This window comes from Sporichthyaceae bacterium, from assembly GCA_036269075.1.
Lineage (GTDB): Bacteria > Actinomycetota > Actinomycetes > Sporichthyales > Sporichthyaceae > DASQPJ01.
In genome coordinates, this window is the sequence record DATASX010000119.1 from 1 (window position 1) to 57,671 (window position 57,671).

A 57,671-nucleotide genomic window follows, 5' to 3' on the forward strand; every position below is an offset into this window, starting at 1 on the left:
TAACCACCTGGCTGCCGAGGTGCTGGGTTCGATCTTCGGTCAGTGGCCGGTGAACCGGTACTGGACGAACACCACCTACAAGCTGTGGGGCCCGGAGTTCATGGCCACCATGAACAAGTACGCCCGGTTCAACCGCGGCACGAACCACCACATCGTCCAGGCCGGCTACACCGCGGTGAACATCTTCGCCCAGGCCGCCAAGGCCATCGGTCCGAACCTGACTCGCGACAAACTGATGGCCCAACTCGCGAACGGAACCGTCTGGCAGGCCGATTCCTCGTTGGATCAACGGTTCAGCTACGCGGCCACCGAGCGTAACGGCAACAACTGGAACCACGACTACGGACAGGGCCGGGAATTCATCTACAAGTACACCTCGACGAACACCGTCTCGAACCCCGACGGCTCGCCGAACGGCTTCACTCCCGACTCGAACCAGTTCGTGATCTACACGTGGAAGTAAGCCGAACAGAAACGAACTGAACGCCGAAATTCCCCACCTGCGCCGGGTGCCACTCGGGCCACCCGGCGCAGGCCGGTCCGGTCCGGGGCCGGCGCGTCCGTGCGGATTTGTCGGTGCCCTCGCCTAGCCTGAGCGACATGTCGCAGCAACCCACCGTCATCGACCTGTTCGCCGGGTGCGGCGGCATGACGTCCGGGTTCGTCCGGCAGGGTTTCCGTTCGCTGTTGGCCGTCGAGTGGAACCTGCACGCCGCCGCGACCTACGCGGCGAACTTCGGCGAGGGCCACACCGTGTGGGGCGACATCGCCGAGCTTCCCGACAGCCGGATCCCGCGCGCCGACGTGGTGATCGGCGGCCCGCCGTGCCAGGGCTTCTCCAATCTCGGGTCGAAGGACGTCAACGATCCGCGCAACAAGTTGTGGCAGCAGTACTTGCGGGTGGTCGGTCGGGCGCGGCCCAAGATCTTCGTGATCGAGAACGTGGACCGTTTCCGGGCCAGCACGGAATTCGAGTTGCTGACCGCCGAGGCGCACGGCGGCATGATCGACGGCTACGAGCTGACCCATGGCCTGCTGCTCGCCGCCGACTACGGGGTCGCGCAGCGGCGGTTGCGCACGATCGTGATCGGGTCCCGGATCGGGCCGGTCGCTCTGCCCACGCCCACGCATACCCGGTCGGCGGCCGACGGTCTGCTGCCCTGGCGCACGGTCCGCGACCGGATCGGCGACGAACAGCGCTTCCCCCGCCGGCCGCGTGGCACCGACCTGCCGAACTCGGGGGTCGAGTTCTTCGGCCAACCGATCCCGGGGGTGTTCAAGTCGCGCGACCTGCACTTCGGCCGGCGGCCGCGGGAGCTGTCGTTGCTCCGGTACGACGCGGTGCCGCCCGGCGGCGGCCGGTTCGATCTGCCCGACGAGTTGCTGCCGCGGTGCTGGCGCGACAAGCCGTCCGGCACGACCGACGTGATGGGTCGCATGCGCTGGGACGCGCCGTCGCTGACCATCCGGACGGAGTTCTTCAAGCCGGAGAAGGGTCAGTACCTGCACCCGCAGTGGGACCCGCGGTATCCCGTGCGCCGGGTCAACCGGGTGATCACCCACGCCGAGGCGGCCGCGTTGCAGGACTTCGACGAGGACTTCGTCTGGTGCGGTTCGAAGGTCGAGATCGCCAAGCAGATCGGCAACGCGGTTCCGGTCGGGTTGGCGGCGGCCGTCGCCGGGCAGGTCCGGGCCGCGCTCGTCGGCACCGCGGTCCGCGCTGCTAGCTGAGCGTCAGGTCGCGGGCCAACGCCTCGTATGGCTTGATGCGCCGCTGCTCGACCAGTTCGGCCCAGTGCTCCTGCTGCATCGGGGTCGCGACCTTGGCCACCGCGGCGTCGAGTTCGTCGTGCATCAAGTGGTAGACGGTGTCGACCTCACCGGTGCCGCGGGCGATCGAGATCAACCGACTCGGCAACGGTTCGGCGGTCACCAGCACCAGGTGTGGCAGTCGGCCCCGGCGGTTGCGCACCAGCGTGGCGAACTCGTGGCGCACGTTCTGGACCCGGTCCGACCGGATGGTCCACTTGCATGAGATCGCCGCGTGCAGAAACGGCTTCGCGAACAGGTCATCCGACTGCAGCACGCCCACGTACACGTCGGTCCGCACCTGGTAGTCCCGGCCCAGGGTGGTGCGCAGTTCCGGATGTGTCTCGAACAACTGCTGAAGCGCGTTGAGGTGCTCGAACTGCGCGTAGTCGGCAGCCAGTCCTTGGCGGGTGACCTGCCAGGTGCGGTGCGGGTCCAGTCGATGCAACGAGGTGAGCAGGTCGTCGGCGATGCAGCGTTCCAAGGCCGCGCCGGACTCCCCGGACGTGCCCGCGGACTCGTCCAGCGAGGTCTTGGCGCTGCGGTCGACCCCCATCGCGCGGTAGATCTCGCCGGTGATCCGCAAGCTCTCGGCCCCGCCGACGTCGGCAAGGTTGGGCGCGGCGGCCAACCCGAACAGGTCCCGGCACCGCTGCGCCGACTTGGCTGTGGCGGGCTTCCAGCCGAGCAGGTCGGCCAGCCAGCGCGGTGCGCTGTGTCGATTCGCTGCCGACTCGTCCACCGCCGAACCGTACCGGTGCCCACACGGGTCGGCCGACGGGGATCCGTATTCATGAAAAAGCTGGTCGGGGCGCCTGGATTCAGGAAAGCGCGAACGGCGTTTCGGGCTCCCTGTCAGGCCCGGGGTGAATCCCAGGGGTCCACCCCGGCGAGTCGTCGTATTAAGCCTCACAGGAAAGTATTAAGCCTCACACGAGACGACGAACGGTGTTCGCCCCGGCCTGTGAGGCGTCGCACTTTCGTCGGTGCGGTTAGCGAAATTTTCACTGAGCGTTCAGTGGCCTGCCCAACACGTTTGACCTGCGGGAACCACGGGAGTCGGGCTTCGGCCGTGCCACATGGCGTACCGGCAGTCCTGGATTTTTCACGAACGGACCGGTTTCTAAGCAAGCCCTCAGGGAATCCAAGGTTTACGTCGCGCCCAGCGCGGCACAGCAGGGATCTCGAGCATTGGGACCCCGCGTCCGGGGCCACCCTCGTTCCCGGATGGACCACCAAGGAAAAGTCCCTGTTCGACGGGTGCAGTTGCCCGTAGACAACAGCAAGGAGTTCGAAGTGAGACGCTGGCAATCAGCAGCTCTTAAGACCGTGCCGGTGGTGGCAGCCACCAGCCTCGTGCTCGCCGCGTGCGGCAGCAGTGGGGGCTCCGCGAACACCGCGGAGCAGGCCGCTGCGCCGAGCGCGGGCCAGGGTGCGGCCGCCCCTGCGCAGGCTGCGGCTCCGGCCGCGGGCAGCAGCAGTGGCGCGTCCCAGTCCGCTCCCGCCTCCGGAGGCGCGAGCAGCAGTAAGTCCGCCGAGACCAGCAAGAGCAAGCCAGCTGCGTCGTCGACGAAGACTTCGGCTGCTGCCCCGTCGACCTCGGCCGCTGCGCCGTCCTCGAGCGGGACCGCGGCGAGCCCCGCGGTCGCGCCCGGTTCCAACGCGACCGGTTCCAAGTCGAGCAGCACCAAGTCCGCGAAGGCCTCGAAGAGCTCTGCGGGCGCCCCGGCCGCAGCCAGCTCCAGCGGCTCGGGCGGCAGTTCCAGTTCTGACTCTGGTGGCTCAAGCGGTTCGACCAAGGTCAAGCCGCTGGACTCCGGTGCCGCCAAGGCGCAGAACCAGCAGATCTACAACCAGAAGCAGGGCGCCACCGACGTCGGTGTCACCAAGGACACGATCAAGCTCGGTTCGGTGAACATGCACGGCATGGCTCTGGGAAACGTTCTGGTCACCCCGCAGGTGCACGGTGACGAGGCCGCCATGCAGGCGATCAACGACCGTGGTGGTGTCCTGGGTCGGCGCATGGCGCTGACCGACTGCGACGACGGCCCGGGTGAGGTCGCCCGCGCCAAGGCCTGCATCAAGAAGTTGGTCGGTACCGACCAGGTCTTCTCACTGGTCACCGGTGTGGACTGGGCCACGGCCTCGATCCACGACGACCTGAAGCAGTACCACCTGCCGTATGTGGGTGCCTGGGCCTACTCCCAGACGGAGTGGCAGGACCCGTTCATGTTCCCCACCCACATGTCGATGATCCACGAGGCGATGGCCAACGCCCACTGGGTGGTCAACACGATCAAGCCCAAGTCCTACGGCCTGGTCTGCCTGACCAGCCCGGAGATGCAGCTGGCTTGCAACGGCGTGCAGCAGATCATGAACGGCGCCGGCGCGAAGATGGTCAAGCGGGCCGACGTCTCGATCTCGGAGACCTCGATGTCCGCGTACGTGCTGGCGATGCGTGCTGCCAACCCGGAGCACATCATCCACTACGTGATCAACCCGGCCACGATGGCCAAGTTCATGGTCGAGGCCGCGCAGCAGGGCTACTACCCGCCCAAGGGGATCAGCGGTAACCACCTGGCTGCCGAGGTGCTGGGTTCGATCTTCGGCCAGTTCCCGGTGAACCGGTACTGGACCAACACCACCTACAAGCTGTGGGGTCCGGAGTTCATGGCCACCATGAACAAGTACGCTCGGTTCAACCGCGGCACCAACCACCACATCGTCCAGGCCGGTTACGTCGCGATGAACATCTTCGCCACGGCAGCCAAGGAGGTCGGGCCGAACCTGACCCGCGACCGGATCATGTCCGAGATCGGCAACGGCACCGTCTGGCAGGCCGACTCCTCGCTGGATCAGCGCTTCAGCTACGTCCAGTCCGAGCGTTCCGGTGACAACTGGAGCAAGGACAACGGCCAGGGCCGCGAGTTCATCTACAAGTACACGAGCACCAACACCGTCTCGAACCCCGACGGCTCGCCTTCCGGGTTCGTGCCGGACTCGAACCAGTTCGTCATCCACACGAACTCCTGACCGGCAAACCGGGTCCCTCGAGCTGACGGATTGACCGCTGCGCTCAGGTGACCAACCGCACCGAACTCGCCGGGTGGACCTCTTCGGTCCACCCGGCGAGTCGTGTCTGTCGCCCCGTCGTCGCCGCGGCCACCGTCGTCCTCGATCTGACGTGCCGTCAGCCGGCCGCCGATCCGCGGCGGGCAGGCCTTAGTTGCGGCGGGTCTTCCGGAAGCGCTCGGCGCGGTCCACAACCTGCTCGAGGTCGGTGTTGATGCTGTCCTGCAGCTTGCGGATCATCGAGCCACCGCGCGGGTACGCCGCGATCGCGACCTCGATCCCGCCGCGCATCCGGATCGCCACGCCCTTGTCGTTGAGCACGAACTTCTCGATGTCCGACCAGGGGTAGCGCTTCGAGCCCAGCCAGCCGACGACCACGACCTCGGGTCCGAGCAGCAGCCGTAGCCGGGCGGCCCGGTAGCTGACCACGGTGAACAGCACAGCGCCGCCGAAGCCGGTGAGCCTGCTGAGCGCGCTGTGCCCGGCGAGTCCTCCGTAGAGCAGAATCAGCGCCACCAGGGACCACGGGGCGGAACTGGCGACCCGCTGCAGGCGCAGCGGAGCCATCTCCTCGACTTCGTCCGCCACCGCTCGCCCCTCGTCCCGCCGTTGCGTCCGACCGGACGTTACGGCACCGCGGAGCCCCGGCGTCAGATCAGGTGCGCGCGCCGCCAGATGGTGGTGGTGGGCCCACCGATCAGGCCTTCGTCCTTGAGGAACGCGGTGATGCGCTCGGCCATCCACCGGCGCGAGTCGTGGTGGTGCGGGTTGGCCAGTGCGGCGGCGCGCCCGACGGCCGGCTCGATGCCGACCGAGGCGTAGACCTTCGGGTCGACCAGCGAGTCGATGATCAGATAGCCGACCACCGCGGTGACCGTGCGATGCAGTTCGCGCCTCGCGAAGTTCATCCCGGCCATCTGCCGGGTCACTTCTTCGCGGGCGAACTTGACGTGCCGTGCCTCCTCGATCACGTGGATCCGGTTGACGGCGCGGATCAGCGGCTGGATGCCGGGGTCGTCCATCATGATCCGCTGCATCCGGTCGGTGGTTTCCTCGGCGACCAGGATCGCGGCGAACATCGACGGACCACCCATTGCGGCCTTGGCGAACCGGGTGATCTCGTGGGTCAGCCGGGCCGGGCGGTAGCGCGGCACGCCGAGCGTGGCGGCCGTCCGGGCGAACATGATCGAGTGCCGGGTCTCGTCGCCGAGCTCGGTCAGCGCGTACTGGGCGTGCGCGCTGCGTGGGTCGAGGTCGTAGACGTACCGGCTGAGCAGCTGCATCAGGACGATCTCGAACCACAGTCCGACGGACATCGCGCTGGCGATCTCGTGCTTGGACAGCTCGATGCGCTGTTCCTCGCTCAGGTCGTCCCACAGCGCCGTGCCGTAGAGGGAGACGTGCTCCAGCGGCAGGTACGGCAGGCCGGGCACCGGCGGCTGCGTCCAGTCGATCTCGGTCAACGGGTCGAAGGAATGCCGCGCGGAGGCGGTCAGCAGACGATCGGCTACCTCGTCCCGGCCCCGGCTGCGCTGAGCCGCACCGAGCGCTCCGGGGCTTGCCGTCCCGGCGCGGCCAGAAAGCCGCGAGTCGGCACTGTTCGGAATGGACGTGGTGGTCGGAGACATTGCGACTCCAGTCTCTGATCGGCATTGTCTGGTACGACATGTACCACTCTTGATTGAATGATACGCGGCGTACCCCTCTCTGGCTACAGTCGATTGAGGCGAGCGGAGCGGGAGTAGGGAGCCTGCGAGCCACTCACCGCTCCCGAGCCGATTGACGACTGTTGAAAGACTGGGGTTCATGTCGGGTGAGCCGTTGCGTGGTCAGGCGGCCCGGTGGGCCGGTCAGCGGGACCGCCGCCGTGCCGAGTTCGTCGAGGCCGCCCTGGGCGTGATCGCCGAGCAGGGCGCCGAGGTGTCCGTCGAGGACATCGCCGCCCGGGTCGGTGTGGCCCGGACCCGGCTGTACCGGCACTTCACCGACCGGGCCGACCTGGAGCGCGCGATCACCGCCCGGGTCGGGGAGTTGGTCGTCGAACACATGGACGCGTTGTGGCACCCGCGCGGGTCGGCCCGCCAGATGATCACCAACGCGATCTCGGGCTATGTCGGCTGGTTGGCCGCCAACCGCAACCTGCACCGTTACCTGCTCGGCCACACCGGGCTCGACGAGGACGCCACCTACCCGACGGTGCGCCGGTCGGCCGCCGACCACCTGGGCGCGCTGTTCGGCGGCTACCTGGGGTTCCTCGGGGTGGCCCCGGAGGTCACCACCGACCTGGCGCACGCGGTGGTGGGGATGGTGGAGTCGGTGGCCCGGTCGCGACTGCTTGCTGAGTCCACGTCAGCTGACGAGACGTCAGACCTCCCGACGGCGATCGTGGCGCGCCTGGCCGACTGGACCTGGGCGCTGCTGGACTCGGTGCTGCGGGAGGCGGGAATCGAGTTGGACCCGGACCTCGAGCTGCCCAGTCTGATCGGCCTACCCAGCTCCTAAGGCGAGAGGTTGGCCGCGACGCGGGCCAGCACCTCCAGCGCGACCCGCCGGTCGGCCTCGGGGATGCCGCGCAACGAGTCGGCCTGCAGTTGTGCCACCGCGGCGGTGATGCGTTCGTGCGCGGCGCGGCCGGCGCTGGTCAGCCAGTACGACGAGCCGTCGGTCTCCGCCCAGTCGCGGCGCACCAGGTCGTCGACCACATCTGTCTGGGTGACCGCGGCGGCGACCCAGAACGGAAGCATCGCCTCGGCGATCTGAGCCCTGGTCAGTGGCGCCGGGCCGAGCGCGTCGAGGACCTGCCAGTGCCGACGCCGCAAGCCGTGGTGCGCCAATGCCACGTCGAGGGTCTGCTCCAGCAGACCCCCGACGCGTTCGCACCAAAGACCCAGAGACTGCTCCAGGCCCGCGTCCTCAGGCAGGCTTCCGCCCGGTGATGCCCCAGAAGACCATGCGGCCCACCGCACCGCGGATCTCGGCGACGGTTGCCCCGGCGTCGGCCGCCTTGCTGCCGGCCGTCGACACGACGAGGTTGGCCAGGGCCACCGCGTTGGACTTGGCTTCCTTGGTCTCCCCGGCAACCGCGGCGAGCGGCAGCGAGAGGTTGGACAGCAAATTGGCACGCACCTTCTTGAAGCGCGCGTCGCCCTCCCCGGCCGCGGTCTCCAGCACCCGCAGCACCGCCTCGTGCTCGCGCCAGAAGCCCGCGATCCCGTCGACGATCTTGTCGACCGCGGTGCCCGCGCCCTTGCCGGTCATGTTTGCGCCCTCGGCCAACGACTTCAGCCCGGCGGCGTCCTTCGCCACGTCGCCGGCCAGCGCCAGGACGGCGGTCTCGATGTCGGCGAAGTACTGGTAGAAGGTGGCCGGCGACGTGCCCACCTCGCGCACGATGTCGGTGACGCGGACATCGCGGTAGGGCATCGTGCCGAGCAGCTTGTTCAGCGCCTCGAGAATCCGGTCGCGGGTCTCGCGAGCGCGACGCCCGGCCGTGCGCTTGTCGACGGTCCGGAGCTTTACCTTCGGTGCGTCAGTTTTGGCCATGTGCCGTATGTAACCACTTATCTGACGTCCAGTCACCCTGATGCGTACATGTCACAGGTTAGGTGAGGGTAAGCCTGCCGATCGGAACTCCCGCGCAACCTTACGGGGCGTCAGTTGTTCACGATTAGGCTTGCGGCCGTGGCCGACTCAAGGATCCTCGCGGCACTGGACGCGGCGGCGGCGGCCGGCCCCTTCTACGTCCTGGACACCGACCCGCCGCCCACGATCGGTGTGGATGTCCCCGCCTGGCGGCCGTTCCGCGAGCTGGTGGCGGATCCGACGGTGTTGGCAGCTCGTGTCGCGGCGGTGACCGACGCGGTCGCCGAACGCGCCGGGCTCGAGCGCCACCGGATCGACCGCCGGGCCGCGGTTTCCCTGACCCACCTCGGCCTGGCGGCCCGGCTGGTCTGCCCGTCGATGGGAACCGCCCTGCTGGGCGGGGTACTTCTCGATCTGGATCCGGCTCGGCTGTGGTGGCGCGACGTGCTGGGTCCGGTGCCGCTGGCGTTGCCCGACCCGACCGGGCGGCCGGCGCCGACTGCCCCGGGCGACCTGGCACGCGAACTCTCGGACGATCTCGCCGCCGGCCCGGTCGCCGCGCTGACCGCGGCGGCCGCGGACCTGGGCGTGTCGCGCAAGGTGCTGTGGGGAAACGTCGCCTCGGCGCTGGCCGGCACGCTGCCCGCGCTCACCGCCGCGGCAGGGACCCGTGCGGGGGCGGCCCGCGCAGTGGTCACCGGGCTGCTGCAGACGGGGATCCTCGCCGACACGGGTTCGTTCCGCGGTCCGGGAGGCAGGTTCGTACGCAACAGTTGTTGCCTGTACTACCGCGTCCCCGGCGGCGGTTACTGCGGCGACTGTCTACTGGCCGCTCCCCCGCCCGGCGCGTGAGTAGGTGAACCCTCTGCGCATTCCCCTCCGTGACGCGTAAGACTTGTCCGGACAGCAGCGGCGCAAGTGCGAAACGAGGGGACTGGTGGACCAGTACCGGCAGGCCAACCTGGAGAACTGGGAGGCCCGGGTCCCCGTCCAGCTTGCCGCCGACGGAGCGCAGGCGCTGGCTGACGACCCGTCAGCACTGTCCAGCGTCGTCGCGTACGACGCACGGCGGCTCGGCGACCTCACCGGGCAACGGGCCATCCACCTGCAGTGCAACGTCGGAACCGACACGTTGTCGCTGGCGCGGCTCGGCGCTCGGGTCACCGGGCTGGACTTCTCACCCTCGGCGATCGCCGCGGCCAAGGCCCTGTGCGCCCGCGCCGGGGTCCCGGCCCGCTTCGTCGTCTCCGACGTCTACGAGGCGAACGTGAGCCTCGACGGCGAGCGCTTCGACCTCGTCTACACCGGCGTCGGTGCCCTGTGCTGGTTGCCGGACATCGTCGGCTGGGCGCGGGTGGTCGCGTCGTTGCTCGAGCCCGGAGGTCGCCTGTACCTGCGCGAACTGCACCCGGTGCTGTTCACCCTCGACGACGAGCGCACCGACGGCCAATTGGTCATCCGCTACCCGTACTTCAACACCGCCGAGCCGCAGTTCGTCGACTCGCCGACCACCTACACGAACCGCTCGGTCGAGTTGGCCGCCCCGCAGCGCTACGTCTGGAACCACGGGCTCGGCGAGATCCTGAGCGCGCTGATCGAGGCCGGGCTGCGGATCACCTCGCTGGCCGAGCACGACGAGAGCGAGTGGCACGCGCTGCCCTGGATGGTTCCGACCACCGACGGCCGGCACGCCCTGCCGGCGGGGCGCAACCGGGTCCCGTTGATGTACACGCTCATCGCGGTCAAGGACCCGAGGCACTGAGGCCCGTGCAGACCGCGGGATCAGCCCTCGTGGTGCGGGGGACGTTCGCGGCGCAGCCAGGCCTCGCGGGAGTCCGAGCTCTCGCGTTCGGCGCCCCAGGCCTCGTCGGAGTCCTCGCGGGCCCGGTCGGGCAGGACGGGATCGAGCACGGCAACCTCCGGGATCTGACCTCCAGGGTGCCATGACTTCCTGGCGGACGTGGACCGCGCGGGTGCCGGACCCGGTGCTCGGGGCCCGGTCCGCGCGTGCGCGGGCGCGGTTGCTCGCGGTGGCGGCCGGGGTGCTTGTCGCGGCCGCCGACGTATTTGTGCAGGCGCCGCTGGTCCGGGGGGTGTTCACCGGGCTCCACCTCGCTCCGGACCGCCTGGCCACGGGGCTGGCCATGATCAGTGTCTTCGCGATCGCGGCGGCCACGACCATGCGGGCCACCGCGCTGACCGGGGTGCTCGGCCCGCGCCGGCAGGCGTTGACCGCGCTGGTGGGGTGGAGCGTCGGTGCGGCGGTCGCCGGCGGTGCCGACGCGCCCGGCCAGTTGTGTGCGGGGCGGGCGATCCAGGGCGCGGCCGCCGGTCTGCTGGTCCCGACCGGCCTGGCGATGGTGCGGTCCTGGTGGCCGCCGGTGTGTGCGGGCCGGCCGCGAGCGCTGGTGCTCGGCGCCGTGGTGCTGGCCCCGGCGGCCGGTACCTGGGTGGCCACCTCGTTACGGCTGTGGTCGTCCTGGCGCACGGTGCTGCTCTGGGACGTCGCGCTCGGGCTGGCGCTGGCCTGGTTGCTGGTCAGCCGCGACGACCCGCGCGACCGCCACGATCGCCCGCGGCTGGACCGGTCGGGCGCACTGCTGGTCTGGGCCGGGTTGGGCGTCGGGCTGCTGCTGGCGATGCATCGTGGGAACCACGGCTCGCTGTTCCGCCCGACGGCGCTCGGCGTCGCCCCGCTGGTCCTCGTGCTGGTGGCGCTCGCGGTGGCCGCGGTTTGGCGCGACCTGCACGGCCCGGCCGACCGGTGGCGGGTGTTGGGGCTGCGGGAGTTCGTCGCGCGCGAGGGGATCCCGGTGCTGTCCGCGGTGGCGGTCCGGGGAGCGGCCGGCGGCCTCCTCGTGGCCGGACTGGGTGGGCTGCGGTCCCCGACGGTCGGCTGGGCCGGGATCCGGCCGTGGCTGGCGGTCTGCGCCGGGACGGCCGTCCTGCTCGGCTGCTCGGTGACGGTGCGATCGCGTCGGACGCCCGGCCGCGGCGCGTTCGGTGCGGTGGTCGCCGGACTGGCCGGTGCGGCGTTTGCGGCAGCCGTGGTCTACGTGCCGTTGTTCAACTTGGCGACCCGCCATCCCCGGGTGGCCGCCGCCGGGGCGTGGGTCGACCTGCGGATGGCCATGGCCTTCGTGATCGCGGTGTTGATTTGCGGAGTGCTCTTGCGGCTGGGGTCCTGGGTGGTCGCCGCGATCGGTTTTCTCGGCGCCCTGGTCGGTCTGGTTGCGATGTCGCACTGGGGCGCCAGCGCGTTACGCGGGCACTTCTGCTGGTTGTCGCTGCTCGCGGTCGGCGGCGGGCTGGGGTTGGCGGCGGTGCCGGTCGCCGCGTTGCGGACCGAGGGCACCCCGCGGTCGGGCCCGGTCGACCTGGCCGCCGGGTTGCCCGACTGGTTGCTCGGGATCGCCGTCGGCCTGCCGCTGCTGACGGCCCGCGGCCTGGCGGTGTTCCGCGCCCGGATGCATGGCGTGCTGCCGCCGGCGGCGCTGTGCCCGGCCAGCCCGGGACAGTGCGCGCCATACGAACGGGCCGTGCGCGCCGCGGTCCTGGACCAGTACCGGGCGGTTTTCGTCGGGGCCGCGTTGTGCGCGGCGTTGGCCGCAACCCTGGTGGTCCTGTCCGCCCTGCCGCGGGCTGGGCAGGGTGCGACCGGGCAGGCTTGACGCGATGGACTTCATCGGAGAGTTGCGGGCGGCGTTGCCGCCGGCGGCCGTCGACGACGCGGTGCGCCGGCGCGCCGAGTACAGCGCCGACGCCTCGGTCTACCGGCATGTCCCTCGTGCCGTGGTCTTCCCGGGATCGGCCGACGAGGTCGCGGTGGCGGTTGCCGTCGCCGCTGCGCACCGGGTGCCGGTGACCATGCGCGGCGGTGGGACTTCGGTGGCCGGCAACGCGATCGGGCCGGGCATCGTGCTCGACTGCTCCCGTCGGTTCAACCGGATCCTCGACCTCGATCCGGCGTCGGCGACCGCGGTGGTGGAGCCCGGGGTCGTGCTCGACCGGTTGCGGGCCGCCGGCACACGACACGGGCTGACGTTCGGTCCGGACCCGTCGACCCACTCCCGGGCCACACTCGGCGGGATGGTTGGCAACAACGCCTGCGGTTCCCACTCACCGGTCTGGGGCCGCACCGTCGACCACGTGCAATCCCTGGACGTGCTGCTGGCCGACGGGACCCGCACCCGCGTGGGCGAGCTGGACCCGAGCGCCGCCGGCCGGGTCGGCGCACTGCACCGGGCCCTGCAGGATCTGACGGACCGTCATGGCGAGGCGATCCGGGCCGGGCTGGGCCAGTTCCCGCGCCAGGCCTCCGGCTACGGACTGCACCACCTGCTGTCGGAGAACGGTCGCCACGTCGCCAAGGCGTTGGTCGGCAGTGAGGGCACCTGCGCGGTCCTGCTCGGCGCCACAGTCTCGCTGGTGCCGGTCCCCCGCGCACGGGTCCTGCTGGTGCTGGCGTTCGACGACCTCGTCGACGCCGCCGACGCGATCGGCCGGATCGTGCCCTGGCACCCGGCGACCTGCGAGGGCCTGGACCGCACGCTGCTGCCGACCGGCGCCGACCCGGCCGCGGCGGGCCTTCCGCCCGGCGACGGCTGGTTGTTGCTCGAATTCACCGGTGCCGATCGGGATGCGGCGCAGGCGGCCGCCTGCGCGGCACGGGACGGGATCGCCGCCGAGGTCACAGTCCGCGGCGCGGCGGTCGTGGTCGACGCCGCGGCCCAGGCAGTGATCTGGCGGATCCGCGAGGAGGGTGCCGGGACCGCGACCCGGGCCATGGACTCGACCGGCAGGCGGGTGGCTGCCTGGCCCGGCTGGGAGGACGCGGCGGTCCCGGTCGACCGGCTGGGCGACTACCTGCGCGGATTCCGGGCGCTGATGCGCGAGCACGGCCGGCGCGGCGTGCTCTACGGCCACTTCGCCGACGGCTGCATGCACGTCCGGATCGACTTCGACCTGCGCTCGGCAGCCGGCGTCGCGGGCTATCGGAAGTTCCTGGAGCAGGCCGCGGACCTGGTCGCGGCGCACGGCGGGTCCTGCTCCGGCGAGCACGGCGACGGCCAGGCCCGCTCCGCCCTGCTGCGTCGCACCTTCGCACCGGCGGTCCTGACGGCGTTTGCGGAGTTCAAGGCGGCCTGGGACCCGGGCAACCTGCTGAACCCCGGTATCCTCGTCGACCCGCGGCCGGTGGATCACGACCTGCGACCGGGGCCGCGGACGTCCCTGCCGCTGGTGTTCGCCTACCCGGAGGACGGCGGCAGCCTGGCCGACGCGCTGGACCGCTGTGTCGGCGTGGCCAAGTGCCGGCAGCAGACCGGCGGGGTGATGTGCCCGAGCTTCCGGGCCACCGGCGACGAGAAGGACTCCACCCGCGGTCGGGCGCGGGTCCTGGCGGAGATGCTGCGGGGCGAACTCATTGCCGACGGGTGGCGCTCGACGGAGGTACGCGACGCCCTCGATCTGTGCCTGGCCTGCAAGGGCTGCCGCAGCGACTGCCCGGTGGCCGTCGACATGGCCACGTACAAGGCCGAGTTCCTGCACCACCACTACCGCCGGCGGCTGCGCCCGGCCGCCCACTGGTCGATGGGTTTCCTGCCCGTGTGGGCCCGGTTGGCCCGCCGCGCGCCCGGGGCGGCCAACCTGTTCTCGCGGGGTCCGACCGGGCGATTGCTGCGCCGGGTCGGCGGGCTCACCGAGCACCGGCCCCTGCCCCGGTTCGCCCCGCGGTCCACGCCCTTGCCCGCCGCGGCCGGCCCGGAGGCCGGACCGCGGGTGGCGCTCTGGGTCGACACGTTCACCGCCGCCTACGCCCCGCACGTCGCGGCCGCGGCCGTCGACGTGCTGGCCGCGGCCGGGTTGCGCGTCCTGGTGGTGCCGGGCACGCAATGCTGCGGGCTGACATGGATCCACACCGGGCAACTGACCGTGGCCCGCCGGGTGCTCGCCCGCACGTTGGACGTCCTCGGGCCGGCCGCAGTCTCCGGGACCCCGATCGTCGGGCTCGAGCCGAGTTGCCTGGCCGCGCTGCGCACCGACCTGCCCGGGCTGTTCGCTGACGACCCGCGCGCGGCCGCGGTGGCCGAGGTCGCGGTCTCGCTGTCGCAGGCCCTGGAACGCCTCGCGCCGGACTGGCGTCCACCGGGCCGGTTGTCCGGTCCGGTCGCGGTGCTCGTCCACTGCCACCAGCACGCGACTGCCGGCGCGGCCGCCGACCTAGGGCTGCTGGAGCGCTGCGGGGCGACAACCCGACTCCTGGACAGCGGGTGCTGCGGCGGCGCCGGCGCGTTCGGCTACGAGCGCGAGCACTACGAGACCTCGGTCGCGGTGGCCCGGGCCGGGCTGTTACCCGCGCTCCAGGCGCTGGAGGCGGCAGTTCCGGTCGTCGCGGACGGGTTCAGTTGTCGTGGCCAGACAGCACATCTGACGCAACGTCGGGTAGTTCACGTGGTTGAGTTGTTACATCCACTTCTCGCCTCGGACACGAACCGGTGGGAAACTGGGACCGTGAGTGAGGGCAAGGTCTGAGGATGCACGACGTCCGCGGCATGTTGCACCGGGTTCTCCCGGGCACCCGGCCGACGGTGCCTGACGTCGAGCCCGCCGCGACCGACGCGCTCTCCCCACTCGACCCCAACAGTCTGGCCGCGGCCGAGGAGGTCGCCCGCAAGCGTTTCGACGCCGTGCTCGGCCCGGGCGCAGTCGACTCGCTGCTCGCGGTCTGCCGACCGGGTGGGGCGCCGGTGCTCGGCACCCACCGGCTGGTCCGGGCCGGCCACCGGCTGGGCGAGCTGGACGCCGACGACTCCGCCCGCGTCGAGATGATCCTGACCGGCGCCAACCCGGCACTGGCCGCGTACCTGACCCTGCTGCTCGCCGCCGGCCGCGACCTCGGCACGATCTCGCGCCTGGCCGAGAGCGTGCAGGCCTACCGCCGCGACTTCCGTTGGCTGCACCACCACCTCGGCGTGCTCGGCGGCAACCTCGGGGCGGCCGAGTTCATCGACGACGACGGCGCCCGGCTACGGCTGCGGCAGCAGAGCCCCGGCCACGGCGGCGCGGCGGCGATGATTCTCATGCGGGTGCTGCTCGACCCGGCGTTCGCATTGTGGCTGACCACCGGAATCCGGCTGGAGGACGACCGCGGCGAGGACGGCTTGCCGTTCGAGCAGCGCTTCCGAGCCCAGCAGGACGCGGTGTCGGTCGCGATCAACCGCAAGGGGATGGGCCCGGCGCCGCGGCCACGTTTCCTCGGCGCCCCGCCGACCGCGATGGCCAAGTTCGCCAACCGCTTCACGCTGCTCACCGGCGCCCGGTTCGGGTGGGTCCCGCTGATCGACGTCGACTGGCCGCGGCGGGTCGCCGCGCTCGACGCCGCCGCCGCGGCGGCCGGTGCCGGGTTGCCGGTCCCGGTGATGGTGGAGGGCTCCGGCGACCGCGCCGTGCTGCTGGCCATCTGGGCGCCGGACCAGTCCGGTGCGCTGCGCTGCTACGACCCGGCAGCGGGCCTGGTGGTCGACGTCGCCCGGCCGGACCTCGACGCCGGGCGGGTCGGCATAGCCGGGATGCACCGACTCGAGGGCATCCTGCTCCCGGAGCTGACGCTCACCTGAGGCAGCACGCCGATCATCGATGAGCGGAATGGGCACTGTCATACGCGGGGAGGGCACTGTCATACCCGGGCGGCGGCTTCTCAGCGGGCGGCGTTGTACTGCTCGATCACCGAACTGGGCACCCGCCCGCGTTCGCTGACCGGGAGCCCGTGGCGGCGTGCCCAGTCCCGGATCGCGGCCATCTGCGCCGGGTCCACCCGGGTCGCGGCGCCCTTGTTGGGCCCAGCCGCCCGGCGCCGCACACCGCTGACCCGACGCCCCGCGGCGCGGTAGCGCTCGAAGATCGTGCGCAGCGCGGCGGCGTTGCGGGCCGACAGGTCGATCTCGTACTCGACCCCGTCGAGCCCGAACGAGATGGTCTCGGTCGCGGGACTGCCGTCGATGTCGTCGTGTGCAGCGACGACGATCCGTCTGGCCATGGGCGAAATCCTCCAGCGGAACCGGCTCAGGCCGGGGAGACCGGGTCGAGGCGGTAGCCGTGGCCCCGCAGCGTGGTGATGCCCGGCACCCGGGCGGGCGGGTCGGTTCGTGCCGCCGCCGCGTCGAGCCGCCGCCGGACCGCGGCGATGTGGACGTCGAGGGTCTTCGTCGAGCCGAACCAGTTCTCGTCCCACACGTCGGCCATCAGCACCTCGCGGGACAGTGCATGGCCGGCGGCCCGGGCCAGCCGGGCCAGCAGGTCGAACTCCTTGGCTCGCAGGTCGACCTCCAGGCCGCCCACCGAGCAGCGGCGCGCCGACGGGTCGAGCACCAGGTCGCCGTCGATGAAAACGTCGACCGGGGTGGTCGTGTCGGCCGACAGCCGCCGCAGGTGGGCGCGGACCCGGGCGGTCAGTTCGGTCATTCCGAACGGCTTGGTGATGTAGTCGTCGGCGCCGGCCTCAAGGCCGACCACGACATCCATCTCCTCGCGGCGTGCGGTCAGCATCACGATCACGCAGCTCGGCAGCTGGACCCGCAGGTCGCGGCAGACCTCGACGCCGTCGCGGTCGGGCAGGCCCAGGTCGAGCAGCACCAGGTCGAACGGGGACCGGCCGGCCTCGATCAACGCGCTGCCGCCGGTGCGCTGCCACATCACCTGGTGCCCGTTGGCACGCAGGGCGGCCTCGACGCGTCGGCCGATCGCCTCGTCGTCCTCCACCAGCAGCAGTCGAGCCACGTCCGGATCTTAGGACCCAGGAGCTCGCCGACCGGAGAAAGTCGATCCGGGTGTTTCCGGCGAGGAGGAACCGGGGTAGGCACTTCTGGGTGTCTTCGAGTGCCTTGACCAGGCGGTCGCAGCCGATCGAGCCACTCGGCGAGGCGGCGGCGACACGTTCGGCCGTACGTCGTTGCCAGATTGTTTCCAGGTGTGACCGATGTCCCACCCACCGCCCGGCGACGCGGCGCGGTACGGTTTCCCGAGGCCGCAACGGGCCGACAGGTGCCCGTTGCCCCTGAAGCAACCGCTCCGGCGACGTCTACCACCCCGAGGTACCCCGTCATGGTCGATAGCGCTGTGCCGGCCGCCCCCACGGTGAGCCGACCGGTAGCGCTTGTCGCCTCGCTGGTTGCAGTCTCGGTCGGCGTGGTGGCCTGGGCGCACCGCGACGCCATCACCGTGGCCGTGAACGGGGTGCGCGGCGCCGACCGCGAATGGCTCGGCCTGGCCTCGCTCGCCGTGGTCGCCCTGTGGATCTCGGGCTCGATCACCCAGCTGGGTTCGCTGCGCACCACGCCGCCGATCGGCCGGCTGTTCCTGGTCCAGGTGGCGGCCTCGTTCATGAACAACCTGCTGCCGGCCGGGGTCGGGGGCATGGCGGTCAACGTCCGCTTCCTGCGCCGGTGCGGTGTGAACACGCGGACGGGCATGGCCGCCGTCGGCCTCAACTCGTTCGCGGGGCTGGTCGCTCACCTTGTGCTCCTGCTCGCGGTGGTGGTCTCGCTGCCCGGGCGCTTCCACATGATCTGGCAGACGCTGTCCGCCCAGGTGCACGACGCCCTGCATGAGGTGATCCCGGGGCGGGGTCACGTCGCGCTCGCCACCGGCGGCCTGGTCATGGCAGGCGCCTTGTTCGTGCGGGCCCGGCGGCGGCGGGCGGCCGCCCGCGCCGCCGTCGAGCCGGCGCAGCGGCGGACGATCCGCAACGAGGTCGCCGAGCTGCGCGACGTCATGCGCAACCCGGGGCGGGCCGCGGCGCTGTGGCTCGGCGCGCTGGCCACGCCGGTGCTGCACGGCCTGGTCATCTACGCGGCGCTGCGCAGCCTCGATGTCCACCTCAGCCCCGTCACCGCCGTCGCGGTCTACGTGACGGTGTCCGGACTCGCCGCGTTGGTCCCGGCGCCGGGCGGGCTCGGTACGTTCGACGTGCTGCTGACCGGTGGGTTGGTCGCGGTCGGTGCCCCCGGTGCGGGTGCGGTCGGTGCGGTCGTCGCGTACCGGTTGCTGACGGTCTGGCTCCCGCTGGTGCCCGCGGGTTGCGTGTTCGCGGTGCTCATGCGCCGCGCGATCATCTGACGCTCCCGCGCACCGAACAGCGCCCAGCCGACCAGCGTCAGGAATACCCCGGCCAGCACGTCCAGCACGTAGTGGTTGGCCGTCGACACCACCGCGCTCGCGGTCACCACCGGGTGCAGCGTCGCCGCGATCCGCAGCCATTTGAACCGGTCCAGCTCCTGGGTCATGGCCCAGACGGAGAAAGCCACCCAGGTCGCCCAGGCCAGGTGCAGCGAGGGCATGGCCGCGTACTGATCGGGCTCCGGGAGGGCGGCGCTGCCGCCGCCCAGGGCCAGCGGGATCGTGTCGATGAAGCCCGCGCCGGGCAGTAGCCGCGGCGGGGCGACCGGGTACACCGCGAACACGATCAGGCCGACGACGTTGGTCGCCGCCAGGGTGTTCCGGGCCCGGCGGTACATCTTCGGGGCGAACAGGTAGCAGGCCACCAGGACGGCCATCGCGGTGGCGATGTGCGCCAACTGGTAGTACCAGGACTCCACCCAGCGAATCGCGTGATGCTGCTCGAGGCGGTCGTTGGCCCAGTGCTCCCAGTCCAGGCGCAGCCGCTGCTCGAGGTGGAACACGTCGAAGCCGTGGTCGAACGCCTCGTCACGCCGCGGCGCGGCCTGCGAGCGGACCCAGTCGTAGAAGACCAGCAGCAGCAGGACGACGCCCAGCTCGCCGACGACGTGCGGCCGCTTCCGTCCTGCCGCGTTGGCGCGCAACCGACCCACAGCATTACTGACTGTCACCAAGTGCGCACTCCGGTAGGCACACATGCAGGTCTGAAGGCTCTGTTCATTGCCTACCTACGTGCGCATTGGCGAACGCCGCTTGCGTCATCGGGGCCTCAGGACACGGCCTCGAGCGCGGTGAGCGGGGTCACCGCCCCGGCCAACCGGTAAAGATCGGCCGTCCGCTCGAGTACGGAGTCCCAGTCGGAGGCCGGTGCGACGCTCCGGTTGTGCGCGGCGATGCGGGCCCGGGCGATGGAGTCGGAGGCCAACGTGACCAGGGCTGCGGCCATCGCCGAGTCGTCGTCGGCCAGCAGGCCCTCCTGGCCGTGCCGGATGAACTCACTGGTCCCGGACTCGGCGCGGGCGATCACCGGGACGCCCGCACAGCGGGCCTCCAGCGCGGCGATCCCGAACGACTCCAGGATCGCCGGTGCCAGGAAGACGTCGGCCCGGGCCAGCGCGGTGCGGACGTCGGCGCGCGGCCGGCGGCCGGCCAGCACGACGTCCTCGCCCAGGTCGTTCTTGTCCAGGAACTTCTGCATCGAGCCGCGCCGCGGGCCGTCGCCGATGATCATCGTGCGCAGCCGGATGTGCTCGGGAAGGTGCTCCCGGGCCTCCTTGAGCACTTTCAGCAGCGGCAGGCCGCGCTTGCGACCGGTCAGTCGCATGACGGCCACCGCGACCACGTCGTCCGGGTCGCGGGGCACCGGCCGCACGCGCCAGTCGGAGACGTCGACCCCGTTCGGCAGCACGTGGACCTGGGCGTCCGGGCCCATGATCCGGCGCATCGGGCGGGCCGCGACGTCGCTGACGGCGGTCCACACCGCCGGCCAGTGCTGGAAACGCGACACCGGCTGGATCAGCCGCGCGCCCGCCTCGGCCGGGCCGAGGATCGAGTGCATGGTGAAGACCGTGGGCCGCTCGTCGGCCAGGGCGGCGGCGGCGAAGGCCAGCGGCGACCAGGGCGCCCCGTGCACGTGGACGACGTCGAATCGGCCGGAGCGCAGGGCGGCCCGCAGCGCCCTGCGCACCGCGGGCATGTGGCCGGGCATCTTCCCGGCGTCGGCGAGGCGGTGCACCCGCACGTCGGTGGTGAACTCGCGCTCCCTCGGTACCGCGCCGCCGGGCGTCGAAGTGATCACACTGACCTCGTGGCCCGCGGCGGCCTGCCTGTGGGAGAGGTCGCGGACCTGCAGTTCGATCCCGCCGCAGCGCGGCAGGTAGAAATCGGTGACATGCGCAATGCGCAACGGAGGGCGGGAAGTGCCGTACACCTTGGTGTCGTTCCACGCGCATCCGGATGACGAGGCGCTGCTCACGGGAGGCACCCTAGCCCGCGTCTCGGCAGAGGGTCATCGTGTCGTCCTAGTCGTCGCGACCGCCGGAGAGGCGGGACTGGCTGGACCGGCCGAGCAGGGCGCCGGGCTGGGCGGGGTCAGGCTGGTGGAACTGGCCGCCTCCGCCCGGGCGCTGGGCTGCGCTCGGGTTGAGTGCCTGGGATACGGCGATTCCGGATCAGACGATTCGACTCGACCGGGTTCATTCTCCGCCGTCGACACGGCGGAAGCGGCCGCGCGACTCGCCCGGATCCTGATCGAGGAGTCCGCGGACGTTCTGACAGTTTACGACCGTACCGGGGGCTACGGGCACCCCGACCATGTTGCCGTGCATCACGTCGGACACGCCGCGGCCCGTTCGGCGGGCACCCCGGTGGTTCTCGAGGCCACCGTGGACCGCGACGCGTTGCTGCGGATCATCCGGTTCGCGCGACGACTGCGGCTGCCGTTCGAGATGCGTCCGGACGCCTACACCGCCCGGGCCGACCTGACCCACCGCATTGATGTGCGGGCGCAGTTGGCGGCCAAGCGGGCCGCGTTGGCGGCGCATGCCAGCCAGTCGACCGGCGGGTCCTCGGTGCGGACGCTGCGGCTGCTGCTGCGGCTGCCCCGGCCACTGTTCCGGTTGCTGTTGGGACAGGAATGGTTCGTCGAGGTGGGGCGGACGCCGGGCCCGCTGTGCGGCGATGTGTTCGATTCGCTACGGGCTCGCAAGTAGCCTCATCGCCAGGCGAAGGTGAGGGCACCCGGTGCGACGGAAGATCCTGGGCGTTGCCGTGCTGGCCGCCGCGCTGGCCGTGACCCTGTTCGGGTTGCCGCTGGCCTACGCGGTCCACCAGCTCTACCTCTACGACCAGGAGGGCGACCTGGAGCGGGCCGCGCTGCGGGCCTCGGTCCGGGCCGAGGTCGACGACCCGAAGGCGACCACCACCAGCCTCGGCGGCACGAAGATCGGCCTCTACGGGCTGGACGGGACGCGCACCTCCGGCTCCGGGCCGTTGTCCGGTGGGCCCGACGTGACGACCGCGATCAACACTGGCGTGCCGTACGAGCACACCGGCGCCAGCGAGATCGTGATCGCGATTCCGCTGTTCGAGGACGGCAAGTCGGTGGCCGAGGTGGTCCGTGCCGCCGCGCCGCGCCACAGCGTGTCGACGAAGGTGGTCGGCGCCTGGTCGCTGCTGGCCGGGCTGGCGCTGCTGGCGGGGGTCTCCAGCTCGCTGCTGGCCGCCGGTCAGGCCCGCCGGCTGGCCCGTCCGCTGACCGAGCTGGAGCGGGTGGCCGAGGAACTCGGCGACGGCAACTTCGCGGTCCGCGCCGCAGCCTGCGGCGTCGAGGAGATCGACAAGGCCGGGGCCGCGCTGAACCGCACCGCCGCCCGGCTCGACGACATCCTGGCCCGGGAGCGGGCGTTCACCGCGGTGGCCTCCCACCAGCTGCGCACCCCGCTGACCGACCTGCGGCTGGGCCTGGAGCACGCCCTGTCCGGCCCCGACGACGAGCTGCGGGCCGCGGCCCGGGACGCCATGTCCGGCGCCGACCGGCTGGCGGCCACCATCGACGACGTGCTCACGCTGGCTCGCGGTACGACCACCGTGGCGCCGCTGCCGGTCGGGCCGCTGCTGTCGGACCTGCGCCTGCGGTGGGCCTCGCAGCTGGAGGCCGACGGGCGCAGCCTGGTCATCGTGGAGCGCGACCACTCGGTGGCGCTGGCCTCCGCGGCCGCCGTTCGGCAGATTCTCGACGTACTGCTGGACAACGCTCGGCTGCACGGGCAGGGCACGGTCACGGTGACGGCTCGCTCGGCCGCAAGCGCCGTCGCGATCGACGTCGCCGACGAGGGGCACGCCGGCGGCCCGCTGGTGCCGGAGAACGCCCCGCCGCTGGATGGCCCGCGCCGGTTGGGGCTCTCGATCGCCGCGTCGTTGGCGGCCGCGCAGAACGGTCGCCTGGTGCACGCCCGCACCGACCCGACGACCCGACTGACCGTGCTGCTCCCGGCCGCGGAGCAGGCGACCGATCCGGGCTGACGGCCCGTCAGGACCGGGCGCCGCGGCGCGCGCGCAGGATCTCGAGCAGGACCGGGATCAGCGACAGCGCCACCACGACGCCGACCAACGGCAGCAGGTACTTGTCGATGCTCGGGACCCGGTCGCCGACCGCGCGGCCGGCCACTGTGATCCCCACACTCCAGATCAGCCCACCGACGACCTGCCACAGCGTGAACACCCGGGCGGGCACGCCCAACGCGCCGGCCAACGGGTTGATCACGGTGCGCACGAAGGGGATGAACCGGCCCAGCACCAGCGCCTTCGGGGTGCCGTAACGCTCCAGGTGCACCGTGGCGCGTTCGGCGGCCTCGTGCAGTTTGGGGTTCTTCCGCTGGTTCAGCAGCACCGGCCCCGCCCGGCGGCCGATCAGGTAGCCGCACTGCGCACCGAGCAGAGCCCCGGCGGCCGCGCAGAGCACCGCGGGCACCAACGGGACGTGGATGCCTTGGGAATTGGTCGCCGACAGCAGGCCGGCGGTGAACAGCAACGAGTCGCCCGGCAGGAAGAAGCCGACCAGCAGCCCGGTCTCGGCGAACATCACCACGAGCAGTGCTGCCGGGCCCATGTCGGCGAGCCAGTCGTGGGCGCTGACGGGGTTGAATCCGGACGCGACGATCAGGTTCACGGCACCGAACTCTAGACGTGGCCCTTGCGATCACCTGTGGTTCGACGCAACGCTCCGGTGTCGGTGGCCTGCCGCCGCTAGGGTCGGAAGCCGACGTCAGGGGGTGCGGAGCCGGCGATGGTCGAAGTGATCGAGCAGCCTGCCGTACGGGATACCCGCGTGCTCGTCGTCGAGGACGACGAGACGATCGGTGCCGACCTGGTCACCGCGTTGGCCGGGGCCGGGTACGACGTCGCCTGGGCGCGCGACGCGTCGTCGGCCCGCGAGCTCTCCCAGGGTGCCGAACTGGTCCTGCTCGACCTCGGCCTGCCCGACGGCGACGGCGTGACGGTATGTCAGGAACTGCGCGAGTCCGACTCGGGCGTGGTGATCGTGGTGGTCACCGCGCGCAACGAGGAGGCCGACGCCGTACGCGCGTTGGACGCGGGCGCGGACGACTTCGTCGCCAAGCCGTTCCGCCTCGGTGAGTTGCTGGCCCGACTGCGGGCGCACCTACGCCGGGGCTCGGACACCGGTGCGGACGAGGTGCACCTCGGCGGCCTGGTGCTCGACCACCGATCTCGGCGGGCCCTGTTCGACGGCGCCGAGGTCCCGTTGCGGCCGAAGGAGTTCGAGCTGCTGGGGGCGCTGGTCGCCGAAGCCGGCGGCGCGGTCCGCCGGGAAACGCTGATGGACCTGGTCTGGGACGAGAACTGGGAGGGGTCGACCAAGACCCTGGACGTCCACGTGGCCAACCTCCGGCGGAAATTGGCCGACGCCGGCGATCGGTGGGACCGGATCACCACGCTGCGCGGATTCGGCTACCGCTTCGAGGTCGACTGAAACCCACCCCCTTGATCGCACTTCTGCTGCCTGTCGCACCTATCGGAGGCCCCGGATAGGTGCGACAGGCAGCAGAAGTCGCAGAGCGGTGGTGGGACCCGTCAGCGGGGCTGGATCTCACCCATCGGGCCCCAGCCGGTGATGTCGGGGGAATCCGCGTAGACGATGTGCGGCTGCTCGGCAACCAGGTCGGGCGCGCGGTCCATGAACGCCTTCACGTGGGGCGTCGCCATGTGCGCGGACCCGGCATCGGCGTCGGTGAAGCACTCGACCGCGGCGAACACGTGCGGGTCGTCGATGTCGCGATACCACTCGAAGTATCGGTTGCCGGCTTCGGCGCTGACGTCGGCCCGGTACTGCCGGGCGACCTCGAGCCACTCGTCGAGCTTGTCCGGCCGGACCCGGAGCTTCAGGTTGATGAGGATCATGCGGCCGAGACTACGTGGCCTGGGCGCCGTACCGAACGGCTGCTCGTGCCCGGGCTTTGGTCGCCTCAACCTCGCGGTTGCGGGGCGGCGCCGGGGTCGTCAGCGCGTCCAGCAGCTCGCTGGAGGCCGCCGTGACCGCGGCGACGGCCCGGTCGAACGCGGCGGCGTTGACTGCCGATGGGCGGGTCGCGCCGCTGATCTTGCGGACGTACTGCAGCGCGGCCGCTGCGATCTCGTCCGCGGTCGCGGGCGGCTCGAAATTGTGCAGCGTCTGAATGTTCCGGCACATGCCGTCCACGCTAACCCGGTCGGTCAGCGACCGCGCGGGATCGTGATCGGCAGGCCGAGGCGGGTGAGAATGCCGGGCGGCGTCGCCGGCGCCGGGACGGGGGCCACCGTCGGTGGCAGGACGCCCTGGTCGACGACGATGTTGATCAGCAGCGGCGCGGGCATCATCATGCATCCCGCGTGTCCAGGCTGCGGGTGCATGCAGTCGGAGTCGAGCCGGCTGGAGATCGTCGCGTTGCCGAGCGAGATTGCCTTGAACGTGGCCGTGGCGTCGGACTGGGTCGGGTAGCCACCGCTGTGGACGCCCTCCCGCAGGACCTCCGGGTGGTCGACCGCGGGTGGGTCGTAGGAGCCGTGCAGGTCGACCACGATGCGGGTGCGCAGGGTGACGTTGAAGGTCTTGTTCGCGTCCTTCTCGCTGAGGTGAAGCACTGTCGACTTGTCGTTCGGCAGCGCCGCGGAACTGATCGCGGCCGACGCGGCGACCGGGGTGCACAACCCGGCGACCAACGCCCCGATCGTGGCCCGTCGCACCAGCTTTCCGTGCCCGCCCATGGGTCCTGTCCTCTCGTCGTCCTCGTACCCTGCACCGTCGGACGTTGCTGGGGCGCATTCGGTTCGGAACAAATGGTGCATTCCGGGCATCGTCGGCGAAGCTTTTCCGGGTTCTGACCCGCCGGGGGGACGCCCGCAGCCGACCGTTGCCCGGCCTTGCCACGGAGCCGACGCGAGTTACGTGGCCGTCCGCTCGGCCGCCGGGGTACGGCTTGCTGTCCCGCCGCGGCGGCGCCGGTCGGCCACGATCGTGCCCTTGTCGATGACCAGGATCCGGTCGCTGGCCTCCTCGTGGACCTGCTGGAACTGTTCGGCCACCAGCACCGCGACCCCGGTGTTCGCGATGTCGCGCAGCGCGGCGTAGACCACGTCGACGACGACCGGTGCCAAGCCTTGCGACGGTTCCTCGACCAGCAGCAGTCGAGGGCTCGGCATCATCGCCCGGGCGATCGCGACCATCTGCTGCTCGCCACCGGACAGCGTGCCCGCCTTCTGGCCGCGTCGGTCGGCCAGCACCGGGAACAGCGTGAAGACGTGATCGAGCCCGTCCCGCTTGCGGGAGCGGGGCAGCGCCGCGGAGCCCATGAGGAGGTTCTCCTCGGTGGACAGGTTCGCGAAGATCCGCCGGCCCTCGGGGGAGAACCCGATCCCGGCCGCGACCCGCTTGTGCGGCGCCCAACCGGCGATCCCGACGCCCTCCAGTCGGATGTAGCCCTGGATGACCGGGACCGTGCCCATGATCGTCTTGAGCAGGGTCGATTTGCCGGCGCCGTTGGCCCCGAGCAGCGAGACCACCTCGCCGGAGTTCACATGCAGGTTAACCTTGTGCAGCACGGCGAGGCCCGAGTACCCGGCGACCAGGGACTCGACCTGCAGGATCGGCAGGAGCTCGCTCACGGGGCCGGCCGCGCAGGGGCTCCGGCGCCCGCCTCGGCGTCGGCCTCGAGCAGTTGGGCGTCCGCGGCCTCGACCGCCTCGTCGAACCAGGTGAGCCGGGTGCCCAGGTAGTTCTCCTGAACGGCGACGTTGGCCGCGATCTCCTCCGGCGTGCCGGCCGCCATCACCGCGCCCTCGGCCAATACGTAGACGAGGTCGCAGGTGTCCAGCACGGCCTTGACGTAGTGCTCGACGATCAGGACGGACAGTCCGAGGTCGCGGTGGAGCCGGCGGACCAGGTCGAACAGTGCCGAGCTCGAGGCCGGGTCCAGACCGGCGGCCGGCTCGTCGAGCAGCAGCACCCGGGGGCCGGCGACGAGCGCCCGGGCGATCTCGATCCGCCGGCGGGCGGAGAACTCGAGCGTCCCGACCCGCTCGTCCCAGTACTTGTGGACGTCCAGCAGGCGGGCCGCGGCGTAGCCGACCTCTTCGGCCTGGCGCATCTTGTCCCAGGCGCTGCGCCGCCCGAGCAGGAACCAGGCCGGGTTGACGTGAATGGCCTGGTAGGCCCCGGCGCAGATGTTGTCGCCGGCGGTCAGTTCGGTGACGACCCGGGTGTTCTGGAACGTGCGTGCCATGCCGAGCTTGGACCGGTCCCAGGCCTTCATCCGGGTCACGTCGCGGCCGAACATCGCGATCCGGCCGGAGTCCGGCGGGGTGAAGCCGGAGATGACGTCGAACAGCGTGGTCTTGCCCGCACCGTTCGGGCCGATCAGGCCGACCATCTGGCCGGTCGGGACAGTGATGTCGGCGCCCCGCAGCGCCTGGATCGCACCGAAGGACAGGCGGACGTCCTCAGCGCGGATGGCCACGTCGTGATCGGGCCGCGGCGGCAGCCACTGCTCGATCAGCGACAGGCACTCCGCGCGCTCCTGCGGCGAGAGCACGTAGTTCGCCTCGTCGGCCAGGCCGTAGGCCTCCCGCAGCACGACGGTGGCCATCCGCTTGCCTTTGGTACGCATCCGCCGTGCGCCGTGCCGTAGTCGACGTTCCAGGTCCTGCATCCGGCCGCCGATGCCGCGGGCGCCGAACAGTGCCCCGATCGCCAGCGTCACCGAATACACGAAGTTCTGGTCGATGTGCCAGCGCTCCAGCGCGACCGGCATCACGATCAGCAGCGCCGCTACCAGGACCACCGAGGCCATCGAGTCGATGCCCGCGACCACCGGGATCGCCAGCAGCAGCAGAGAGTTCTGCACCCGGTAGGACAGGTACAGCGGCGGGCTGATGTAGAGCATCGCGCCCAGGACGCCGGCGATGCCGGCCAGGAAGCCGGCCGTGGTGAACGCGAAGACCCGGAACCGCGCGGCCGGGATGCCGACTGCGGCGGCCGACTGCCGATTCGAACCCACCAGCAGGAACGCCAGTCCCGTCGGGCTGCGCCGCAGGCGGACCAGCGCGACCAGCACGACCGCCAGCCAGCCCAGGCAGAGGAAGTAGAACCGGGTGTCGCTGGTGATGTCGATGCCGAACGGCCTTGGCCGCGGGTCGGCCAGCGGGGCGTGGCCGTCACCGCCGGAGGTACCGCCGGACAGCCAACCGACGTCGTAGATCGTCGTCTCGATCAGGATCTGCAGGCCGATCGTCAGCACGATCATGTACATCGCCGGCAGCTTGGACGACACCATCGCCAGCAACGCCATCGAGAGCGTGACCCCGCCGACGGCCAGCACAGCCGCGACGATCCACGGCAGGCCTTTGCCCTCGATCGGCCGGTTCAGCCAGTTGAAGTAGTACGCGGTGGTCGCGAACAGGCCGGCCGAGCACAGCGAGATCTCCCTGGTCCAGCCCTGCAGGACCAGCAGGCCCAGGCCGAGGATCGCCACCGGCACCGCGGCCGACAGCGTGTAGATCAGGTACTCCGGGGTGACCAGCACCCAGCCGAACAGACCCAGGGTCAGCAGCAGCGACCAGGGGCTGGACATCGCCCGGCGCACGGGCCGGGTCCTGGTCCACTGCCCGACGCCCTCGTCGCGGACCACCGGCCTGCCGCGAGTCATGTCTGATGGCCCGCGAGGAGGAAGAAGCTCTCCTTGCGGAACCGGGCTGCGACGATGATCAGCGCGAGCAGCGCCGTGAACAGCGTGATCTGCTGCCAACCGGCGCTGACGTCGCCGAACATCCCGGCGACCAGCGCGGTGTGCAGGGTGCCGTACACCAGCGCGGCGGCCAGCGCGAGTGGGACCGAGCGCATGCCGCCCACGATGGCCAGCAGCAACCCGACGACGAACAGGCCGAGCATGCCGTCGGCCGCCTCGGCGACCGCCCCGGCGTAGAGCGCTCCGGCCATCGACGCGATCGCTCCGGACACCCCGTAGACGCCGGTGCCGATCAGGCGCAGCTTGGTCCCGCACCAGACGCTGGCCTCGACGTCGTCGGCGATCGCCCGGATGGCCAGCCCGCTGTAGGTGCGGTTCAGGAAGATCGTCAACGCCACCACGATCGCGACCAGGATCAGCAGCGTGGCCAGGCGGTGATTGGTGATGACGACCTTGCCCACCCGGGTGCCCCCGGTGCCGAACGGGCTCGAGGCGATCGAGAAGCCGCCCGGGTCGAGGTAGAAGCCGGAAAGGTTGCCGACCACCAGCAGGCCCGCGATCGAGATGACCGTCAGGGTGATGCCGGGCAGTTCGGCCGTCCAGCGCGACATCACCAGCGTCCCGAACAGCGCCCCGCCGAGCGCGCCTGCGCCGATGACCAGGACGAACGCCGACCAGGTCCCCACGATCGGGTGCAGACCGAAGCCGTCGTCGTGGTTGCGGCCGTTGACCAGGACGGCGTAGAGCAGGCCGCCGAGGATCGCGAATCCACCGTGGACGAAGCCGATCGTTCGACTGATCCGATAGGTGAGCACCACCGCGACCGGCAGCAGTCCGTACAGCCCCGCCTCGAGCACACCCAGCGTGAGCACCGAGGGCAGCAGATCCAAGTGCATGCCCGAGCCTCCAAAGGGCCACCGGGACGCGGACCCCTCCGGCGAGATTAGGACAAGTCGGACAACCCAGCCAGGTCGCATCGGTACGCACCCGTTTCGGCATTCGGGTGAACTTTCGAAGACGTCCGCGGGTTACGAGAAATCGATGGGTGAGGGCAACCCGAGGACAGGTGCGCCGGGCGGCTGCTCTGAGCGTGTAACAGGAGTGACCAAACGACACCTTTGTGTCGAAGTGGTATCGGAGCTTGACAGTCATCGAGTCGCTGGAGTCACATATACACCGACAGACAACAATTTTCACAAATGTGTCTGCCCAGTTGGGCCGAGCCGACCGCACGCGGTGGGGACGTGCGAGTCGGCCGGTCCACCGGCCCTGCCCCGCGTATGAGAGAACGCCGCCCGCGTATGAGAGAACCCCGCCCGCTCATCGATGAGCGGACGAACGTGTTCGGCGGTTACCGGGCGCGGCGCTGCAGGCGGTCGACGTCCAGCAGGACGACCGCCCGGGCCTCCAGGCGCAGCCAACCGCGGCCGGCGAAATCTGCCAAGGCCTTGTTGACGGTCTCCCGGGAGGCGCCGACCAGCTGGGCCAGCTCCTCCTGCGTCAGGTCGTGCCCGACGTGGACGCCCTCCTCGGACTGCATGCCGAACCGGGTCGACAGGTCCAGCAGCGCCTTGGCCACGCGGCCCGGGACGTCGGAGAACACCAGGTCGCCGACGACCTCGCTGGTCCGCCGCAGCCGGCGCGACAGCTGGCGCAGCAGGGACAGCGCGACCTCGGGCCGGCCGTGCACCCAGGGCTTCAGATTCTCGTTGCTCAGCGCGAACAGCCGGGCCTCGGTGACGGCGGTGGCAGTGGCGCTGCGGGCGCCGGGGTCGAACAGCGACAGCTCGCCGAACATCTCGCCCGGCCCCAGCACGGAGAGCAGGTTCTCGCGGCCGTCGCTGGAGGAACGGCCGAGCTTGATCTTGCCTTCGGCGACCACGTAGAGCCGGTCGCCGGTCTCACCCTCGCGGAACAACACCTGCCCGCGGCCGAGGTTGACCTCGATCATCGAGCGTCGCAAGTCGGCAGCCGCGTCGTCGTCCAGAGAGGCGAACAAGGGTGCCTTCTTGATGACGTCGTCCACGTCCAACCTCCAATATCCGCAGGTGAGGAGCAGTCCCCCCGCCGCGTCGCTGACTCTAACGGGCCTGGCGTGGTCCGGGTCACACGCCTCTGCCGGGAACTGCCCGCGGGATAGCTGGTATGTCCGCAGCGGGTGACGACGCGTTCCGCGGCGGCCCACGTAATCTGGGCCGGTGCCGCGAACCCAGACCCCGGTGCCGTCCGGTCCGCGGCCGGGCGCCGCCCGCCGCTTCGACGACGAGACCCCGTTGGCCCTCACCCGCCGGGCCCGTCGCATCAGCCGCGAGCTGGGCGTGCTCTACCCGGACGCCCACTGTGAGCTGGACTTCGCCGACCCGTTGCAGCTGCTGGTCGCCACGATCCTGTCCGCGCAGACCACCGACGTGCGGGTCAACTCGGTGACCCCGGTGCTGTTCGCGAAGTACCGCACCGCCGCGGACTACGCGGCCGCCGACCGGGCCGAGATGGAGACGATCGTCGCCTCCACAGGTTTTTTCCGGGCGAAGTCCAACTCGGTCATCGGGATGGCCCAGGCCCTGTGCGAGCGGTTCGGCGGAGAGGTCCCGCCCCGGCTGGAGGACCTGGTCACGCTTCCTGGTGTGGGCCGCAAGACCGCCAACGTGGTGCTCGGCAACGCCTTCGGGATACCCGGACTGACCGTCGACACTCACTTCGGGCGCCTGGCCCGCCGCTTCCGCTGGACCCGGAACGACGACCCGGTCAAGGTTGAGCAGGACGTCGCCGCGTTGATCCCGCGCAAGGAGTGGACCGACCTGTCCCAACGGCTGATCTGGCACGGCCGGCGCCGCTGCTTCGCCCGCAAGCCGGCCTGCGGGGCCTGCTCGCTCGCCGAACTGTGCCCGTCCTACGGCGAGGGCGAGACCGACCCGGAGAAGGCGGCCAAGCTGGTGAAGACCGGTCCGCCGCGATGAGGTTCCTCCTCTTAAGCCGGGTCGGCGTCGTGGGGTTGCTGGGACTGCTGGCGGCGTGCGGATCGCACACCGTCGGGTCCACGACGACGACGGCGGCGACACCGAGCGCCGCGGCGGCCACCGTGAACTCCCGACCGGACGGCCCGTCGGTCCCGTGCACCGCGCTGGCGACCCCGCTGCCGGGCGGGTCGACGGGGTCCGGCGGCAAGCTGCCTGCGCTGCGGCTGGACTGCCTCGGCGGCGGTGCCCCGATCCGGCTCGTCGACCTGCGCGGTCCGGCGCTGCTGAACCTCTGGGCGAGCTGGTGCGGGCCGTGCGCGCAGGAGGCGCAGTACCTGGTCGCGGCCCACCAGGCGCTCGGTGACGCGGTTCGGTTCGTGGGCCTTGACCTGTCCGACGACCCGGCGGACGCCCGTGCCTGGAACTCTTACCACCAAGTGGGCTGGCCATCGTTGGAGGACCCCAACAGCTCGGTCCGCGGGCCCCTGCACGTCCCCGGCCCGCCGGTCACGTTCTTCGTCCGGTCCGACGGGACCGTGGCCGGGGTCCACTATGGTGCGTTCACCAGCACGGACGAGGTGCGCGCGGCCGTCGAGAAGAAGCTGGGTCCGGTCGCGAAGGGGAATGGGTGAATCTGCCCGAGCCGTTCGCCTCGTTGCTCGAGGTGGCGACCACGGCGCGTGCCGAGGACCTCGCGGTGGCGCTGCCGCCCGCGCAGGGCGGCCGCCCGGCCGCGGTGCTGCTGCTGTTCTGGGTCGATCCGGTCGCGGACCTGCGGGTGCTGCTGATCGAGCGGTCCTCCGACCTGCGCAGCCACGCCGGGCAGCCGGCTTTCCCCGGTGGTGCGATCGACCCGGACGACGCCGGTCCGGCGGGCGCCGCCGTTCGGGAGACCGTCGAGGAGACCGGGCTCGACGCCGCCGGTGTCGAGGTGCTGGCCACGCTCCCCGAGCTGTACATCCCGGTGAGCGGCTACGTGGTGACCCCGGTGCTGGCCTGGTGGCGGGAGCTGTCGCCGGTCGCGGCGGTCGACGCGGCCGAGGTCGCCGCGGTGCACGCCGTCCGGGTGGACGACCTGCTCGACCCGGCCAACCGGCTCATGGTCCGCCATCGCAGCGGCTTCATCGGGCCGGCATTCCGGGTCAACGGGATGCTGGTCTGGGGCTTCACTGCGAATCTGCTGGACCGGCTGCTGCGCCTGGCCGGTTGGGAACGGCCCTGGGCGCGCGACGACGTCTCAGAGCTGCCCGACGACATGATCCGGCTCGCGATGCGTTCGCTGGACGAGGCCGAGGCGGCCGCGCTGGCGAAGGAGTCGTCGGGGTGAGCGAGCCTGCGAGCGAACCGATGTCACAGTGTCCGCCGCCTCCCGACGTGCACGGCGCCCGGATGGTGCGCCAGTGAGCCAGCCTGTGAGCGAACCGATGTCACAGTGTCCGCCGCCTCCCGACGTGCACGGCGCCCGGATGGTGCGCCAGTGAGCGAGCCTGTGAGCGAACCGATGTCACAGTGTCCGCCACCTCCCGACGTGCACGGCGCCCGGATGGTGCGCCAGTGAGCCCGGTGGACCTGATCCTGATCGTCGCCTCGATCTCCTTCGGCGTCGCCGGGTTCCGGCAGGGCTTCCTGATCGGGTTCTGTGCGTTCACCGGCTTCCTGGCCGGCGGCATCATCGGCATCGGGATCGCGCCGAAGATCGTCGGGATCCTCGGTTCGCAACTGGGCCAGGCGATCTTCGCGGTCGCGGTGGTGCTGAGCCTGGCGACCGTCGGGCAGTTGCTCGGCTCGGTCGCCGGCACGGAACTGCGCCGCAGGTTGACTTGGCGGCCCGGGCACGTGATCGACGCGAGCACCGGGGCGGTCTTCGGCGTGGTCTCGCTGCTGGTGGTCGCGTGGTTCGTCGGCAACGCGCTGGCCCGCGCCCCGATCCCGAACATCACCACCGAGGTACGGCGCTCGGAAATCCTCGCCGGGGTCAACAAGGTCATGCCGTCCGGGGTGGCAGCCCTGGACCGGTCGTTGTCCCGGCTGCTGAACAAGAACGGGCTGACCCAGGTCTTCGGTCCGTTCGACAACGAGCGGATCCTGCCGGTGAACCCGCCGGACTCCTCGTCGCTGACCTCGGCTGCGGTGCAGACCGCCGCGGGCAGTGTCGTCAAGGTCGAGGGCGCCGCGCTGTCCTGCCGAAAGGCGTTGGAGGGCAGCGGGTTCGTGTTCGCCCCGCAGCACGTGATGACCAACGCCCACGTGGTCGCCGGCGTGACCAGCCCGACGGTCTCGGTCCGCGGCACCGGCAAGAAGTTGCAGGGCCGGGTGGTGCTGTTCGACTACCGGCGCGATGTCGCGGTCATCTACGTCCCCGGCCTGTCCGCCCCGACGCTGAACTTCGACACCTCCGGGGTGCGGCGCAACGACGCGGTCGCCGTGGGTTTCCCGCTGGACGGGCCGCTGAAGTTCGTCTCCGCCCGAATCCGCGAGGAGATCAACGCCCGCGGCCCGGACATCTACGACTCCGGCTCGGTCGACCGCGACGTGTTCTCGATCTACTCCCAGATCGAGCCGGGCAACTCCGGCGGCCCGCTGGTGTCGGTCACCGGCGGGGTCTACGGCGTGGTGTTCGCCAAGTCGGTGGAGAGCAGCGAGACGGGATACGTGCTGACGGCCAAGGAGGTCCAGACCGACGCCCAGAGCGCGCAGGACCTGACGACCAGCGTCGACACCAAGGGCTGCGTCTGAGCTGGTTGGCTCAACCGGTCAGGTGCGCCAGTAGTTCGGTGGTGACGGCGTCCGGTTGCTCCTCGTGCGGGAAGTGCCCGGCGCGGGGGATCGTCACCGACGTGTAAGGGCCCGCGACCCAGCGGCCGGACCCGCCGGCGGTCCGGCTCAGCACCACGGGGTCGGCGGCGCCGTGCAGTTGCAGGACGGGGCAGCGGACCGGCGCGCGCATCCGGCGGGCGAAGCGCTGCCCGTCAGGGCGGAACAGCGACCGGAAGGCCCACCGGTGGTACTCCAGCGCGCAGTGCGCAACCGCGTCGATCTGCATGGCCGCCCGGTAGCGGGCCGCGGTCGGTTCGTCCGGCCAACCGGTGCCGCCGGACCACTCCGACAGCAGTCGGCCCACCTCGGCGGCGTCGTCCCGGACCAGGCGCCGCTCCGGGACCCACGGTCGCTGGAAGCCGATCATGTAGGACGCCGCGGCCACCTGCCGTCCGGACCCGGCGATCGCGCCCCGCATCCGCAACGGGTGGGGCGCCGAGATCGCGACCAGCCCGGAGCACAGCTCCGGTTCGGTCGCGGCCAGCGTCCAGGCCAGCAACCCACCCCACCCGTGCCCCACGACGGTGGCCTGCGCCGCACCCAAGGACCGGATCACCCCGGCGACGTCACCGGCCAGCGAGAACGGGTCGTAACCCCGGGGGGTCTTGTCGCTGCCGCCGTATCCGCGCAGATCCATCGCGACGGCCCGACAGCCGGCCTCCGCCAGCGCGGGGAGTTGGTGCCGCCAGGTCCACCAGAACGTCGGGAAGCCGTGCAGCAGCAGTACCAGCGGGCCGGTGCCCGCCTCCACGACGTGGAACCGCGCGCCGTTGGCTGAAATCTGACGGTGCGCCCAAGGCCCCTCGGCCAGGACGACGTCGGTGTCGACCGGCATGGCTCGGTGTGGCGGCGCGGGGATCAGATGCCGGGTCGAGCCGGCGCGGCGCTCTTGCCGCGGTTCTTGAGCACGGCCACGGTCTGCTGGGCGCTGCGGATCGTGCGCTCCGGGGGGCCGACCCGCTTCAGCGCCGAGATCCCCACCAGGGCCAGCAGACCGGCCACCAACAGGTACGCCCCGCCGGCGATCAGGAAGGCCGCCCACAGCGGCAGGCCTGCCTTCGCCAACCCGTAGGCGAACCCGAAAGAGAACAGTTGGAAGGCGAACAGCCCCAGGAATGCGGCCCCGCCGAAGGCCCCGGCCCCGGCCGCGACCTTGCCGACCTGGGCGCCGACCTCGGCCTTGGCCAGGTCGATCTCGGCCTGGATCACTGTCGACAGGTCGCGGCTGGCCGCGGCGAACAACTCGCCCAGGGACGGCTCGTCGGCCGGTGCGACCGGTTCCAGCGCCATGCTCGCTCCCTCGTCGGGTCTGATCCTCGCCGGGGACAGTCTGCCGGGCACTGCGCCACGCTGCCCACGGCGGGGCCGGGCGCGTCGCACCTGACGATCCGTCAGTCCGGGGCGATCGGTGCGGCGGGTACGGTCGGGCAATGACTCCGAAGTCCAAGTTCATGCGTCCGGGCATCGCCGAGTACGTCTCGCTCAACGTCACCCCGCCGGACCCGTTGCTGGTGGAGCTGGCCGAGTACACGGCCGGTCTCGGCCGGATCAGCGGGATGCAGATCTCGCCGGAGCAGGGCACTTTCATGCGCCTGCTGGCGCGACTGGTCCGGCCCCGGTTCGCCGTCGAGGTGGGGACGTTCACCGGCTACTCCGCGATCTGCCTGGCCCGTGAGCTGGCGCCGGACGGAAAGCTGCTGTGCTGCGACGTCAGCGAGGAGTGGACTGGCGTCGCCCGGAAGTTCTGGGAGCGCGCCGGATTGGCCGACCGAATCGAGCTGCGGCTGGCCCCGGCCGCGGACACGCTGCGAGCGTTGCCCGCCGACGCGCAGGTCGACCTGGCGTTCATCGACGCCGACAAGGCCGGGTACGCGACCTACTGGGGTGAGCTCGTCCCGCGGATGCGCCCGGGCGGGGTGATCCTGGTCGACAACGTGCTGTGGTCCGGCCGGATCGTCGAGGAGGCCGATCAGGACCCGGACACGATCGCGTTGCGGGAGTTCGCCGAGTTGGTCCGCGCTGATTCGCGGGTGGAGCACGTCCTGGTGCCGATCGGCGACGGGCTGACAATGGCCGTCCGCAACTGAGGTCGACATGACGGCGGACCCGTTCGCGGCGCTGGCCGCACTGCCCGGCGTTGCCGCGGCGGCCGTGGCCGCCCGGGGCGCGGTCGACCGGTTGGCCGCCCATCCGTTGCTGCGCACCGACCCCGACGCGGTCCGCGGCGAGATCGCGCTGCGGGCGGCGCGGGCGGATGCCGCACTGGCCGGGCTGGACATCGACCTCGCGCAGTTGCGCGGCGGCACGGTGCTCGACGACTCGGCGCCGGCGTTGCTGCGGGGCGCGTTGCGGGTGGCCGCGGAACTCGGGCCGGCCGCCGCGACCTGGCGGGTGGCACCGCGGCAGGTATTGGCCCGGTTGCACGTCCTGGCCGCCGCCGACGACTCCCCTCCGGACGGGCTGGGTCGGCCCGGTTCGACCGCGGCCGCCCAACGACTTGATCTGTTGGCTGCCGCGTTGGACAGGCAGAGCGCGGCACCGGCGGTCGTGGTGGCCGGGGTGGTGCACGGCGAGGTCGCGGCGTGCGGCGCGTTCGGGGAATCGGCCGGCGTCGTGGCGAGCGCCGCGGCCCGCCTGGTACTCATCACCCGAGGGTTGGATCCGGCCGGGGTGGTCGCCCCGTCGATCGGGCACCTCGGACTCGGCGCGACCACGTACCGGGAATTGCTGGCCGGATATGCGACCGGGTCGAGCGAGGCGGTGGCGGCATGGCTGCGACACTGCGCGGCGGCGACCGGCCTGGCCGCCGCAGATGCGGTGGACGTGTGCGCGGCGATCGTCGCGGATCCGAAATCGAGCTCCCGAACCTGAGGTGGCGTCAGATCAACCTGACCGACCGTCAGGTTGGCTACTGGCAAGGCATTTGCACCGGGACAGGCGAACGGCGCCCCGACCGAAGTGGGACGCCGTCGCTGTGATGCGTCAAGCCGGGCTACCAAGCGTGCAACTCATATATCGCCGGACCAGGTCCAGCCTGTCACGACGGCCCGTACATGGGCAGGTAGCCGCGTGGGTACCCGGGGTGGCGCGTTGGGGGAGGTGACCCGGACGCTGTCGCGATCAACATTCGATCCACCTCAGCCGAGTTCAGGTCTACTCCGAACGTCGGCCGCGCGGAAGACCTGCCCGGCGCTTTTTACCCGACGCTCCGGCGCGTCGGCCAAAGCGCGAGAACGAACTAGCCAGTAAAGGAACTGTGTCGGTTTTTCACCCGATGCACGCTCCGTGAATCAGGGCTCGGCGCGCCGTGCGACCCACCACACGGCCGCGGCCGCGACGGCCCCGGCGGCCACCGCGGTCGCCATCACCGGACGGCTCGGCTTGCCGAAAGCGGGCATCCGGCGGCGCATCGAGACGGGCCGGTTGAAAGCCAGCACCGGCCAACCGTGAGCCAACGCCTCCTTGCGCAGCGCCCGGTCCGGGTTCACCGCGTAGCCGTGCCCGACTGCCTCGAGCATCGGCATGTCGGTGACCGAGTCGGAGTAGGCGTAGGACTCGGCCAGGTTGATGCCCTCGGCCTCGGCAAGTTCGCGTACCGCGACGGCTTTGTTTTCGCCGTAGGCGTAGAACTCGATCTCGCCGGTGTAGCGCCCGGCCTCGTCGATCGCCATCCGGGTGGCGATGACCCGGTCGGCTCCGAGCAATTCTCCGATCGGGCCGACGATCTCCGCGCCGGATGTGCTGACGATGACCACGTCGCGGCCGGCCAGCCGGTGCTGCTCGATCAGTTCGGCGGCCTCGTCGTAGATCAGCGGGTCGATGAGGTCGTGCAACGTCTCATTGATGATCTCCTGCACCGCGGCCACCTCCCATCCGACGCACAACGAGGAGAGGTATTTCCGCATGCGTTCGATCTGGTCCGCGTCGGCCCCGCCGGACAGGAACACGAAATGCGCGTAGGCGCTGCGCAACACGGCGCGACGGTTGATCAGCCCGCCGCGGTAGAACGGCCGGGAGAAAGTGAGCGCGCTGGACTTGGCGATGACGGTCTTGTCGAGATCGAAGAACGCCGCCGCGCGCGTCGGGCCGGGGTGGCGAAGCACGCGGTCGAGGATACGGCGCAGGGTTCCCCTGCGCTCGTGGCGCCCGACGTTCGTCGCTTACGTCGCGTGGCGGTGAAGTTTTTACGGACTTGCGTCGACCCACTGTTTACGCAGGGGGCCATTCGGGTACACCATGTGTCGTGCCGGTCGATATGACCGCGCCTATCCCGGTTCGGCTCCTCCCCCCCGAGTCGGACTGTGGCGACGGCCCCCGCTCTCCCCCCCGGCGGGGGCCGTCCTCTGTCTCCGTTCAGGTTCGACGGGGTCGGCTCCGTGTGGCGACGGCCCGCCCCCCGGCGGGGGCCGTCCGTCCTCTGTCTCCACCCAGGTCGGCCCGTGAGTTCGCAACCCCATCGCGCCCTCCTGGCACTGAGTTCCCTGCAATCCCAGCTGTAATCCCCCAGTTGTGATCCCTGGGCTGTGATTCACAACCCTCCGTCATCCACAGGCCCCCGTCATCCACAGGCGGGCCTTCCGGACTTCCCGATCGACCGTGCGCGCCCGAGGCTGCCTGGCGTGGTCGCGAGTCGGGGAGGGTGCGTTGTCCGAGAACGAAGTGGGAGCCGGGTCGGCCGGCCCGGGGTTGCCGTTGTTGATCACCGGCGACCCGGAGTTGCTCGACGAAGTGCTGCGAGCGGTCGACTCGGCCGGCGTGGGGTTGGAGGTCGTGCGCGAGGCCGGCGCTGCCCGGCGCGCTTGGTCGGGCGCGGGCCTGGTACTGGTCGGGGTCGACGCGGTCGACGACGTCACCCGGCGGCGGCTGCCCCGCCGTTGCGGAGTCGTGCTGCTGGGCCGCGATCTCGACGACGCCTCGGTCTGGGAGGGCGCTGGGGCGGTCGGCGCTGAGCACGTCGCTTTCCTGCCGGACGCGCACGACTGGCTGGTCCGTCGGCTCGGGGAGGCGCGGGAGGTTGCACCGCCGGTGCCGGTGGTGTGCGCGGTCGGGGGCCGAGGCGGTGCCGGGGCCAGCACGTTGGCGACCGCGTTGGCGCTCACCGCGGTCTCCCGAGGCCTGCGCTGCATGCTCATCGACGCCGACCCGCTCGGCGGCGGACTCGACCTGATGCTCGGTCCGGACACCGCCGGCGGGCCGCGTCGGCCAGGCGAGGGCGACGTCGGTCCCGGCGAGCCGGGCCTGTTCGAGACGTTCCCCCGGGTGCGGTCAGCGGCTGTGCTCAGCCTGCTGTCGTGGGACCGCGACGGGGTGCTGGAGATCCCGGCCGAGGCGATGCGGACCGCCCTGGAGAACGGGCGCCGGGACTGCGACCTGGTGGTGGTCGATCTGCCGCGGCGGCCCGACGCGGCCGGGCGGATCGCGTTGGCCTGCGCTGGCCCGGTCCTGGTGGTGGTCCCGGCCGAGGTGCGGGCGACCGCTGCGGCGGGCCGAGTGGTGGCGGCGCTTGAGGCTGCGGTTGGGTGCCCGGACCTTCGGATCGTTGTGCGCGGGCCGACGCCGTCGGGGCTGTCGCCGGTGCTGGTGGCCGCGGGGTTGGGGCTGCCGCTGGCCGGCTACGTCCGGGCCGACCGACGGCTGGCCGGGGCGTCGGAGCGCGTCGACCTGCCAGGTGTCGACCGGGGGCCGTGGGCGGCGTTGTGCGGTCGACTCCTCGATGAGCTGCTGGCCGCGAAGGCGGCGTCGTGAGCGACTGCGACAAGCGAGGAACGAGCGAGGAGCACAAGCGAACCGAGGGGGAGTCGTGATGCCGCGTCAGATCCGGGTCGCCGCGGTGGCCGGGCCTGCCGCGAGCCGTCCGACGGAGCTGTCGCTCGGTCCGCTGAGTCCGCTGCTGGACGAGCCGTCGGTCACCGACGTGCTGGTCAACGGGGCCGAGCAGGTGTGGGTCGACCGGGGAGCGGGCCTGGTACGGGTCCCGGTCCGCTTCACCGGTGAGGCCGACCTGCGCAGCCTCGCCGTCCGGTTGGTGAACTCGGTGGGCGGCCGGCTCGACGATGCCTGCCCGTGCGCCGATGCCGTGCTGCCCGACGGCGTCCGCATGCATGCAGTGCTGCACCCGTTGGCACCGGGCGGGACAGCGCTGTCGCTGCGGGTCCCCCGGCGGATCCCGTTCAGCCTCGTCGAGATGGTGGCCGCCGGCTCGTTGCCGGTGGCGGTTCTGCCGTGGCTGGAGGCGATCCTCACCGCGCGGCTGTCGTTCCTGGTCTCCGGGGCCGGCGGGTCCGGCAAGACCACGATGCTGACCAGCCTGCTCGGATGCATCTCGGGCAGCGAGCGGCTTGTCGTCGTCGAGGACGTCCCGGAGATCGACCCGGTCCATCCGCATGTCGTCCGCCTGACCGCACGGCCGGCGAACATCGAGGGCGTGGGCGCGATCCCACTGCGGGAACTGGTGCGCCAGGCGCTGCGGATGCGCGCCGACCGACTGATCGTGGGCGAGGCCCGCGGCGCCGAGGTGACCGACCTGCTGTCCGCGCTCAACACCGGCCACGACGGCGGCGCGGCCACGGTCCACGCCAATTCCGCCGGTGCGGTCCCCGCCCGGCTTGAGGCGCTCGCCACCGGGGCCGGGCTGAGCCGGGCGGCCCTGCACAGCCAACTGGCCGCCGGCGTCCAGGCCGTGCTGCACCTGAGTCGCGATGCCTGCGGCACTCGACGCCTGGTGGAGATCGCCGTCCCGCGCCGCCGCGCCGACGGGTTGGTGGTGATGACGGTGGCCCTGCGGGTGCTGCCGTTCGGGCTGCGGCCGGGGCCCGGGCTGGCCGACCTGACCCGGTGCCTGGCGCAGCGGGAGGTGGCGTCGCCATGAGTGAACGACTCGGGCCGGTGCGGCCCACGGTGATGATCGGTTGCGCGGCGGCCGTCGCGTTGGCGCTGACCGGCCCGGTGGCAGGAGTTCTTTGGGCGTTGTGCCTGGGCGGCGTGGCGGTGCTGGTCCGGCGCGAGGTCGAACGCGTCCGCCGCGGCCGGGCCGGCCGGGAGCGGGCCACGGAGGTGGCCCGGTTCGCCGCCGAGATGGCCGCCGAACTGCGGGTGGGGGTTGCGCCGCGGCCGGCGCTGACCCGGGTGGCGGCGAGCCTGCCGGTCGGTGGGTGGGCCGATCCGGTGGCCGCAGCGGCGGGATCGGGAGGCGACGTGGCGCAGGCGTTGACCGCCGCGGGCGCGGCTGCCGGCCTCGGCAGCCTGCGCGACCTGGCGGTGTGCTGGCGGTTGGCCGAGGGCACCGGCGCCGGGCTGGCGGCGGGGTTCGACGCCGTTGCCGCCGCGGCCGCCGAGCGGGAGATGTTGCGCGAGCGCCTGGCCGCCGAACTGGCGGGGGTCCGGGCCGGCGGTTGGGTGCTGAGTGGGCTGCCGTTGTTGGGGGTGCTGCTCGGGACCGCGGTCGGAGCCAGGCCGTTCGGTGTCCTGCTCGGGACCAGAGTCGGCGTCGGCTTGCTGGTCGTCGGATTGTTGCTCGACGCCGCCGGGGTGCTGTGGCTTCGTCGCATGATCGCGGCGGCCGAGGCGGTTCTCCCGTGACGCGGCTCCTGGGGCGGGGGCGGCTGGCGGCGCGCCGACGCATCGAGGCGGTGGCGGCCACCGAGCTGCTTGCGGCGTGCCTGGCCGCCGGGGCGAGCCCGGTGCGGGCGGCCGAGGCAGTGGCGGAGGTTCTCGACGGGCAGGCCGCGCAGGCACTGGCCGCCGCGGCCGGGGCACTGCGTCGCGGTGAGCCGCCGGAGCAGTGCTGGACCGGCCTGGCCGCGGTACCCGACCTCGCGGGTGTCGGCCGGATCCTGGCTCGGGCGTCGGTCTCGGGGACCCGGGCGGCGGCCGCCATGGGGGTGGAGGCGGCCGGGCTGCGGGCCCGCAGCCGGGCCGCGGCAGGCGCGGCGCTGGCGCGGGTCGGCGTCTGGTCGGTCGCGCCGCTGGCGCTGTGCTTCCTGCCCGCATTCGTGTGTCTCGGGGTCGTCCCGATCGCGCTCGGCCTCACCCCGGCGCTGCTGCGGTGACCGGGCGGGCACTTCGGAAAGTTCGGCGGCGCCGAGAGGGTCTCGGCCCGGAAGCAGGGGGAGGACATCCGATGAGGACGAAGTTGCTCCGGAGGGTGCTCGGGCGGGCGGTCGATCGCGGGATGAGCACCGTCGAGTACGCGTTGGGAACGTTGGCGGCCGCGGCGTTCGCGCTGGGCCTGATGAAGATCCTGACCAGTTCCCGGGTCGAGGCGTTGGTCAGCGGCGTGATCGAGCACGCCCTGAGCAAGCCGTTCTGAGGTGGCCGCCGGCAGGCGGGGGTCCCGGACTGCTCGGACGGCCGACCGCGGGGCAGTCACCGTGGAGCTCGCGTTGGCGCTGCCCGCCCTGGTCGTGGTCGCGTGGGTGGCGATCTGGGCGGTGGGACTCGCCGGGCTCCAGATGTCCTGCATCGACGCCGCGCGGGCTGGGGCCCGGGCGGCGGCGCGCGGGGAGAGCCTCGAGCAGGTCACCGAGCTGGTCAGGTCGATCGGTCCGCCCGGTGCCCGGGTCCGGACCTCCTCGACCGGCGAACTCGTGACGGTGCGGGTCGTCGCATCCAGCCGCACCCAACTGCTCGGGCGGTTGGGTCCGCAGGCCGTCGGGTCGGCGGTCGCCCGGCGGGAGCCGATCCCGCCGGAGGCGCGGCGATGAGTCGCGACCGGGGCTCGGGCAGCATCCTGATCCTGATCGCGGCAGCGATCGTCGCGGTCGCCGGCGCGTGCGCCATGACCACGGTGCGCTGTCTGACCATTCGGCACGAGGCGGCCGGTGCGGCCGACCTCGCGGCGCTGGCCGCCGCCGCGGGGCACGGCGACGGGTGCGCGAGCGCGGCCACGGTGGCTCGGGCCAACGGCACCCGCCTGGTGCGCTGCATCCTGGACCACACCGATCCGGCAGGCCCTGTCGCCGACATCGAGGTCGTCCGGTGGGTGCGAGTGAGCGGCACCACTCGCGCGGTCCGGGCGCGCTCGCGGGCCGGCCCAGCGGATGCCGCGGACGCTCAGGCCGGGGTGTCGCCCAGCAGCACGCTCAGCAGGCGAGCCCCGCCCACCTTGTCCAGCGGCCGATTCCCGTTGCCGCACTTGGGCGACTGCACACAGCTGGGGCAGCCGACCTCGCACGGGCAGTCAAGGATCAGGTCGCGGGTCGCCCGGAGCCAGTCGGCGGCCACCGCGTACCCACGCTCGGCGAAACCGGCTCCGCCCGGGTGCCCGTCGTGGACGAACACGGTCAACGTGCCGGTGTCGGGGTGCCGCGCGCTGGAGACCCCACCGATGTCCCACCGGTCGCAGCTCGCGAACAACGGCAGCAGCCCGATCGAGGCGTGCTCGGCCGCGTGGGCCGCCCCGGCAAGGTCGCCCGCCGGAACGGCGCTGTCGGCGATCTGACGCTCGCTCAGGGTCCACCAGACCGCGGTGGTCCGCAGCCGTTGCTCGGGCAGGTCGAGCGGCGTCTCGGCGAAGACCTGGCCGGTGCGCAGCCGCTTGCTCAGGTAGGACACGACCTGGGTGGTCACGTCCACGGTCCCGAAGTGGATCCGCGCTTGACCCGAGGGGCTGCTCTGCCGGACGTCGACGATCCCGATGTCGGCGATCTGCCGGGCCATCGTGGTGTGGTCGGGGTCGGCCCGCTCGAGCAAGGCCACGCCGTCCTCGAGGTCGAGGTGGTGCACCAGGTAGGTCCGACCCTGGTGCAGGTGCACCGCTCCGGGGTGGACGTGGGTGTGCGCCCGGGCCCCGTCGACGCTGCCCAGCACCCGCCCGGTGTGCAGCTCGACGAGGCGCACCTCGGGCCCGCCGCCGCCCCGGATGTCGCCGGGCAGCACGCTGGGGTCGCGCCGGGTCCAGTGCCAGCCGGTGCTACGCCGTCGCAGCAACCCGGCGCCGGTCAGTTCGTCCAGCAGGGGCTGCGCAGCGGGGCCGAACAGCTCCAGGTCGGCGTCGGTCAGCGGGGCCTCGGCCGCGGCCGCGCACAGGTGCGGGCCGAGCACGTACGGGTTGGCCGGGTCGATGACCGCGGCCTCCGGCGGGCAGTCGAACAGTGCCTCCGGGTGGTGGACGACGTAGTTGTCCAGCGGGTCGTCGCGGGCGATGAGCACGGCCAGCGCGTCGGCGCCGGCCCGCCCGGCCCGGCCCGCCTGCTGCCACATCGCCGCGCGGCTCCCCGGATACCCGGCCATGACCACCGCGTCCAGGCCCGCGACGTCGATGCCGAGTTCCAATGCGCTGGTGGTCGCCAACCCGCGCAGCGCGCCGGTCCGCAGGGCCGCCTCCAGCAGCCGACGCTCCTCCGGCAGGTAGCCGCCGCGGTAGGCGGCCACGGTCTCGCGCAGGTGCGGGGCGCACTGGGCCAGCGCCTCCCGCGCGATCAACGAGACCGTCTCGGCCCCGCGTCGGGACCGGACGAACGCCAACGCCTGGGACCCGCCCAGGACCAGGTCGGTGAGCAGATCCGCGGCCTCGGCCACGGCGGTCCGCCGCCGGCGTGGGTGCTCGTCGTCTCCGCCGGCCGCCGGGTCCCAGAGCAGCATCGTGGTCGCGGCGCGCGGGGAGGCGTCGTCGGTGACCGCGGCCGTGGGCAGCCCGGTGAGCCGCTGCGCCGTGCCCGCCGGGTCGCCGACGGTCGCCGAGGTCAGCACGAACGTCGGGTCACACCCGTGGGCCCGGCACAGCCGCCGCAGCCGCCGCAGCACGTGGGCCACGTGGGAGCCGAACACGCCGCGGTAGGTGTGGCACTCGTCGATCACGACCAGCCGCAGGCTGCCCAGGAACCGGTCCCACCGGTTGTGCGCCGGCAGCAGGGAGCGGTTGAGCATGTCCGGGTTGGTCAGCACGTAGTTGGCGTACCGCCGGATCCAGTCGCGTTCCGGGTGCGGGGTGTCGCCGTCGAACAGCGCCGGCCGCAGCCACTGTCCGCCTCGCCCGAGACGCACCAGCGAGTCCAATTGGTCGCCGGCCAACGCCTTGGTCGGTGCCAGGTACAGGACAGTGCCGCACCGGTTGGCCCGGGTCCGCCGCCGGTCGTCCTCCCACAGGGCGCTCAGGCCGGGCATCAGGTAGGCCAACGACTTGCCCGACGCCGTCCCGGTGGACAGCACCACGCTGGCCCCGCCGCGGACCAGCTCGGCGGCCTGCACCTGGTGCTCCCACGGTCGCGTGATCCCGCGGCCGGCCCACAGCTCGACCAGCTCGGCGGGCACCCAGGCCGGCCAGGCCACCGTGCGGCCGGGCCGGGCGGGCAGGTGCCGGACGTGGGTGACGCGGTCGGAGCGGGCTGCCAGCACCGCGGCCGGCCCGACTGACGGGACGGCGCCGACGGTCGACTCGGTCGCCGCGGCGGCAGTGCGAATTGCCACGGCAGGAGTCTGACTTGTCGCACCGACAATCGCGACCGGCTCGCCCGCCGACCGTTCGATGACTACCGGTCGGCGTCGGGACGGCACGTTCGGTCGAGGCCGACCCGCGACAGATGATTCAATGCCCGCAGCGCCGCTGGGTGGCCCTGAGCTGTCCAGCGGGAAATCTGCAGTTCGCAATTCCCTGCGGCCGCTGCGGCCCGCGGCCGGAACCGGTCTGCGGTCGACCGGGGGACAGCGTGGAGGTCCGTCGTGGAACTGTCCCTGGATACCCGGGCCGAAGGCGACTTCACCGTCGTCGAGGTCGGTGGCGAGATCGACGTCTACACGGCGCCCAAGTTGCGGGAGTGCCTGGTCGAGCTGGTCAACTCCGGCAAGCACAACCTGATCGTCGACATGGAGAAGGTCGAGTTCCTCGACTCCACCGGCCTCGGCGTGCTGGTCGGCGGGCTGAAACGGGTTCGGGCCCACGACGGCAAGCTGTTGCTGGTCTGTACCCAGGAGCGCATCCTCAAGATCTTCCGCATCACCGGCCTCACCAAGGTGTTCCCGATCCACGACTCCGTGGCCGAAGCAGTGGGTGCGACCGGCTGACGTCCGGGCCGATGATCGGTGGCGTGTCGCGGCGTGCGTAGACTCCGCAAGCGCTCGAGCGTGTGACAGCCTCGCGTTGCTGAACAGTGCCCGCGCGGCTGGAGCCGCGGCGGGTCCCCCCGGGCTCACGATTGCTCCGGGTACGCCTGGAACCTGAGGAGGACTGATGTCCGGGATCACCCTCGCCGCTGCAGCGGGCAGTGGCAAGGTCTCCTTGCACGGGCAAAACCTGGCCATTGTCGTGGCGGTGGCCGGTGTGGCTGTCTTCGCGCTTCTGGTGGCGGCGTACCTGGTCAAGGAGGTCCTACGGGCCGACGAGGGCACCGAGAAGATGAAGGAGATCGCGACGGCGATCCAGGAAGGCGCCTCGGCGTACCTGACCCGGCAGTTCAAGACCCTCGCCGTGTTCGCGGCCCTGGCCTTCTTCGTGCTGTTCGCCTTGCCTGCGGACTCCTCGAAGGAACGCATCGGGCGCTCGATCTTCTTCGTGGTCGGCGCGGTCTTCTCCGCGATCACCGGCTACGTGGGCATGTGGCTGGCCGTGCGCGCAAATGTGCGTGTCGCCGCGGCCGCCCGGGCCGGCAAGAGCGGCGAACAGCCGGCCACCCGGATCGCGTTCCGCACCGGTGGTGTAGCCGGCATGTTCACCGTCGGTCTCGGTCTGCTCGGTGCCTCCGTCGTGGTCCTCATCTACAAGGACGAGGCGCCGAAGGTGTTGGAGGGCTTCGGCTTCGGCGCGGCCCTGCTGGCAATGTTCATGCGTGTCGGCGGCGGCATCTTCACCAAGGCCGCCGACGTCGGCGCCGACCTCGTCGGCAAGGTCGAGCAGGGCATCCCCGAGGACGACCCGCGCAACGCCGCCACGATCGCGGACAACGTGGGCGACAACGTCGGCGACTGTGCCGGTATGGCCGCGGACCTGTTCGAGTCCTACGCGGTGACCCTGGTCGCCGCCCTGATCCTCGGTGTCGCGGCCTTCGGCAACGACGGCCTCGTGTTCCCGCTGATCGTGCCGATGCTCGGTGTGCTCACCGCGATCGTCGGCATCTTCGCGGTGTCCCCGCGCCCGAACGACCGCAGCGGCATGACCGCCATCAACCGCGGCTTCTTCATCTCCGCGGTCACGTCCGCGATTCTCTGCGGCGTCGCCGCTTTCGCGTTCCTGCCCGCGCACTACGAGGGCCTGAAGAACGTCTCGCAGACCGCGGGCATGGTGGTCGGCGGGCAGTTCACCGTCTCCGGCGACCCGCGGATGTTCGCGTTGGTCGCGGTGCTGATCGGCATCGTGCTCGCGGCCGCCATCCAGCAGTTGACCGGCTACTTCACCGAGACCAACCGCAGGCCGGTCATCGACGTCGGCCGCACCTCGCTCACCGGCCCGGCCACCGTGATCCTGGCCGGCATCTCGGTCGGTCTGGAGTCAGCGGTGTACTCGGCCGTGCTGATCGCGCTGGCCGTGTACGCGGCCTACCTGCTCGGCAGCGGCGTGCTGATCCTGGCCCTGTTCGCGGTCGCGCTGGCCGGTACCGGCCTGTTGACCACGGTCGGCGTCATCGTCGCCATGGACACCTTCGGCCCGGTCTCGGACAACGCCCAGGGCGTGGCCGAGATGTCCGGCGACGTGCACGGCGACGGCGCGCTGGTGCTGACCAAGCTCGACGCCGTCGGCAACACCACCAAGGCCATCACCAAGGGCATCGCGATCGCCACGGCCGTGCTCGCGGCGACCGCGCTGTTCGGCTCATACCAGGACGCGGTCGGCAACGCGATCGACCAGACCGGCGTGAACCTGTCCGAGAAGAGCCTGCGGATCCGGCAGTCGCTGGCGGTGTTCGAGATCATCAACCCGAACATCCTGGTCGGGCTCATCCTCGGCGCCGCCGTCGTGTTCCTGTTCTCCGGTCTCGCGATCAACGCGGTCGCCCGGGCGGCCGGCGCGATCGTGTTCGAGGTCCGCCGCCAGTTCCGGGAGATTCCCGGGATCATGGACGGCACTGGCAAGCCGGAGTACGGCAAGGTCGTCGACATCTGCACCAAGGACTCGCTGCGTGAGTTGGCCACACCAGGGCTGCTGGCGGTGATGGCCCCGATAGCCGTCGGCTTCGGCCTGGGTACCGCCCCGCTGGCCGGATTCCTCGGCGGCGCGATCGGGGCGGGCGTCCTGATGGCGGTGTTCCTGGCCAACTCCGGTGGTGCCTGGGACAACGCCAAGAAGCTCGTCGAGGACGGTAACCACGGCGGCAAGGGCTCCCCGGCTCACGAGGCCACGATCATCGGTGACACTGTCGGCGACCCGTTCAAGGACACCGCAGGCCCGGCGATCAACCCGCTGATCAAGGTGATGAACCTGGTGTCGCTGCTGATCGCCCCCGCGGTCGTGAAACTGACAGTCGGTCACGACGAGAACACCGGGGAGCGAGCGGGCATCGCGATCGCCGCGGCGCTGATCATCGTCGCCGCCGTGATCAACTCCAAGCGCAAGGACATCGCGGTCGGAGACAGCCCCGCGCCCGAGGCCGCCAAGGCGGACGCGGCCCACTCGACGACGTAGTCGCACACCGGTGTTCCGGGGCGGGCCGTACCGGCCCGCCCCGGGCACCGGGATTGCGTGGATCCTCCGGGCAGGTACTCTCCCCCAGGGGTGCGGTCGAACCGGACACCGGGACGCCGCGGGAGCGGGAAGAGCAGTCGAGCAGCACAACCGGGAGATCGCGCGTGGCCGGACGGTACGTATCTTCGCCGGGTACGCCCGGAAGCAGGCAGTCCGGCGATGACTGAAGGCTCTGCTAGGAGGCCTGCTTCCGGTCGCACTGGCGGGGCCGCCAAGTCCGCTGCCGGCGGGCGGGCGCTGGTGATCGTCGAGTCGCCGACCAAGGCGAAGAAGATCGCCGGCTACCTCGGCAACGCCTACATCGTCGAGAGTTCCTACGGCCATGTCCGCGACCTGCCGAACGGCGCCGCGGAGGTCCCGGCCAAGTACAAGAAGGAACCCTGGGCGCGGCTCGGCGTCGACGTCGACCACGGCTTCACGCCGTTGTACGTCGTGGCCGCCGAGAAGAAGGCCCAGGTCAAGAAGCTGAAGGACGCCCTCGTGGGGGTCGACCGGCTCTACCTTGCGACAGATGAGGACCGCGAGGGCGAGGCCATCGCCTGGCACCTGCACGAGCTGCTCGAGCCCAAGGTCCCGGTGCACCGGATGGTGTTCCACGAGATCACCGAGCGGGCGATCGTCGAGGCCGTCGAGAACCCGCGCAACCTGGATCAGCAGCTCGTCGACGCGCAGGAGACCCGCCGCATCCTCGACCGCCTCTACGGCTACGAGGTCTCCCCGGTCCTCTGGAAGAAGATCATGCCCCGCCTCTCGGCCGGGCGCGTCCAGTCCGTGGCCACCCGGCTGGTGGTGGAGCGCGAACGGGAACGCATGGCCTTCCGCAGCGCCTCCTACTGGGACCTCGAGGCCGAGTTCGAGACCGGGCGGACGGCGACCGCCGACGAGCCGGCGAGCCTGACCGCACGGCTGGCGAGCCTGGACGGCAAGCGCGTGGCCTCCGGCCGCGACTTCGGAGCCAACGGTCAGCTGCGCTCGGCCGGGGAGGTCGCCCACCTCGACGAGGTCGAGGCCGGCGCGTTGGCCGCCCAGCTCAGTTCGTCCGCGTTCGCGGTACGCCGGGTGGAGCGCAAGCCCTACACCCGCAAGCCCTACGCCCCGTTCCGGACCACGACGCTGCAGCAGGAAGCCGCTCGCAAGCTCGGGTTCGGCGCCAAGCGCACCATGCAGGTGGCCCAGAAGCTGTACGAGAACGGCTTCATCACCTACATGCGTACCGACTCCACGACGATGTCCGAGACGGCGATCAACGCCGCCCGCGCCCAGGCCGCGCAGTTGTACGGCGCCGACCACGTGCCGGACGCGCCGCGGCGCTATGAGTCCAAGCAGAAGTCGGCGCAGGAGGCCCACGAGGCTATCCGCCCGTCCGGTGAGACTTTCCTGACGCCGGCTCAGACCCGGCTGTCCGGCGAGGAGTTCCGGCTCTACGAGCTGATCTGGATGCGCACGGTCGCGTCCCAGATGAAGGATGCGGCCGGGCAGTCGGTGACCGTCCGGATCGGCGGTACCTCCAGCAGCGGTGCGGACGTCGAGTTCACGGCCTCCGGCAAGGTCATCACCTTCCACGGCTTCCTCAAGGCCTACGTCGAGGGTGCCGACGACCCCGACGCCGAGCTCGACGACCGCGAGCGCCGGCTGCCCGCGGTCAGCGAGAACGACCCGCTGACGGCCAGTCGGATGAGCGTGGAGTCGCACGAGACCCGACCGCCGGCCCGGTACACCGAGGCCTCGTTGGTCTCCGAGCTCGAGCAGCGCGACATCGGACGCCCGTCGACCTACGCCTCGATCATCGGCACGATCCTCGACCGGGGGTACGTGTTCAAGAAGGGCACGGCGCTGGTCCCGGCCTGGTTGGCCTTCTCCGTCGTCGGTCTGATGGAGCGTCACTTCCCGCACCTGGTGGACTACGAGTTCACCGCGCGGATGGAGGACGTCCTCGACGAGATCGCCAACGGCCACGCGCAGATGGTCGACTGGCTGACCCGGTTCTACTTCGGCCCGGGCGAGGACGGCAGCGGCGGCGAGTCTGTCGGGTTGAAGAAGCTCGTCAGCGAACACATCGGCGAGATCGACGCCCGCGAGGTCAACTCCCTCGACATCGGCGGCGGCATCATCGTGCGCGTGGGTCGCTACGGCCCGTACGTGGAACGTGAGGTCGACGGCACCCTCGAGCGCGGCAACATCCCCGAGGACCTGCCGCCGGACGAGCTGACGCCGGAACGTGCCCTGGAGCTGTTCACCGCCGGCTCCGACGACCGCGACCTCGGCCCCGACCCGAGCACCGGGCGGCCCGTCGTGGCTCGCAACGGCCGCTACGGCCCCTACGTCACCGAAGTGCTGCCCGAGGGCTCCACCGACAAGCCGCGCACCGCCTCGCTGTTCCGCACGATGACGCTGGACACCGTCGACCTCGACGTGGCGCTGCAACTGCTGACGCTGCCGCGCACCCTCGGCGAGGTGGCGGGTGAGCCGGTCGTGGCCACGAACGGGCGCTACGGCCCCTACGTCAAGAAGGGCACCGAGACCCGCTCGCTGGCAGCCGAGGAACAACTGCTCACCGTCGACCTCGACGCGGCCCTGCAACTGCTGGCCCAGCCCAAGGCGCGCGGGCGGGCCGCCGCCGCCGCCCCGCTGCGGGAGCTGGGCGCCGACCCGGTGAGCGGCAAGCCGATGGTGATCAAGGACGGCCGCTTCGGCCCCTACGTCACCGACGGGGAGACCAACGCCAGCCTGCGCAAGGGCGACGAGGTCGACGACCTGACCGACGAGCGGGGCGCGGAGTTGCTGGCCGACCGCCGCGCCCGCGGCCCGGCGAAGAAGACCGCGCGCAAGGCCCCGGCCAAGAAGGCTGCCGCGCCGGCGAGGAAGACCGCGGCCAAGAAGACGGCGGCCAAGAAGACCACCGCGAAGAAGGCGCCGGCGAAGAAGGCCGTCGCCAAGGACCCGGGCGCCGAGGACGGCGACGACTGAGTCGTCTTGCGGTTTCGGCACAGATCGACAGACTTCGGCCGATGTGTCGGCTCGCCGATTTAGTCTGACGGCATGACCTCCGCCCCGCCCGACCCTGGGGCGGCCGGGGCCGCGGCAGCGGCGCTCGGCGCCGCCGGCGGGCTGCGCGAGGCACTGCGGATCGGTTCGTTCCGGCGGATCTGGGTGGTGCTCAGCCTGTCCAGCCTCGGCGACTGGCTGGCCCTGCTGGCCACCACCGCGATGGCCGCTGACCTGACCAAGCACTCGATGTCGCAGGCCGACTACGCGGTGGCCGGGGTGTTCATCCTGCGGCTGGTCCCGGCCCTGGTCTGCGCGCCGCTGGCCGGCGTCGTGGCCGACCGCTTCGACCGGCGGACGACCATGGTCATCGCCGACGTCGGCCGGTTCGGCCTGTTCGCCTCGATCCCGATAGTCGACACGCTCTGGTGGCTGCTGGTCGCGACGTTCGCCGCCGAGGTGCTCAGCCAGTTCTGGATCCCGGCCAAGGAAGCGACGATCCCGAACCTGGTGCCCCGGGAGCAGTTGGAGGCGGCCAATCAACTGAGCCTGGTCACCGCGTACGGGTCGGCGCCGATTGCCGCGGGCCTGTTCACGGTCCTGTCCCTGCTCACCGGAACCCTCGGCGCGCGTTTCACGTTCTTCGTCGCCCACCCAACGGCCCTGGCGTTGTGGTTCGACGCGGCCACGTTCGCCGCGAGCGCGCTCACCATCGCCTCGCTGAAGGTGCCCCAGCGCCGCGAGCAGGGCGGTGCGCCGCAGAACCCGCTGCGGGCACTGGCCGAGGGCTGGCGGTTCGTCGGGTCCACCCCGCTGGTGCGTGGCCTGCTGATCGGAATGCTCGGGGCGTTCGCCGCGGGCGGCACCGTGGTCGGCCTGGCGCCGACGTTCGTGCGCGGCCTGCACGCGGGCAACCCCGGCTACGGCGTCCTGTTCGGCGCGGTGTTCACCGGCCTGGCCGGCGGCATGCTGTGCGGCCCGCGTCTGCTTCGCGGCTTGAGCCGGCGCCGGATGTTCGGGCTGATGACCACCCTGGCGGGTCTGCTGCTGACCGCGATCGCGCTGACCCCACAGTTCCCGGTGGTCGTCGGTTTCACGCTGCTGCTGGGTGCGGCCGCCGGCGTCGCCTGGGTCAGCGGGTGGACGCTGCTCGGCCTGGAGGTCCCGGACGCGATGCGCGGGCGCACATTCGCATTCGTCCAATCCAGCGCCCGGCTGACGCTGATCGCGGTGCTGGCGCTGGCGCCCTTGCTGTCCGGCACGATCGGGGAACGCACGCTGCGGCCCACCCACGCGGTGCACCTGGCCTACAGCGGAGCCGCGGTGGTGTTCCTGGCAGCCGGGTTGGTCGCCACTGCGGTCGGAGTGCTTTGCTACCGGTACATCGACGATCGGCGGGGGGTCTCCTTGGTCCGCGATCTGGCGGCCGCGGTGGGCAGTACGAGCTTCGACGCGGACCCGATCGCCACGGGGTACTTCGTGGCCTTCGAGGGTGGCGACGGGGCGGGCAAGTCCACCCAGGTCGAACGGCTGGCGGACTGGCTGCGCGGCCGCGACCACGAGGTGGTGACCACCCGGGAGCCCGGCGGCACCATGCTCGGGGCGCAACTTCGCTCGGTCCTGCTCGACGTCCGCAGCGTCGGGCTGTCGGCGCGTTCCGAGGCCCTGCTGTACGCGGCCGACCGGGCCGAGCACGTCGCCGCGGTGATCCGTCCGGCGCTGCACCGTGGGGCGATCGTGGTCAGCGACCGCTACGTCGACTCCTCGATCGCCTACCAGGGCGCCGGTCGGGCGCTGTCCGCCGCCGAGGTCGAACGGCTCTCCCGCTGGGCCACCCAGGGTCTGCGGCCCCACCTGACCGTGCTGCTCGACGTCGACCCGATGGTCGCCACGCGGCGCCGCGCGGGGACCCCGGACCGGATCGAGGCCGAGTCGGTCGAGTTCCACACCCGCGTCCGACAGGGCTTCCTCGACCTGGCCGAGCGCGACCCGAAGCGCTACCTGGTGCTCGACGCCGCCGGCACCCCGGCCGACATCAACGCGGCGGTGATCGCCCGGATCGGCGATCAGTTGCCGCCCGCGCCCGCTCCGGTCGAGCCGACCGCCGCGGACTCGACCCGGCCGGCGGTGCGGCAGTGAGCGAGCTTGCGAGTGAACCAATGTCACAGTGTCAGCCGTTGCTGAAGGTGTGCAGGCGGACGGAGGTCCGCCAGTGAGCGAGCTTGCGAGTGAACAAATGTCACAGTGTCAGCCGATGACGAAGGTCTGCGGGCGATCGAAGTTCAGCCGGTGACGGTCTGGGCTCCCCTGGTGGGGCAGGACCGCGCCGCGACCACGTTGCGGAACGCGGCAACCGATGCGGCGGCGCGACTTGCGCACCCCGGCTCCCGGACCTCCGACTCGATGACCCACGCCTGGCTGATCACCGGCCCGCCCGGGTCGGGGCGCTCCACCGCTGCGCGGGCGTTCGCGGCCGCGGTCCAGTGCCCCACCGGCGGCTGCGGCACCTGCTCCTCGTGCCAGACGGTCGCGGCCGGTTCGCACCCGGACGTCGAGGTCGTCGCCACCGAACTGCTCAGCATCGGCGTCAAGGACACCCGCGAACTGGTGCGCCGCGCCGCTTTGGCGCCGGTCGGCGGGCGCTACCAGGTCCTGATCTACGAGGACGCGGACCGGCTGACGGACCAGGCCGCCAACGCGTTGCTCAAGGCCGTCGAGGAGCCGGCCGAACGCACCGTCTGGATCCTGTGCGCGCCCTCGGCGGAGGACGTGCTGCCCACGATTCGCTCCCGCTGCCGGGCGATCCACCTGGTCACACCGTCGGCCCGCGACATCGCGGAACTGCTGTGCGGCGAGGGCGCCGGCGACCTGCTGGCCGAGTTCGCCGCGCACGCCTCGCAGGGTCACATCGGGCGGGCGCGCCGGCTGGCGGCCGATCCGGAGGCCCGCGAGCGCCGGGCGGCGGTGCTGAACAGCGTGCGCGGGTTGCGCGACGTGCCGGGCTGCCTGCGCACGGCCGCCGGTCTGTTGGAGGCGGTCAAGGCCGACGTGGACGCCACGTCGGCGGTTACCGACGTGGCCGAGCGTGAGGCGCTGAAAGCCGCCCTCGGCGTGGGTGGGCCACGGGAACGGCAGCCACCGGGTGCGGCCGCGGCCCTGAAGGAGTTGGAGAAGCGCCAGAAGGGTCGGGCGACCCGGGCGATGCGCGACGGGATCGACCGGGCGCTGATCGACCTGGTCGCGTACTACCGTGACGTGTTGGCCAGACAGCTGGGGGCGGACGTGCCGGCGGTCCACCAGGACCGGACGGCGGAGGTGGCCGAACTGGCCGAGGGAGGCAGCGCAGAAGTGACTCTGCGTCAGATCGAGGCTGTGCTGGCCTGTCGCACGGCGTTGGATGCCAACGTCGCCCCGCTGCTCGCGGTGGAGTCCATGACCTTGGCGTTGCGGTGATGTGCCGGACGTCGCGTCGGTGCTACGCCGCCCTGGTCGCCGCGGTGTGTGCCGGGCTGGCCGGGTGCTCGAGCCACGGCGCCACGGCCGCCCCGCCGGCGGCTGCGGCGGCCGTCGCGAGCGCTGTGGCGCCCGCTGTGGCGCCGGTGTCGCCGGACCCGGCCACGGCGTCCGACTTGGCCAAGTTCTATGGCCAGCACCCCGCCTGGTCCACCTGCGACGGCATGTTCCAGTGCGCGAGCGTCACGGTCCCGGTGGACTGGTCGGCACCCACCGGTGAGACCCTCCAACTCGCGCTGGAGCGCCTGCCCGCGACCGACCCGACGCACCGGCTGGGTTCGCTGTTCATCAACCCCGGCGGGCCCGGGGGTTCCGGCAACCAACTGGTCCGCGCCGCCCGCGACATCTTCAGCGCCAAGCTGCGCGAGGACTACGACATCGTCGGGTTCGACCCGCGCGGGGTCGGGTCGAGCAACCCGGTGCACTGCCTGCCCGGGCCGCAGCTCGACGCATTCCTCAGCACCAACGGCACCCCGCAGGACGCCGCCCAGATCGCGACGCTGCAGGCCGCGGACGCGGGCTTCGCGGCCGGTTGCAAGTCCGAGTCCAGCACGCTGCTGTCCCACGTCGGGACCCGCGACGTCGCCCGCGACGTCGACGTCCTGCGGGCGGTGGTCGGCGACGCGAAGCTGAACTGGTTCGGCTTCTCCTACGGCACCTACATCGGCTCGTTCTACGCGGGCATGTTCCCGCAGCGGGTGGGCCGCATGGTCCTCGACGGCCCGCTCGATCCGGCGTTGGACCAGGGCTCGCTCAGCGAGGAGCAGGCGGCGGGGTTCCAGGACGAGTTCAACCGCTACGCCGATCACTGCCTGGCCGGTGGCCACTGCCCGATCGGCTCGAGCCGGCAGCAGATCACCGACGCGGTCACCGGGTTGTTCGCCAAATTGGCGAACGAACCGATGGACACCGCGGACCAGCGGGTGCTCACCCAGAGCGACGCGATCAGCGGCGTCGCCTTCGCGATGTACGACCCCACGCAGTACTGGGACAGCCTCACGACTGCCCTGCACCAGGCGTTGAACGGCGACGGCCAACGCCTGCTCGGGATGGCCGACCAGATCCTCGACCGGACCGGGCCAGGCCAGTTCGCCGACAACGCGAACGAGGCCAACCTCGCCGTGAACTGCCTGGACCACCCCGGCGAGGACACCGTGGCCGATGCGAAGGCGGCGCTGCCCGCGATGAAAGCCGCCTCCGTCGTGTTCGGCGCCAGCTTCGCCTGGGGCAACCTGACCTGCGCCGACATGCCGCAGCTCAACCCGCCGCCGCAGCCAGGTCCGGTGCCGGCGACCGGTGCCGGGCCGATCCTGGTCGTCGGCGCGACGCACGACCCGGCCACGCCGTACCCGTGGGCGCTGGCGTTGTCGCATCAGTTGGCGACGGGAGTGCTGCTGACCCGCGACGGCGACGGCCACACGTCCTACGGCCATGGCAACGACTGCATCGACACGGCGGTCGATTCCTACCTGATCGACGGCGCGACTCCACGGGCCGGCACCACCTGCTGACTAGGGTCGTGAGCATGAGAGTCGGTAAGTCGCGCGTCCTCGGCGTGCTCAGCGCAATGTCCCTGCTGGCCGCCTGCAACCTGCACGGGGGTTCTTCGTCCGGTGCACCGCCGGTGCCCACCCCGCAGGCCTCGGACAACGCGACCCCGACGACGTCGGCCTCCGCGACCCCGACGCCGTTGGGTACGGCCGACCCGTCGGTCGATCCGGCTTACTCGAAGTACTACGACCAGCAGCTCGAGTGGCGCAACTGCCCGTCCGGCGTGAGCGCCGGAGCCCGTGTGCGCGACCTGTCGTGCGCGAAGTTGACCGTGCCGGTCGACTGGTCGGACCCGGGCGGCGCGACCATGCAGCTGCTGCTCGACAAGGTGCCCGCGACCGGCAAGCGGCTCGGCTCGGTGATGACCAACCCCGGCGGCCCGGGCGGTTCCGGGGTCGACTTCGTGGCCAACGACTGGGCGGCGTTCCCGAAGAAGATCACCGCGAACTACGACCTGGTCGGCTTCGACCCACGCGGCGTCGGCCGAAGCCAACCGATCCACTGTCTGACGGACAGTCAGTTGGACACGTTCCTGGCTACCGACCCGGACCCGACCACGCCGGAGCGGCTGGCCGAGGTAGTGCAGGAGGACAAGTACTTCGCCGACCAGTGCGGCAGCAACAACGGCCCGCTGCTGGCCAACCTCGGCACACCGTCGGTTGCGCGCGACCTGGACGTGATGCGCGCCGCCACCGGCGACCGTGTCCTGCACTACATGGGCTACTCCTACGGCACCTACATCGGCGAGGTGTACGCGGGCCTCTACCCGACCCGGGTCGGCCGGATGGTGCTCGACGGCGTCATCGACCCGGCGCTGACGGCCGCGGACATGTCGATCGGTCAGGCCGAGGGATTCCAGCT

53 protein-coding genes and 1 pseudogene (1 of these 54 running past the window's edge) are annotated in these 57,671 nt (G+C 71.5%); 32 read left to right on the top strand and 22 right to left on the bottom strand.

Annotated features, from left to right (window positions below):
* Both VHU88_22405 and VHU88_22410 read left to right on the top strand, forming a co-directional pair.
* Positions 1-463 (top strand): ABC transporter substrate-binding protein (locus VHU88_22405; GenBank protein ID HEX3614456.1); only part of this gene is annotated, 463 nt, incomplete at its 5' end.
* A gap of 137 nt (positions 464-600) precedes the next feature.
* Entirely contained in the window at positions 601-1,731 is a 1,131-nt protein-coding gene (locus VHU88_22410) for a DNA cytosine methyltransferase (protein ID HEX3614457.1), read from the top strand.
* Here VHU88_22410 and VHU88_22415 read toward each other — a convergent pair.
* Positions 1,724-2,551, bottom strand: coding sequence for an NgoMIV family type II restriction endonuclease (locus VHU88_22415; GenBank protein ID HEX3614458.1), 828 nt, complete (start codon positions 2,549-2,551; stop codon positions 1,724-1,726). The two genes, VHU88_22410 and VHU88_22415, sit on opposite strands and share 8 nt — an antisense overlap.
* 554 nt (positions 2,552-3,105) lie before the next feature.
* On the opposite strand from VHU88_22415, the gene VHU88_22420 reads away from it, so the two are divergent.
* Positions 3,106-4,842 (top strand): ABC transporter substrate-binding protein, encoded by a 1,737-nt coding sequence (locus tag VHU88_22420; GenBank protein ID HEX3614459.1) that lies wholly within the window; start codon positions 3,106-3,108, stop codon positions 4,840-4,842.
* Between the two features lie 189 nt (positions 4,843-5,031).
* Here VHU88_22420 and VHU88_22425 read toward each other — a convergent pair whose 3' ends face one another.
* Together VHU88_22425 and VHU88_22430 are read right to left on the bottom strand one after the other, a co-directional pair.
* On the bottom strand, positions 5,032-5,469 hold the full coding sequence (locus VHU88_22425; GenBank protein ID HEX3614460.1) for a hypothetical protein: 438 nt from the start codon (positions 5,467-5,469) through the stop codon (positions 5,032-5,034).
* A 62-nt stretch (positions 5,470-5,531) separates the two neighbouring features.
* Positions 5,532-6,509: a diiron oxygenase gene (locus VHU88_22430; protein ID HEX3614461.1), complete on the bottom strand. Its 978-nt coding sequence runs from the start codon at positions 6,507-6,509 to the stop codon at positions 5,532-5,534.
* A gap of 178 nt (positions 6,510-6,687) precedes the next feature.
* On the opposite strand from VHU88_22430, the gene VHU88_22435 reads away from it, so the two are divergent.
* Positions 6,688-7,383: a TetR/AcrR family transcriptional regulator gene (locus tag VHU88_22435; protein ID HEX3614462.1), complete on the top strand. Its 696-nt coding sequence runs from the start codon at positions 6,688-6,690 to the stop codon at positions 7,381-7,383.
* On the opposite strand, the gene VHU88_22440 is transcribed toward VHU88_22435, so the two are convergent.
* Together VHU88_22440 and VHU88_22445 are read right to left on the bottom strand one after the other, a co-directional pair.
* Positions 7,380-7,721: a hypothetical protein gene (locus tag VHU88_22440; GenBank protein ID HEX3614463.1), complete on the bottom strand. Its 342-nt coding sequence runs from the start codon at positions 7,719-7,721 to the stop codon at positions 7,380-7,382. The genes VHU88_22435 and VHU88_22440 overlap by 4 nt on opposite strands.
* A gap of 73 nt (positions 7,722-7,794) precedes the next feature.
* Positions 7,795-8,424: a TetR family transcriptional regulator gene (locus VHU88_22445; GenBank protein HEX3614464.1), complete on the bottom strand. Its 630-nt coding sequence runs from the start codon at positions 8,422-8,424 to the stop codon at positions 7,795-7,797.
* A gap of 138 nt (positions 8,425-8,562) precedes the next feature.
* Here VHU88_22445 and VHU88_22450 point away from each other — a divergent pair, with 138 nt between their 5' ends.
* Both VHU88_22450 and VHU88_22455 read left to right on the top strand, forming a co-directional pair.
* Positions 8,563-9,315, top strand: coding sequence for a (2Fe-2S)-binding protein (locus VHU88_22450; GenBank protein HEX3614465.1), 753 nt, complete (start codon positions 8,563-8,565; stop codon positions 9,313-9,315).
* Between the two features lie 85 nt (positions 9,316-9,400).
* Positions 9,401-10,225, top strand: a complete 825-nt coding sequence (locus VHU88_22455; GenBank protein HEX3614466.1) for a class I SAM-dependent methyltransferase — start codon at positions 9,401-9,403, stop codon at positions 10,223-10,225.
* A gap of 20 nt (positions 10,226-10,245) precedes the next feature.
* On the opposite strand, the gene VHU88_22460 is transcribed toward VHU88_22455, so the two are convergent.
* Positions 10,246-10,374, bottom strand: a complete 129-nt coding sequence (locus VHU88_22460) for a hypothetical protein (protein HEX3614467.1) — start codon at positions 10,372-10,374, stop codon at positions 10,246-10,248.
* A gap of 32 nt (positions 10,375-10,406) precedes the next feature.
* Here VHU88_22460 and VHU88_22465 point away from each other — a divergent pair, with 32 nt between their 5' ends.
* Genes VHU88_22465 through VHU88_22475 form a run of 3 tightly spaced genes read left to right on the top strand, consistent with a single transcriptional unit; the run spans position 10,407 to position 16,082 of the window.
* On the top strand, positions 10,407-12,134 hold the full coding sequence (locus VHU88_22465) for an MFS transporter (GenBank protein HEX3614468.1): 1,728 nt from the start codon (positions 10,407-10,409) through the stop codon (positions 12,132-12,134).
* A gap of 4 nt (positions 12,135-12,138) precedes the next feature.
* Positions 12,139-14,997, top strand: a complete 2,859-nt coding sequence (locus VHU88_22470; protein HEX3614469.1) for an FAD-binding and (Fe-S)-binding domain-containing protein — start codon at positions 12,139-12,141, stop codon at positions 14,995-14,997.
* Positions 14,998-14,999: 2 nt separating this feature from the next.
* The gene (locus VHU88_22475) at positions 15,000-16,082 is read left to right on the top strand and encodes a hypothetical protein (protein HEX3614470.1); all 1,083 of its coding nucleotides are present in this window, start codon (positions 15,000-15,002) and stop codon (positions 16,080-16,082) included.
* An 80-nt stretch (positions 16,083-16,162) separates the two neighbouring features.
* Here the strand turns inward: VHU88_22475 and VHU88_22480 are convergent, their stop codons facing one another.
* Positions 16,163-16,501 (bottom strand): Lsr2 family protein, encoded by a 339-nt coding sequence (locus VHU88_22480; GenBank protein HEX3614471.1) that lies wholly within the window; start codon positions 16,499-16,501, stop codon positions 16,163-16,165.
* Positions 16,502-16,527: 26 nt separating this feature from the next.
* Positions 16,528-17,241, bottom strand: a complete 714-nt coding sequence (locus tag VHU88_22485) for a response regulator transcription factor (protein ID HEX3614472.1) — start codon at positions 17,239-17,241, stop codon at positions 16,528-16,530.
* Between the two features lie 324 nt (positions 17,242-17,565).
* Between VHU88_22485 and VHU88_22490 the strand changes: the two genes are divergently transcribed.
* The gene (locus VHU88_22490) at positions 17,566-18,579 is read left to right on the top strand and encodes a lysylphosphatidylglycerol synthase transmembrane domain-containing protein (protein ID HEX3614473.1); all 1,014 of its coding nucleotides are present in this window, start codon (positions 17,566-17,568) and stop codon (positions 18,577-18,579) included.
* Between the two features lie 29 nt (positions 18,580-18,608).
* On the opposite strand, the pseudogene VHU88_22495 reads toward VHU88_22490, so the two are convergent.
* Together VHU88_22495 and VHU88_22500 are read right to left on the bottom strand one after the other, a co-directional pair.
* Positions 18,609-19,337 (bottom strand): annotated as a pseudogene (locus VHU88_22495) (phosphatase PAP2 family protein).
* Positions 19,338-19,408: 71 nt separating this feature from the next.
* Positions 19,409-20,614, bottom strand: a complete 1,206-nt coding sequence (locus VHU88_22500) for a glycosyltransferase family 4 protein (GenBank protein ID HEX3614474.1) — start codon at positions 20,612-20,614, stop codon at positions 19,409-19,411.
* 346 nt (positions 20,615-20,960) lie between these two features.
* Here VHU88_22500 and VHU88_22505 point away from each other — a divergent pair, with 346 nt between their 5' ends.
* On the top strand, positions 20,961-21,350 hold the full coding sequence (locus VHU88_22505) for a hypothetical protein (protein HEX3614475.1): 390 nt from the start codon (positions 20,961-20,963) through the stop codon (positions 21,348-21,350).
* Positions 21,351-21,381: 31 nt separating this feature from the next.
* Positions 21,382-22,662, top strand: coding sequence for a HAMP domain-containing sensor histidine kinase (locus VHU88_22510; GenBank protein ID HEX3614476.1), 1,281 nt, complete (start codon positions 21,382-21,384; stop codon positions 22,660-22,662).
* Between the two features lie 7 nt (positions 22,663-22,669).
* Here the strand turns inward: VHU88_22510 and VHU88_22515 are convergent, their stop codons facing one another.
* A complete protein-coding gene (locus tag VHU88_22515; GenBank protein HEX3614477.1) occupies positions 22,670-23,308 on the bottom strand; it encodes a DedA family protein in 639 nt (212 codons plus the stop codon).
* 117 nt (positions 23,309-23,425) lie between these two features.
* Between VHU88_22515 and VHU88_22520 the strand changes: the two genes are divergently transcribed.
* Positions 23,426-24,130 (top strand): response regulator transcription factor, encoded by a 705-nt coding sequence (locus tag VHU88_22520; protein ID HEX3614478.1) that lies wholly within the window; start codon positions 23,426-23,428, stop codon positions 24,128-24,130.
* A gap of 101 nt (positions 24,131-24,231) precedes the next feature.
* On the opposite strand, the gene VHU88_22525 is transcribed toward VHU88_22520, so the two are convergent.
* The 7 genes from VHU88_22525 to VHU88_22555 form a co-directional block, all read right to left on the bottom strand.
* Entirely contained in the window at positions 24,232-24,558 is a 327-nt protein-coding gene (locus VHU88_22525) for a putative quinol monooxygenase (protein HEX3614479.1), read from the bottom strand.
* A 10-nt stretch (positions 24,559-24,568) separates the two neighbouring features.
* On the bottom strand, positions 24,569-24,847 hold the full coding sequence (locus VHU88_22530; protein ID HEX3614480.1) for a DUF2277 domain-containing protein: 279 nt from the start codon (positions 24,845-24,847) through the stop codon (positions 24,569-24,571).
* Positions 24,848-24,870: 23 nt separating this feature from the next.
* On the bottom strand, positions 24,871-25,401 hold the full coding sequence (locus tag VHU88_22535; protein ID HEX3614481.1) for a hypothetical protein: 531 nt from the start codon (positions 25,399-25,401) through the stop codon (positions 24,871-24,873).
* Positions 25,402-25,578: 177 nt separating this feature from the next.
* Positions 25,579-26,298, bottom strand: coding sequence for an ABC transporter ATP-binding protein (locus VHU88_22540; GenBank protein HEX3614482.1), 720 nt, complete (start codon positions 26,296-26,298; stop codon positions 25,579-25,581).
* Positions 26,295-28,337 carry a branched-chain amino acid ABC transporter ATP-binding protein/permease gene (locus tag VHU88_22545; GenBank protein HEX3614483.1) on the bottom strand — a complete coding sequence of 681 codons (2,043 nt, stop codon included), beginning with the start codon at positions 28,335-28,337 and terminating at the stop codon, positions 26,295-26,297. The genes VHU88_22540 and VHU88_22545 overlap by 4 nt, the downstream gene beginning before the upstream one ends.
* Positions 28,334-29,272, bottom strand: a complete 939-nt coding sequence (locus VHU88_22550) for a branched-chain amino acid ABC transporter permease (GenBank protein ID HEX3614484.1) — start codon at positions 29,270-29,272, stop codon at positions 28,334-28,336. The genes VHU88_22545 and VHU88_22550 overlap by 4 nt, the downstream gene beginning before the upstream one ends.
* A 455-nt stretch (positions 29,273-29,727) precedes the next feature.
* Positions 29,728-30,402 carry a Crp/Fnr family transcriptional regulator gene (locus VHU88_22555; GenBank protein ID HEX3614485.1) on the bottom strand — a complete coding sequence of 225 codons (675 nt, stop codon included), beginning with the start codon at positions 30,400-30,402 and terminating at the stop codon, positions 29,728-29,730.
* A gap of 172 nt (positions 30,403-30,574) precedes the next feature.
* On the opposite strand from VHU88_22555, the gene nth reads away from it, so the two are divergent.
* The 4 genes from nth (at position 30,575) to VHU88_22575 (ending at position 34,069) form a co-directional block, all read left to right on the top strand.
* Entirely contained in the window at positions 30,575-31,333 is a 759-nt protein-coding gene (gene nth, locus VHU88_22560) for an endonuclease III (protein HEX3614486.1), read from the top strand.
* On the top strand, positions 31,330-31,965 hold the full coding sequence (locus tag VHU88_22565; protein ID HEX3614487.1) for a TlpA disulfide reductase family protein: 636 nt from the start codon (positions 31,330-31,332) through the stop codon (positions 31,963-31,965). Before nth ends, VHU88_22565 begins: the two co-directional genes overlap by 4 nt.
* On the top strand, positions 31,962-32,660 hold the full coding sequence (locus VHU88_22570; GenBank protein HEX3614488.1) for a CoA pyrophosphatase: 699 nt from the start codon (positions 31,962-31,964) through the stop codon (positions 32,658-32,660). Before VHU88_22565 ends, VHU88_22570 begins: the two co-directional genes overlap by 4 nt.
* A gap of 227 nt (positions 32,661-32,887) precedes the next feature.
* Positions 32,888-34,069, top strand: a complete 1,182-nt coding sequence (locus VHU88_22575; GenBank protein HEX3614489.1) for a MarP family serine protease — start codon at positions 32,888-32,890, stop codon at positions 34,067-34,069.
* A gap of 10 nt (positions 34,070-34,079) precedes the next feature.
* Here VHU88_22575 and VHU88_22580 read toward each other — a convergent pair whose 3' ends face one another.
* Both VHU88_22580 and VHU88_22585 read right to left on the bottom strand, forming a co-directional pair.
* Complete coding sequence (locus VHU88_22580) at positions 34,080-34,985, bottom strand: alpha/beta hydrolase (protein ID HEX3614490.1); 906 nt, start codon at positions 34,983-34,985, stop codon at positions 34,080-34,082.
* 23 nt (positions 34,986-35,008) lie between these two features.
* Positions 35,009-35,440, bottom strand: a complete 432-nt coding sequence (locus VHU88_22585) for a phage holin family protein (GenBank protein HEX3614491.1) — start codon at positions 35,438-35,440, stop codon at positions 35,009-35,011.
* A gap of 140 nt (positions 35,441-35,580) precedes the next feature.
* Between VHU88_22585 and VHU88_22590 the strand changes: the two genes are divergently transcribed.
* Positions 35,581-36,237, top strand: coding sequence for an O-methyltransferase (locus VHU88_22590; protein HEX3614492.1), 657 nt, complete (start codon positions 35,581-35,583; stop codon positions 36,235-36,237).
* Positions 36,238-36,244: 7 nt separating this feature from the next.
* The gene (locus VHU88_22595; protein ID HEX3614493.1) at positions 36,245-37,021 is read left to right on the top strand and encodes an oxidoreductase; all 777 of its coding nucleotides are present in this window, start codon (positions 36,245-36,247) and stop codon (positions 37,019-37,021) included.
* 419 nt (positions 37,022-37,440) lie between these two features.
* Here the strand turns inward: VHU88_22595 and VHU88_22600 are convergent, their stop codons facing one another.
* Positions 37,441-38,253 (bottom strand): HAD-IB family hydrolase, encoded by an 813-nt coding sequence (locus VHU88_22600; GenBank protein ID HEX3614494.1) that lies wholly within the window; start codon positions 38,251-38,253, stop codon positions 37,441-37,443.
* Between the two features lie 541 nt (positions 38,254-38,794).
* Between VHU88_22600 and ssd the strand changes: the two genes are divergently transcribed.
* The 6 genes from ssd to VHU88_22630 all read left to right on the top strand — a co-directional run bounded on the left by ssd (position 38,795) and on the right by VHU88_22630 (position 42,852).
* On the top strand, positions 38,795-39,895 hold the full coding sequence (gene ssd, locus VHU88_22605) for a septum site-determining protein Ssd (GenBank protein ID HEX3614495.1): 1,101 nt from the start codon (positions 38,795-38,797) through the stop codon (positions 39,893-39,895).
* 58 nt (positions 39,896-39,953) lie between these two features.
* Positions 39,954-41,018, top strand: a complete 1,065-nt coding sequence (locus VHU88_22610) for a TadA family conjugal transfer-associated ATPase (GenBank protein HEX3614496.1) — start codon at positions 39,954-39,956, stop codon at positions 41,016-41,018.
* The gene (locus tag VHU88_22615) at positions 41,015-41,728 is read left to right on the top strand and encodes a hypothetical protein (GenBank protein HEX3614497.1); all 714 of its coding nucleotides are present in this window, start codon (positions 41,015-41,017) and stop codon (positions 41,726-41,728) included. Before VHU88_22610 ends, VHU88_22615 begins: the two co-directional genes overlap by 4 nt.
* Positions 41,725-42,198 carry a type II secretion system F family protein gene (locus VHU88_22620; protein HEX3614498.1) on the top strand — a complete coding sequence of 158 codons (474 nt, stop codon included), beginning with the start codon at positions 41,725-41,727 and terminating at the stop codon, positions 42,196-42,198. Before VHU88_22615 ends, VHU88_22620 begins: the two co-directional genes overlap by 4 nt.
* A 71-nt stretch (positions 42,199-42,269) precedes the next feature.
* Entirely contained in the window at positions 42,270-42,458 is a 189-nt protein-coding gene (locus VHU88_22625; GenBank protein HEX3614499.1) for a DUF4244 domain-containing protein, read from the top strand.
* A 61-nt stretch (positions 42,459-42,519) separates the two neighbouring features.
* Entirely contained in the window at positions 42,520-42,852 is a 333-nt protein-coding gene (locus VHU88_22630) for a TadE family type IV pilus minor pilin (protein HEX3614500.1), read from the top strand.
* A 349-nt stretch (positions 42,853-43,201) separates the two neighbouring features.
* Here the strand turns inward: VHU88_22630 and VHU88_22635 are convergent, their stop codons facing one another.
* Entirely contained in the window at positions 43,202-45,556 is a 2,355-nt protein-coding gene (locus tag VHU88_22635) for a DEAD/DEAH box helicase (protein HEX3614501.1), read from the bottom strand.
* Between the two features lie 252 nt (positions 45,557-45,808).
* On the opposite strand from VHU88_22635, the gene VHU88_22640 reads away from it, so the two are divergent.
* From VHU88_22640 to VHU88_22670, 7 genes are all read left to right on the top strand, one after another.
* Positions 45,809-46,150 (top strand): STAS domain-containing protein, encoded by a 342-nt coding sequence (locus VHU88_22640; GenBank protein HEX3614502.1) that lies wholly within the window; start codon positions 45,809-45,811, stop codon positions 46,148-46,150.
* 166 nt (positions 46,151-46,316) lie between these two features.
* The gene (locus tag VHU88_22645; protein ID HEX3614503.1) at positions 46,317-48,701 is read left to right on the top strand and encodes a sodium-translocating pyrophosphatase; all 2,385 of its coding nucleotides are present in this window, start codon (positions 46,317-46,319) and stop codon (positions 48,699-48,701) included.
* A gap of 219 nt (positions 48,702-48,920) precedes the next feature.
* Positions 48,921-51,728 carry a type I DNA topoisomerase gene (topA, locus tag VHU88_22650; GenBank protein HEX3614504.1) on the top strand — a complete coding sequence of 936 codons (2,808 nt, stop codon included), beginning with the start codon at positions 48,921-48,923 and terminating at the stop codon, positions 51,726-51,728.
* 72 nt (positions 51,729-51,800) lie between these two features.
* Entirely contained in the window at positions 51,801-53,885 is a 2,085-nt protein-coding gene (gene tmk, locus VHU88_22655; protein HEX3614505.1) for a dTMP kinase, read from the top strand.
* A gap of 150 nt (positions 53,886-54,035) precedes the next feature.
* Entirely contained in the window at positions 54,036-55,199 is a 1,164-nt protein-coding gene (locus tag VHU88_22660; GenBank protein ID HEX3614506.1) for a DNA polymerase III subunit delta', read from the top strand.
* Positions 55,199-56,770 (top strand): alpha/beta hydrolase, encoded by a 1,572-nt coding sequence (locus VHU88_22665; protein ID HEX3614507.1) that lies wholly within the window; start codon positions 55,199-55,201, stop codon positions 56,768-56,770. Before VHU88_22660 ends, VHU88_22665 begins: the two co-directional genes overlap by 1 nt.
* A gap of 14 nt (positions 56,771-56,784) precedes the next feature.
* Positions 56,785-57,671 carry the 5' portion of an alpha/beta hydrolase gene (locus VHU88_22670; protein ID HEX3614508.1) on the top strand. The gene runs 718 nt beyond the window's last position, so the window shows 887 of its 1,605 coding nt (coding positions 1-887); the start codon lies at positions 56,785-56,787; the stop codon falls past the right edge of the window.

Excerpts from the sequence above, each read along its gene's own strand:
- VHU88_22525 (HEX3614479.1), bottom strand. The coding sequence starts at position 24,558 with ATGATCCTCATCAACCTGAAGCTCCGGGTCCGGCCGGACAAGCTCGAC.
- VHU88_22550 (HEX3614484.1), bottom strand. The coding sequence starts at position 29,272 with ATGCACTTGGATCTGCTGCCCTCGGTGCTCACGCTGGGTGTGCTCGAG.
- VHU88_22435 (HEX3614462.1), top strand. The coding sequence starts at position 6,688 with ATGTCGGGTGAGCCGTTGCGTGGTCAGGCGGCCCGGTGGGCCGGTCAG.
- VHU88_22565 (HEX3614487.1), top strand. The coding sequence starts at position 31,330 with ATGAGGTTCCTCCTCTTAAGCCGGGTCGGCGTCGTGGGGTTGCTGGGA.
- VHU88_22585 (HEX3614491.1), bottom strand. The coding sequence starts at position 35,440 with ATGGCGCTGGAACCGGTCGCACCGGCCGACGAGCCGTCCCTGGGCGAG.
- VHU88_22430 (HEX3614461.1), bottom strand. The coding sequence starts at position 6,509 with ATGTCTCCGACCACCACGTCCATTCCGAACAGTGCCGACTCGCGGCTT.
- VHU88_22615 (HEX3614497.1), top strand. The coding sequence starts at position 41,015 with ATGAGTGAACGACTCGGGCCGGTGCGGCCCACGGTGATGATCGGTTGC.
- VHU88_22475 (HEX3614470.1), top strand. The coding sequence starts at position 15,000 with ATGCACGACGTCCGCGGCATGTTGCACCGGGTTCTCCCGGGCACCCGG.
- VHU88_22520 (HEX3614478.1), top strand. The coding sequence starts at position 23,426 with ATGGTCGAAGTGATCGAGCAGCCTGCCGTACGGGATACCCGCGTGCTC.
- VHU88_22470 (HEX3614469.1), top strand. The coding sequence starts at position 12,139 with ATGGACTTCATCGGAGAGTTGCGGGCGGCGTTGCCGCCGGCGGCCGTC.
- VHU88_22480 (HEX3614471.1), bottom strand. The coding sequence starts at position 16,501 with ATGGCCAGACGGATCGTCGTCGCTGCACACGACGACATCGACGGCAGT.
- VHU88_22595 (HEX3614493.1), top strand. The coding sequence starts at position 36,245 with ATGACGGCGGACCCGTTCGCGGCGCTGGCCGCACTGCCCGGCGTTGCC.
- VHU88_22445 (HEX3614464.1), bottom strand. The coding sequence starts at position 8,424 with ATGGCCAAAACTGACGCACCGAAGGTAAAGCTCCGGACCGTCGACAAG.
- VHU88_22625 (HEX3614499.1), top strand. The coding sequence starts at position 42,270 with ATGAGGACGAAGTTGCTCCGGAGGGTGCTCGGGCGGGCGGTCGATCGC.
- VHU88_22665 (HEX3614507.1), top strand. The coding sequence starts at position 55,199 with ATGTGCCGGACGTCGCGTCGGTGCTACGCCGCCCTGGTCGCCGCGGTG.
- VHU88_22490 (HEX3614473.1), top strand. The coding sequence starts at position 17,566 with ATGGTCGATAGCGCTGTGCCGGCCGCCCCCACGGTGAGCCGACCGGTA.
- VHU88_22645 (HEX3614503.1), top strand. The coding sequence starts at position 46,317 with ATGTCCGGGATCACCCTCGCCGCTGCAGCGGGCAGTGGCAAGGTCTCC.
- tmk (HEX3614505.1), top strand. The coding sequence starts at position 51,801 with ATGACCTCCGCCCCGCCCGACCCTGGGGCGGCCGGGGCCGCGGCAGCG.
- VHU88_22535 (HEX3614481.1), bottom strand. The coding sequence starts at position 25,401 with ATGGGCGGGCACGGAAAGCTGGTGCGACGGGCCACGATCGGGGCGTTG.
- VHU88_22590 (HEX3614492.1), top strand. The coding sequence starts at position 35,581 with ATGACTCCGAAGTCCAAGTTCATGCGTCCGGGCATCGCCGAGTACGTC.
- VHU88_22610 (HEX3614496.1), top strand. The coding sequence starts at position 39,954 with ATGCCGCGTCAGATCCGGGTCGCCGCGGTGGCCGGGCCTGCCGCGAGC.
- topA (HEX3614504.1), top strand. The coding sequence starts at position 48,921 with ATGACTGAAGGCTCTGCTAGGAGGCCTGCTTCCGGTCGCACTGGCGGG.
- VHU88_22545 (HEX3614483.1), bottom strand. The coding sequence starts at position 28,337 with ATGACTCGCGGCAGGCCGGTGGTCCGCGACGAGGGCGTCGGGCAGTGG.
- VHU88_22465 (HEX3614468.1), top strand. The coding sequence starts at position 10,407 with ATGACTTCCTGGCGGACGTGGACCGCGCGGGTGCCGGACCCGGTGCTC.
- VHU88_22530 (HEX3614480.1), bottom strand. The coding sequence starts at position 24,847 with ATGTGCCGGAACATTCAGACGCTGCACAATTTCGAGCCGCCCGCGACC.
- VHU88_22410 (HEX3614457.1), top strand. The coding sequence starts at position 601 with ATGTCGCAGCAACCCACCGTCATCGACCTGTTCGCCGGGTGCGGCGGC.
- VHU88_22580 (HEX3614490.1), bottom strand. The coding sequence starts at position 34,985 with ATGCCGGTCGACACCGACGTCGTCCTGGCCGAGGGGCCTTGGGCGCAC.